Source organism: Amycolatopsis kentuckyensis (assembly GCF_041679295.1).
Classification (GTDB): domain Bacteria; phylum Actinomycetota; class Actinomycetes; order Mycobacteriales; family Pseudonocardiaceae; genus Amycolatopsis; species Amycolatopsis kentuckyensis_A.
Window position 1 is genome coordinate 399,369 of record NZ_JBGDMD010000008.1, and the last position, 56,283, is coordinate 455,651.

The window sequence follows — 56,283 nt, forward strand, 5'->3', positions numbered from 1 at the left end:
CCGGCTTCCTCGTACACGCGCAGCGCGGCCTGCCGGGTCATGTCGTAGCCGACGATGTTCTTCGCGCTGCCGTCGAAGGTGCTGCGGAAGTCGGTGGTCAGGGCCTGCCCGACGATCTCGACGGCCCGCTCGGCCAGGCCGTTCACGTCCACAAAGGACTCACTCGCGAGCAGCACCGCGCCGGAACCGTCGGACGTCGGCGAGCACTGCAGCTTGGTCAGCGGGTCGTAGATCATCCGGGACGCGAGGATGTCGTCGAGCGAGTAGACGTCCTGGAACTGCGCGTACGGGTTGTTCGCCGAGTGCCGGTGGTTCTTCTCGCCGATCTTCGCGAAGTGCTCGGCCGTCGTCCCGTACTTCTCCATGTGCTCGCGGCCGGCGGCGCCGAACATCCACGGCGCGGGCGGGAACAGCACCTCGGAGATCTCGGCGAGTGCCTGGAGGTGGTTGCCCAGCGGCTGTTCGCGGTCGTCGTAGGTCGACGCGAGCGAGCCCGGCTTCATCTTTTCGAACCCCAGCGCCAGCACGCAGTCCGCGCGGCCGCCGCGGATCGCCTCCGCGGCCAGGTACAGCGCGGTCGAGCCGGTGGAGCAGTTGTTGTTGACGTTGACCACGGGGATCCCGGTCATCCCCAGCTCGTAGACCGCGCGCTGCCCGGACGTCGACTCGCCGTAGACGTAGCCGACGTACGCCTGCTGGACGGCGTCGTAGCCGAGCCCCGCGTCCTCGAGCGCGTTGGTCCCGGCCTCCCGGGCCATCTGCGGGTAGTCCCAGCCCTCGCGCCGCCCGGGTTTCTCGAACTTCGTCATCCCGACGCCGACGACGTACACCCTGTTCGCCATGCAACAAACATACAGACCGGCATGTATTTATCAAGAGCGGACCACTGACCCGCAGGTCAGCGGCGGAAAATCAGCCCAGCGGGACGACCGGACCCGGGTAGCGGGCCGGGTCGAGGCAGCTGCCGAGCCCGTCGACGACCGAGCAGAAGCCCGGCGGCCGCACCGGCGCGTACCCGGCCGGGACGCCGTGGCCGGCGATCAGGTCCCGGTACGCCGCGACGGCGTCGGTCGGCCGCCGCACCAGACCCGGATCGCTCGACGCGTCCACTGTGTACAGTCCGAACCGCGGCTGGTAGCTGCCCCACTCGTAGTTGTCGGTGAGGCTCCAGTAGTTGTAGCCGATGACGTTCATGCCGTCGGCCTTTGCGCGCTGCACCCAGTAGATGTGGTCGCGCAGGTGGTCCGAACGCGTGTAGCCGTCGGGCCGCGCGTTGCCGTTGTCGGTCGGCATCCCGTTCTCGACGACGTACAGCGGCAGGTTCGGGAACTTCCGCGCGTAGTAACGCAGGGCGTAGTAGATCCCGTCCGGCTGCGGGGTCACCTTCCAGAACTCGCCGTTCGCCGCGTGGACGGCGCTGAGGTTGTCGAGGCTCGCGCCGTAGTAGTAGTCGACGCCGGCGAAGTCGAGCTTGTCCCGCACCCGATCGAGGAACGCCGCGTCGAGGATGCCCTGCGCCGCCGGGATGTAGGCCGTGTTGCTGGACACCAGCGCCCCGGAGTCCAGGGAGTGGATCAGGTCGTACGCCGCCCGGTGCACGTTCACCAGCCGCGTCTGTGCCCACGGCAGCTTCCACCCGGCGAGCCCGCCGTTGGTGGTCTCGTTCTGCAGGTAGACGGTCGGCTCGTTGATCGTGATCCACAGCGCGCCGAGCCCCTTGTACCGCTCGACGACGCGGCGGGCGTTGGCCAGCCAGGCGTCGACCGTGCGGTCGGAGTCCCAGCCGCCCTGGTCGGCGACCCAGCCCGGGTAGACCCAGTGGTCGAGGGTGATCATCGGCCGCATGCCCGCGGCGACGACGCGCCGGACGACGTCGTCGTAGTACGCGAGTTCCGTCTCGTCCACCTGGCCGGGCCGCGGTTCGATGCGCGCCCATTCGACGCTGAAGCGGAAGACGTTCACGCCGAGCTGCTTGGCGCGGTCGATGTCTTCGGCGTAGCGGTGCCGGAAGTCCACGGCCTCGCGGTAGGGCTCCTTGATCGAAGACGTCTTGGCCTGCTCGTAGCGGCGCCAGTTGCTGTCGGGCGCCGAGCCCTCCGACTGGTAGCCCGATGTGGCGACGCCCCAGAAGAACGCCGGTGCGGCGACCGCGGGACTCACCCCCGCGAGCAGGCCCGTCAGCAGGACCAGGACGACGACGATCGCTCGGTTCCGGCGCACCACGGCACCCTCCTCAGCCAACGTGAAGGTCATTCATGTTAGCTGAGGAGGCGCCGGCCCGCTAGGCGACCTTGAACGACTGCGCGGCGCTGCCGGTGCAGGTCGACTGGACCAGCTGGACGCTGTCCGCGGTGGAAGCTCCCGGCACCGTCAGGCACTTGCCCGTGTGGCGGACGACGAAGTGGTAGTAGCCGCTGCCTTCGGACACCGGCTGCCACTGCTGGTTGTTCCCGCCGCTGTAGGACCACAGCTGCAGGCCGGCGTTGTCGGCCGTGGAAACGTCGGTCACGTCGATGACCTGAGCGGGGTTCGTCCGGTTGTTGATCCGGTCGTAGCCGCCGCTGGTCGGGGCGAACTGGTACTGCTGGGCCGTGGTGCCGTTGCAGGTGTACTGCTGGATCACGGTGCCGTTGGCGCTGCCCGCCGCCCGCGCGTCGACGCACTTGCCGGACGCCTTGTTCGTCACGGCGTACCAGGCCGCCGGGTCGATCGTGCCGTCCGGCGGCGGGGTGGTGGTGCCACCGCCGCCGAGCCACTTCAGGCCGTCGAGCACGAACCGGTTCTGGTCGGCGCTTTCGAACGTCGACGACAGCGCGGTGTTCGTCTCGTAGTTCATCGCGTTGTGGCCGAAGTTGGCGTAGAGCATCTTGTAGTTCTTGTTCGTCCACGCGATCGGGTAGTACCCGCTGTACCAGGTCTGGTTCGGGTCGGTGCCGATCGGGAAGGTCGACTGGTCCATCGACGCCAGGATGGTGATGTTGCCGTTCTGGCGCAGGTCGTTCTGCCAGGCGTACCACTCCGACGTCGACGACTTGATCGTCGCCGGCAGGTTCACCGTCGAGGGGTGCGTGCGGTTCTCGATCTTCAGCGTCTCCGGCGTCGGGCCCCACGTGTTCGACGTGAACCGGCCGGTGCCGAGGAAGTCGTTGTGGAACCAGTTGGCGTACGACGGCGTCGAGCTGTCGTTGTACGCCGTGACGTGGAAGCCGAAGAACCCGCCACCGTTCTGCATGTAGGTCTGGAAGCCCTGGAACTGCGCGGCCGACTGCGGCTGGTCGTCGAGGAACAGCACGACGTCGGCGGTGGCCTTGGTCAGGCTGGTCAGCCGGTTCCAGTCGGTCGTCGAGGAATAGGTGAAGCCGTTGGCCGCCGCCTGCTGCGGGAACCAGACGTTGGCCTCCTTCTCGAAGCTGATGTGCGCGGCGTCGTAAGTGCCGCTGTAGAACGCGAGCACCTTGAACGGCGTCGCGGCCTGCACGGCCGGTGCGCCCAGGCTCAAGCCCAGACAGGCGGCGAAAAAGGCCAGGATTCTGACCAGGTGACGGCGGGGCATGCGGGTTCCTTCCGGTGGGGGACGGGGATCACCAGTGGCGCGAGTAGTGCAAGCCGTAGCCGAAGGGGAACAGCGCGGGTTTGCCGTCGCCGGCGTTGATGGGCTGCTGGTCGGCGCTGCGCATCCACGTCACCGGCAGCTTCCCGGTCGGGTTGTAGGCGCCGAAGAGGACGTCCGCGACGCCTTGCCCCTCGCTGCCCGGCAGCCAGGACTCGACCAGCCCGGCCCAGTCCGGCAGCTGCGCCGCGATGTCCAGTGGCCGCCCGGACACGAGTACAACCACCGTCGGCACGCCGGAGTCCTTCAGCTTCTGCAGCGTGGCGAGGTCGGTGGCGTCCAGGCCCATCCCTTGTGGACGGTCGCCCTTGCCTTCCGCGTACGGCGTCTCCCCCACGACCGCGACGGCGACGTCGTAGCTCGGGTCGATCCCGGTGCCGTCCTTGGCGTAGGTGACCTTCTTCGAGGTGCTCGTGATCCCCTGCAGGATCGTGGTGCCCGGGATGACCGGGCCGCTGGTGCCCTGCCAGCCGACCGTCCAGCCGCCGGACTGGTTGCCGATGTCGTCCGCGCTCTTGCCGGCCACGAAGATCTTGTCCCGTTTGGACAGCGGCAGCACGTGGTTGTCGTTCTTCAGCAGCACCTGGGATTCGCGGACGGCTTGCCGCGCGAGGTCGCGGTGCTGCTTGCTGCCGATCGTGTTCAGGAACTTCCGGTCGGTCAGCGGGTGCTCGAACAGGCCGAGCTCGAACTTCTTCGTCAGGATCCGCTTGTTCGCGTCGTCGATCCGGGACATCGGCACGCGGCCTTCTTGGACCAGCGTGCGCAGCGTGTCGATGAACTTCTGCCACTCGTAGGGCACCATCACCATGTCGATGCCGGCGTTGATCGAGGCCTCGACCTCTTCGGGGGTGAACCCGGTCTTGCCGTCGATCTTGTCGACGCCGTTGTAGTCCGAGACGACGATGCCCTGGAAGCCGAGCTCCTTCTTGAGGACGTCGTTGATCAGGTAGGAGCCGGCGTGCATCTTGACGCTGTTCCAGCTGCTGTAGCTGATCATCACCGAGCCGACCCCGCGCTGCACGGCGGCCTTGAACGGCGGCAGGTGGATCGCGCGCAGCTCCTGCTCGCTGATCTCGGTGTTGCCCTCGTTGACGCCGCCGGTGGTGCCGCCGTCGCCGACGTAGTGCTTGGCCGTGGCCAGCACCGAGCCCGGCTGGTCCAGCCGGCGGCCCTGCAGGCCGGTGATGATCGACGTCATCTCGGTGGCCAGCTGCGGGACCTCGCCGAAGGACTCGTAGGTGCGGCCCCAGCGGTCGTTGCGGGCGACGCACAGGCAGGGCGCGAAGTCCCAGTCGATGCCGGTGCCGGAGACCTCTTCCGCGGTGGCGCGGCCGATGCGCTGCACGAGGTTCGGATCCCGCGTCGCGCCGAGGCCGATGTTGTGCGGGAAGACGGTCGCGCCGTAGAGGCCGTTGTGCCCGTGGACGGCGTCGACGCCGTAGATCAGCGGGATGCCGAGCGGCGTGGCGAGGGCGGCCTTCTGGAAGCCGTCGTACATGTCGGCCCAGGTGACGGGCGTGTTCGGGGTGGGCTGCGAGCTGCCGCCGGACAGCAGCGAGCCGAGCCGGCCGGACGTGACGTCCGCTGGGCTTTTGACCCCGAGGCGTTCGGCCTGCATCATCTGGCCGAGCTTGTCGTCGAGGGTCATTCGCGAAATCAGGTCGGCGACGCGGACCTTGACCGGCCGCCAGGAATCCTTGTACGCCGGGCCGTTCCCGGCCAGGGCGGGGGTTCCGGAGGCGAGCAGCAACCCCACGGCCAGCGCGCCGACGCCCAGTCTGCGTCCGAGACCCATCCGGGTCCTCCTCGTCGAGAGACCGAAATTCACGCCTTGAATTAAGGCACAGGCTTTCGACGTTGGTCCAGACCTCTGACCGAACTCGGTTTCCGCTCAGCGGGACCGCGGGTTCCGGCCGGGAACTGACGTGATTCGCCGGTACGCTGAGGGCTGATGCCGGAAAACCGCCACCTCACCACCCCGGAGGGGAAGGGTTGGCTGCCGCACGGCTTCCACCTCGGCACCCACCGCCACGCCGACGGCCAGCTCGTGTACGCGGCCGCCGGCGGCTTCGCGACGACGACCACGCTCGGGACCTGGGTCGCGCCCGCCAACCGCGTCACCTGGACGCCGCCCGGGTTCGACCACTCCCACCGCTGCTACGGCCGGACCGACTTCCGGCTCGTCGTCATCCCGGCCGAGTCGTGCGGCGAGCTCGTGGCGCACCCCGGCGTGTTCGCGGTGAGCCCGCTCCTGCGCGAGGCCCTGCTGGCGCTGACCGACCCGCGGGAAACCCGCCCCGGCGCCCACCACCGGCTGCGCGCGGTCGTGATCGACGAACTCGCCGGGGCGCCCGAGGAGTCCCTGCACCTGCCCGAACCCCGCGACGACCGGCTGCGTGCCGTCACCGATCTCCTGCACGCCGACCCCGCGCGGCCCGAGACGCTGGGCGAACTGGGCCGGACGGCCGGGGCGAGCGAACGCACCCTCAGCCGCCTGTTCCAAGCCGAGCTGGGCATGGGTTTCCTCCGCTGGCGCACCATCCTGCGCATCCACCACGCCCTGGTCCACCTGACCGAAGGCCGGTCGGTCCTCGACACGGCGATGGCGTGCGGGTGGTCCAACCCCTCGAGCTTCATCGAGGCGTTCACCGACGTCGTCGGCCAGACGCCGGGCCGCTACCAGGCCGAGCTGGACCGGCGCTGACTTGGCGGGTTTCCGGTATCCGGTGTCGCTTCACCGGTTGGTGGCGGCCGTGGCCGGGTCCACAGTGGAGCCATGACCGAACACACCACCGTCGTCGTCATCGGGGCCGGGGTCGCGGGCCTCACCCTCGGGAACATCCTGCTGCGCAACGGAATCGACTGCGTCGTCCTGGAGAAGCACAGCCGCGCGTACGTCGAACAGCGGCAACGAGCCGGGACCATCGACAGCCGCGGCGTGCGCATGTTCCGCGAATGGGGGCTCGAAGAGGTGCTGGCGACCGACGCCCCGACCGACGTCGAGGGCGGCTTCTTCCTCGACGGCGAGGAGCTGCCCGTCGAGTTCGGTGACGACGACAGCGACAGCGTCTTCCTGCCCCAGCAGGTCCTCGTCCGGAACCTCACGGACGTCTTCCTGCGCGCCGGCGGCGACCTCCGCTTCGAAGCCGACGACGTCACCGTGGAAAACCTCGACCAGCCCGTCGTGCGGTACGCCGGCCACGTCGTCACGGCCGGCTTCATCGCCGGTTGCGACGGCGACCGCGGGGTCAGCCGGGCGGCGATCCCCACGGGCGTCCTCACGCGGTACTCCCGCGAATACGGCTACGCCTGGCTGAGCGTCCTGGCCGAAGTGCCCGCGAACCCGTCGGGCATGGCGATCCATTCCCGTGGCCTGGCGGGGATGATCCCCCGCGGCCCGCGCGCCAGCCGCGTCTACCTCCAGTGCGCGCTCGGCGACGGCCTCGAGCAGTGGCCGGACGAGCGCGTCTGGAGCGAGCTGAGCGCCCGGTTCGGCCGGCCGGTCACGCCCGGCCGGATCGCCGACAAGCGGCTGGTGCCGCTGCGGAACGTCGTCCACAGCCCGATGCACCACGGGAAGCTGTACCTGCTCGGGGACGCGGCGCACATCGTCCCGCCGATGAGCGCCAAGGGCATCCACCTCGCGCTCTTCGACACCGAGGTCTTCGCGCGCGGCGTCATCCGGCACGTGAAGGAGGACGACCCGAGCCTGCTCGACGGCTATTCGGAGACGTGCCTGCGCCACGTCTGGAACTACCAGGCCTTCGCGTCGTGGATCACCGACCTCATGCACGACGCCGGGGACCCTTCCCTCGCCGGGGAGTTCCGCAAGCGGATCGCCCGCGCGGAGCTGGAACGCCAGTTCACCTCACCCGCTGCGAGCCGCCTGTTCGGCGAGTTCATGGCCGGGGTGAGCTAGCGGTCCGAGCGCAGCGAAGCCGGGTCGAAGGACTCCCAGTAGGCGTCCTCGTCCTCGGCGGTCGCGGGGGCCGCGGCTTCCGGAGGCGCGGCGCCCAGCCGCTCGGCCCGCAGCCGCTGGAACTCCTCGACCGTCATGCCCGGGTCGTCGTCCTCGGCGCGGGCCGGGGCCGGCATCCCGGTCATCCGCTCGATCAGGTAGGTCATGTCTTCGCCCAGCAGCAACGCCACTTTGTTGTAGCCGTCCTGGGTCGCCTCGCGCATCGCCGCCTGGGCGATCTCCACGACCAGCGGCCCCAGCCGTTCGCCGAGGTTCACCGCCGACGGCGCCAGCCACAGCCGCAGCAGCTTGCCGCGGCCGTCGACCGTCGCCTCCACCTGGCCGTCCCGGTCGTGGGCGGTGCCGGTCGCGGCCGCGAGCAGCTCGTCCACTTTGGACATGGCGGCTTCCCGGGCCCGGGCCTGGGAAATCAGGTCACGCGTCGAGATCACCGGCGCTCACCTTCCGTACGAGTAGGTGTCGGCGTCCGGGTCGTCGTCCGGGATCGGTTCGTAGCCGAGGACTTCCAGCTGCGACGCGTCCACCACCGGCGCCAGCGCGTGGTACATCTTGTCGCCCGCGCGGCGGGTCGCGCGCTGGGCCAGCTCGAGGATCTGATCGGCCAGCACCGCCGACCCGTGCCGCAGCGCGGACCGGTGGATCGTCACGCCGGTCAGCAACCCGCCGGGCGCCACCTGGACCTCGATGGTGCTGTCCGAAGAGGACGCCTTGCCCACCACCGGACCCGAGCGCTCCAACCGGGCCGAAACGTCGGCCTCCACGCGGTCCGCCTGCTCGGCGATCCGGGCGGCCGCCAGGTCCACGTCGAATTCAGCCACGACTCACCCCGTCGGCCGGTAGAAACCGATGAACGACTGCCCCGCGTTGGTGGTGCGGATCTTGCTGATCTGCACCGGGTCGCCGGCCTCGACCATCTGGCCGTCGCCGATCACCATCGCCACGTGCCCGGACCACACAACCAGGTCGCCGGGCAGCAGCTGGTCGATCGACGGCACCTCGGCCCCGACCGTCTGCTGCGCCGCCGTCCGCGGCAGCTGCAGGCCCGCGTCCTGGTAGGACGTCATGGTCAGCCCGCTGCAGTCCAGGCCGACGCCGCGCGCGGTGCCGCCCCAGACGTACGGCACGCCGAGCTGCGAAAGCGCGTTGCGCACGGCCTTGGCCGCGGTCTCGTTCGGCGCCATGACCTGCTTGCCGCCGGGCAGGTTGATCGCGACGCCGGAGCCGGGCTGCGGCGGGATCGCGACCGGCAGCCGCGGCTTGTGGACGGCGCCGCCGCCCCCGCCACCACCGCCGCCTCCGCCACCACCGCCGCCGGAATCGCCGCCCCCGGAGTAGCCGCTGTTGCTGTTGAAGGACGAGCCGACCTTCGTCGAGGACGCGCTGGACGTCGACGTCGACTGCTCGCCGCCGCCCAGCCGGGTGCCGATGTCGGTGAGCTGGTTGATGGTCTGCTCGCTGAAGGTCGCGGCCTGGCCGGTGAGCTGGCTGATCTTCGTCTGCAGCTTCATCAGGATGTCGCGCGACGCGGCGGCGCGGCTTTCCGGCGGCTGGATCGACTTCACCGCCGCCAGCGCCTTCATCGACGCGGAGATCTCTTTGATGATCTGGTCGCGGACCTGGTCGTTCTTGATCTCGCCGACGTGCAGCGTCTCGGCCGCGTCGGCGACGGCCTTCTCGATCTCGGCGCTCTCGTCGAGGAGGTCCTGGACCTCCTGCTCGAGGCTCTTCGACGTCGCGGTGGCGCGGTCGGTCGTCGAGCCGGAGCTGGCCGAGGTGAGGTTGACGCGCTGGTCAGAGGCGTGGTCGCGAGTGCGGCCCACCGACGTCTGCAGTGCGACGTGCGCGTCCCGCGCGCCGCTGATCGCGACGGGGTCGTGCCGCAGCTTCTGCGCGAACTGGTTGGTGGGTTCCAGGCTGTGCCGGACGAGCTGGTCGGTGTGGTGCTCGGTCACGCGCGGTCCCCGAGGTCGGTGCCGAGCCTGCGCACGACGTCGCCGTGCTCGGCTTCGACGGCCGAGTAGTTGCGGTCGGTCTGCCGGGCGGCCTCGCCGACCTGCCGCCAGCCGCCGCCGACGCGGTGCATCTTCTCCTGCAGCGCGCGCATCCGGCCGCTGTAGGCGCCCGAGAAGCCGGACTCGCCGCCCATTTCGGAGAAGCCGTGACCGCCGAGCGTCACGTGCGGGCCGACGTGCTCGTCCGCCGCGCCCTTGACGTCGTCGCCGAGCGGGTCGACTTCGCGCGCGTACCGCGCGTACGCGCCTTCATCGACGTGAAACCCCTGATGCGAACCGTCCACTGGCCCTCCCTGTCACCGGAGGTGCGACGTGCGCACGCGACCCCCGGTTCCCCTGCTGCGGGATTCAGCCTAGTCCACGGTCCGTACCCGGGTGGGCGAATTGCCCGGACTCAGCCGGTGACCTTCGCGAGCCAGCCCGGGTCCTGCCAGTTGACGATCGCGCCGTTCGCGGTGACCGTCGGCGTGCCGAAACCGCTCTGCCCGTTGCCGAAGTCCTGCGCCAGCTTGGGGTCGGTCTCGATCTGCTGGAACGCCGTGTTGAGCTGCTGGTCGTACGTCCCCGCGTTGACCGTCTGGGAGAACGCGGGGTCGGTGATCCCGACGTCCTGGCCGAGCTTGATCAGCTGCGCCTTGTCGTAGCCGCGCTTGCCCTCTTCGGGCTGGTTCGCGAACAGCGAGTCGTGGAACTGGAGGAACTTGCCGGCGTCGGCCGCGGCCAGCGCCGCGTTCGCCGAGTCGAGCGAGTAGCCGGGCGGGTCCGAGCGGTCGTTGAGCAGCGGCACCATGTGGTAGCGCACCTGCAGCTTGCCGTCGTTGATCGCCTGCTCGACGTCGGTCTTGTAGGTCTTCTCGAACTGGCCGCAGATCGGGCAGAGGAAGTCGGCGTAGACGTCGATCGAGGCCTTCGCGCCCGCCTTGCCGACGGTGACGACGACGCCGTCGCGCTTCTGCGTGACGTCGCCGGCCAGCGACGTGCCCCCGGCCGCGATCGTCTGGCCCTCGGTCTTGTTCTTGTCCGAGATCGTCCAGATCACGCCGCCGATCACGAGCGCGGCCACGACGACCACGGCGGCGATCCCGATGATCCACTTCCGCTTGTCGGCCGACGTGCCCCTGGCCTGGGCCACCGCCCTCGCTCCCCCGGCCTGTGCGGCCTGACGACGCTTCCGAGCGGTCCGCTCAGCTCCACCCACTGTGTATCAGTTCCCTTCCGCGATACCCGAGTAGTCGTGCTCGGGCTCGGTGGAGTTCCCGCGACCCCGCGCGAGCCAGCCGTCGACCGACAGCCACGTGCGCGGCCGCGCCAGCAGCCAGACCGCCAGCAGCGCGAAACCGGAGTCGCGGAGGATCTCCTGCGGGTACTCGGTCTGCCCCGCCGCCACCTGGCCGCCGCCGCCGAAGCACCCGCAGTCGATGCTCAGCCCGCGCGCCCACGACTGGGCGATCCCGGCGATGAGCACGACGAGCAGCACCAGCGCGGCGCCGGCGACCCAGCGGGTCGCGAGGCCGGCGAGCAGGAACAGCCCGAGCACGAGTTCGACGAGCGGCAGCGCGATGGCCACCACGTTGGCGAGTGCGTCCGGCAGCACCTGGTACGCCTTGACGGCGATCAGCGTCTGCCCCGGATCCGCCAGCTTCAGCGCACCGGAAACGAGCCAGACGGCCGCCAGCCCGAGCCGGGCGAGCGTGCCGACGGCGTCCAGCACGGGTTGGGACGGTCGCACCACGCACTTAGGCTAACGGGAGGACCTGAGAACTTCGTGAGGGCACGGCGGTGGTGGAGGGAGCGGCGGAATGCGGTGGCGCACGCTCCTCGGCTCGGCGTTGCTGCTGGTCACGGCGGCGGCCTGCGGGCCGGGGCAGGTCTCGCCGACCGACTCGCTGGTGACCCGCGCCAGTGCCGCGGATCACCTGACCATCGGTATCCGGTTCGACGCGCCGGGGCTTTCCGAGCGCACCGTGGACGGCCGGTTCGTCGGGTTCGACGTCGACGTCGCGACTTTCGTCGCATCGGAACTGGGTGTCGCCGCGAAGGACATCACGTGGCGCGAGACGACGTCGGCGACGCGCGAGACGGACCTCACCTCCGGCGCGGTCGACCTGGTCGTCGCGACCTATTCGATCACCGACAAGCGCAAGCAGCAGGTGTCGTTCGCCGGGCCGTACTTCACCACCGGGCAGGACCTGCTGGTGCGGCGCACGTCCCCGGACATCACCGGCCCGGAGACGCTCAACGGGCGGCGGCTGTGCTCGGTCACCGGCTCGACGCCCGCGGAGCAGGTGCGCGACCGGTTCGCCCAGGCGGTGCAGCTGGTCGAGTACCCGCGCTACCCGGACTGCGTGACGGCGCTGCTCGCCGGCCAGATCGACGCGGTGACCACCGATGGGGTGATCCTGGCGGGGTACGTCACGCGCGACCCGGAGCTGCTGAAGGTCGTCGGGAAGCCGTTCTCGAGGGAGAACTACGGCGTCGGCCTGCGCAAGGGCGACACCCAGGGCGTGAACGCGGTCGACGACGCGATCCGCAAGATGATCTCCTCCGGCGAATGGCTGCGCTCGCTCAACGCGAACATCGGCCCGTCCGGGTACCAGCTGCCGGCTCCCCCCGAGGTCACCGAGAAGTGAAGCTGCCCGACCTGCCCGTGCGCGCGGTCCTGCCCGACGTTCTTTCGGCGCTGGACGACCACGGCACCGCCGTGCTCGTCGCGCCGCCGGGGACGGGGAAGACGACGCTGGTGCCGCTGGCGCTGGCTTCTTCCGCGTCCGGCCGGGTCGTGGTCGCCGAGCCGCGGCGCCTGGCCGCGCGGGCCGCGGCCTCTCGGATGGCAGCGATCCTGGGCGAGCCGGTCGGCGAGACGGTGGGGTACGCCGTGCGCGGCGACCGGAAGGTGTCCGCGCGCACGCGCGTCGAGGTGGTGACGTCGGGACTGCTGGTGCGGCGCGTGCAGAACGACCCGGAGCTGCCCGGGGTGTCGACGGTGCTGCTGGACGAGTGCCACGAGCGGCACCTGGACGCGGACCTGCTGCTGGCGCTGCTCCTGGACGTCCGCGCCGGCCTGCGCGACGACCTGCGGCTGCTGGCGACGTCGGCGACGGTGGCGTCGGGACGGTTGGCCACACTTCTGGGTGAAGCTCCGGTGGTCACGGCGACGGCGCCGACGTACCCGGTTTCGTTTTCGTACGTCCCGCCGGCGCGGGGTGAGCGCATCGAGGTGTGCGTCGCGCGTGCGGTGCGGACGGCGTTGTCCTCGGGGGACGGTGACGTGCTCGCCTTTCTGCCGGGCGCCGGCGAGATCGCGCGGACTTCGGGATTGCTGTCGATGTCCGATGTGGACGTTCTCCCGCTGCACGGCCGGCTGTCGGCGGCCCACCAGGACGAGGCGCTGCGGCCGCGTACCCGGCGGCGGGTGGTGCTGGCGACGGCGGTGGCGGAGTCGAGCTTGACGGTGCCGGGCGTGCGCGCGGTGGTGGACTCGGGGTTGGCGCGGGTGCCGAGGGTGGATCACCGGCGTGGCCTGCCCGGCCTGGCGACGGTGCGGGTCTCGGCGGCGGTGGCGACGCAGCGGTCGGGCCGGGCGGGGCGCGAGGGGCCGGGGCGGGCGTATCGCTGCTGGGCAGCGCACGAGCAGGCGTTGCTACCGGCGTACCCGGAACCGGAGATCCGAACGGCGGAGCTGGCACGGTTGGCATTGGAGCTGGCGTGCTGGTCGACGCCCGACGGGAGCGGTTTGGCCTGGTGGGACCCACCGGGCGAAGGGGCGCTGGCGGCGGGCCGGGCGTTGCTGGAGACGCTGGGCGCGACCGCGGACGGTGTCGTGACCGCGCGCGGGCGGCGGATGGCGGAGCTGGGGCTGCACCCCCGGCTGGCACGGGCGTTGCTGGACGGCGCTTCGGAGGTAGGCGCCCGAGCGGCGGCCGAGGTGGTGGCGCTGCTGGACGCGGGAGCAACGCTGACGGACGTGGACGCCGAGTTGCGGAGGCTGCGCTCGGCGAGCGACGAACCCGCGCGGCGGTGGAAGCGCGAGGCTCGGCGGCTCGAAGGCTTGGTCGCGGCGGGGCGTTCGTACGGCGCCGGGCGGGCGCAGCCCGGCCGCCCTGGCGGAAGCGCGAGCGTCGAGGCCGATCCTTCACGCCAACGCGGAAGTCTCGGAGCCGGGCCGGCGCAGCCCGGAGCCGATCCCGTGCATCGAACCGTCAGTGCAGGCGCCGGGCGGGCGCAGCCCGGCCAGCCGGCAGCGAGCGCCGAAGTCCGAGCCGATCCCCCACACCAAAGCGGAAATCCCGGAGCCGGTCCCTCGCACCGAACCGGCAGCACCGGCGCCGGGCGGGCGCAGTCCGGCCGCCCGGCCGGGAGCGCCGAAGTCCGGGCCGATCCCGCCCTGGTCGTCGCCCTTGCGCATCCCGAGCGGCTCGCGCGGCGGCGGCCCGGCGGCGCCCCCGTCTACCTCATGGCCGGCGGCACCGCGGCCGAACTCCCGCCCGGCAGCGGGCTCGACTCCGAATGGCTCGCCGTCGCCGAAGCCACCCGGGATCCCGGGCGCGTCCACGGCACCATCCGGCTCGCCGCGGCCGCCGACGAACGCCTCGCCACGCGCGTCACCCCCGTGTCCGAAGTGGACGAAGTCACCTGGGACGGCGATGTCGTCGCCCGCCGGGTCCGCAAGCTCGGCGCCATCACCCTCTCCGAGCGCCCCCTGCGCGACGCCGACGTCCACGACGCCCTCGTCGCCGGCCTCCGCGAGGACGGCCTCGGCCTCCTCAAGTGGAGCCAGGACGCGACCAGGCTCCGCGAGCGCATGGCCTTCCTCCACCGCGTCATCGGCGCCCCGTGGCCCGCGGTCGACGACACGACCCTCCTGTCCGATGTGGACAAGTGGCTCGACCTGACCGGCGCCCGTCGCAAGTCCGACCTCGCGAACATCAACGCGGGCACCGCCCTCAAAGCCCTCCTGCCCTGGCCGGAAGCGTCCAAACTGGACGAACTCGCCCCGGACCGGCTCGAAGTCCCGTCCGGCTCGCACATCCGCGTCGACTACCACGGCGACCAGCCGGTCCTCGCCGTCAAGCTGCAGGAAACGTTCGGCTGGACCGAAACCCCCACCGTCGCCGGCGTGCCGGTCGTGCTGCACCTGCTCTCCCCCGCCGGCCGCCCGGCCGCGATCACCGCGGACCTCGGCTCGTTCTGGACCACCGGCTACCCCTCGGTGCGCGCCGACCTGCGCGGCCGCTACCCGAAGCACCCCTGGCCCGAGGACCCGGCCGGCGCCGTCCCGACCCGGCACACCCGCCGCCGGACCTGACGAAAGTCGGGGGCCGGTCCCGACCGTCGGCCGATGCCCGCGCACCCCCGCGGGCCGCAGACTCCGAGGCATGATCACACTCAGGGGACTGACCAAACGCTACGGGGAGAAGACCGTCGTCGACGCGCTGACCTGCGACGTCGCCGCGGGGCAGGTGACCGGGTTCCTCGGCCCGAACGGCGCGGGCAAGTCGACGACCATGCGGATGACCGTCGGGCTGGACCACCCGCAAGAAGGCGAGGTCCTGGTCGGCGGCCGGCGCTACGCCGAGCTGCGGTACCCGCTGCGCGAGGTCGGCGCGCTGCTCGACGCGAAGGCGCTGCACCCCGGGCGCAGCGCCGGCAAGCACCTCGCGGCCATGGCGCGCAGCAACGGGATCCCGGTGAGCCGCGTCGAGGAGGTGCTGGCGACCGTCGGGCTTTCGGACGTCGCGGGCAAGCGGGCCGGGCAGTTCTCGCTCGGCATGGGCCAGCGCCTCGGCATCGCCGGCGCGCTGCTCGGCGACCCGGGCACCCTGCTGTTCGACGAGCCGGTCAACGGCCTCGACCCGGACGGCGTCCGCTGGGTCCGGCAGCTGATGCGGTCCCTGTCCGCCGAGGGGCGGACGGTGTTCGTCTCCAGCCACCTGATGAGCGAGATGCAGCTGACGGCCGACCACCTCATCGTGATCGGCAAGGGCAAGCTGCTGGCCGACGCGCCGGTCGCGGAGTTCATCGCGGGCAACTCCCGCACGACGGTCTCGGTCCGCGTCCCGGTCGAGGCCGAACGGTCGAAGCTCGACGCGCGGTTGCGCGCCGAAGGCGGCCTGACGCACCCGGGCGCGCCGGACGAACTGGTGGTGGACGGCCTCGACGTCACCCGCGTCGGCGACCTGGTGCACGAACTGGGCGTCCGGGTGCACGAGCTGACGGAGCGGACGGCGTCGCTCGAGCAGGCGTACATGGAACTGACGGCGGCATCGGTGGAATACGGGGTGTCGGCATGACTTCGAGCGAAGTGCGCGGCGGTGGTCTCCCGGGCGCGGTGGCGTCGGAGTGGACGAAGTTCTGGTCGGTCCGCGCAACGTGGTGGTCCTTGATCGGCGCGACGGGGCTGATGCTGGGCTACAGCACGCTGTCGGCGATGGCCCAGCGCTACGACGGCGACCAGCCGCTGGGCAGCCACACGATCGCGATCGGCGGCGGGTTCTACCTGGCCCAGTTCGCGGTGATCGCGCTGGCAACGCTGTTCGTGACAAGTGAGTACGCGGGCGGCGGCATCCGCTCGACGCTGTTGTGGACGCCGGTGCGCTCGTCGGTCGCCCTCGCGAAGGCGGCGGTGATCTTGCCGGTGTTGTTCGCGTCGGGTGTGGTTTTGTCTTGCGCCGCAATGGGTCTGGCGGGCGTGGTGAAGAACGGCCACGGCCTGCCGACGACCTTTTCCGCCGCCTTCACGACGGCAATCGGGACGGGCGGCTACTTCGCACTGCTGGGCGTGTTGTGCACGGGCATCGGCTGGGCGTTGCGAAGCGCGGCGGGGACGTTGGTGTCGGTGATCGTGCTGCTGGTGCCGGTGCCGCTGATCGTGGGGTCGCTGGGGCTGGCGGAGCTGGTGCCGTACTTCCCGGGCATCGCGGGGGTGAACGCGATGGTGGAGTCGGGGCAACCGAACCCGGTGACGCAGTCGGTGGCACCGTACGCACCGTGGGTGGGGTTGGTGATCTGCGCGGCATGGGCGGCGGCGGCGTTGGCGGTGGGGGCAGCGGTGTTGCGCCGCCGCGACGCCTGAAGTCCGGCCGCCCCTCGCTGCCGGCGCGATCCTCGCCGGCGCGGCCACCGCCGGCGCGGCCTCCGCCGGCGCGGCCTCCGCCGGCGCGGCCTCCGCCAGAGTGATCCCGCCAACGCGGCCTCCGCCGGAGCGATCCCGCCAGCGCGGCTTCCGCCGGCGCGATCCCCGCCGAGGCGGCCCCCGCCAGCGCGGCCTCGCCAGAGCGATCCCGCCAGCGCGGCTTCCGCCGGCGCGATCCCCGCCGAGGCGGCCCCCGCCAGCGCGGCCTCGCCAGAGCGATCCCGCCAGCGCGGCTTCCGCCGGCGCGATCCCCGCCAACGCGGCCTCCGCCGAAGCGATCCCCGCCAGCGCGGCCTCCGCCGAAGCGATCCCCGCCGAGGCGGCCCCCGCCAGCGCGGCCTCGCCAGAGCGATCCCCGCCAGCGCGGCCTCCGCCGAAGCGATCCCCGCCGACGCGGCCCCGCCAGCGCGATCCGCGCCGACGCGGCCACCGCCGGCGCGATCCCCGCCGCAGCGGTCGCGCGGGGCGATTTCCCGGTTCGCCCGGACAGCCCCACCCGGCCGCGACGGCCCGCCCTCCCTGGGGGCTGCCCCCGCTTCCAGCGTACCCAGGCCCCCCGACAAAACCCCGCGGAAACCACGCGCCGAGGCCCGGTTGTCCACATCCGCTCGCCCCTGTGGACAACCGGGCTCAGCCCACGCCGATCCCCGCCAGGATCTCCCGCGCGCTCTTCACCAACGACTCCCGCGACGGCGCCGCCGAAGCCCCCGCCAGCGCGCCGAAGATGGTGCCTTCCATCCAGTCGACCACCAGTGTCGCGTGCCGGGTGGGGTCCGCGGACCCCGCCGCCGCCAGCGCCTCGGTGGCCAGTCGCCGGATCAGCGCCCCTCCCGAGTCGTACTGCTCCCGCAACTCCGGCCGCCGGGTCGCCTCCAGCGCGAACTCGTACCGCGCCAGCATCCTGGCCCGCCCCGCGCCGAGAGCCTCGGACACGTACCCGGCGATCGACTCCGCCAGCCCACCCGCCGGCGCCGGCTCCTGGTCCAGTTCGAGGATCCGCGCGAACGTCAACGACAGCAACGCCGCCCGCGTGCGCGCGTAGTACGACGTCGAGCCCGCCGGGAGCCCCGCCGCCTTGTCGACCGCCCGGTGCGTCAGCCCGCGCATGCCCTCCGCCGCGATCACCTCGATCGCCGCGTCGCCGATCTCCGAAAGACGGTCCACGAAAACGCACTCTACAGGTGTAGAGTCCTCTACACCTGTAGAGGAGGAGCCATGCACGCGGTTGTCGTCGGCGGAGGCATCGGGGGCCTGAGCGCGGCCGCCGGGCTGCACCGGATCGGGTGGACCGTCACCGTCCTGGAACAGGCCGAGGAGTACGGCGACGTCGGCGCCGGCATCTCACTCTGGCCGAATGCCCTTCGCTGCCTCGACGAACTCGGCGTCGACCTCGGCGAAGCCCTCGCCCCGCAACGGGAAGGCGGATTCCGGGACAAGCGCGGCCGGCGGGTCACCCGCTTCGACGCCGCCGCCTTCGAACGCCTCCACGGCCGTCCACTCGGGGCCATCCACCGGAAAGACCTGATCGCCGCCCTGAAGAACGCCGTCCCGGCCCAAAGCCTGAAAACCGGCGCACAAGTCACCGAAGTCCACGAAGACGGGCGAGTCCGCTTCACCGGCGGAGAGCTCCAGGCCGACCTCGTCGTCGCCGCCGACGGCATCCACAGCGCCGTCCGCCGCGCGCTCTTCCCGGACCACCCCGCGCCGGTCTACTCCGGCAGCACGGCGTTCCGCGGCGTCACGAAGTTCCCCGGCACCCGGCTCGGCACCAGCTTCGACCGCGGCACCGAAATCGGCGTCCTCCCGCTGACCGGCGACGACGTCTACTGGTTCGTCTCCTACGCCACGAAACCCGGCAGCCCACCGGACGACCTCCGGAGCAAGGTCGAAACCTGGCACGACCCCATCCCGGCGCTGATCGACGCCACACCGGGAGAAGCCGTGCTGCACCACGACCTCTACTACCTGGCCACGCCGCTCAAGACGTACGTGAAAGGCCGGACAGCCCTGCTCGGCGACGCCGCCCACGCCATGCCGCCGTTCCTCGGCCAAGGCGGCTGCCAAGCCATCGAAGACGCGACCGTCCTGGCGTACGAACTATCCACAAAGGATGTACCGCAAGCACTCCGGGCCTATGACAACCAAAGGCGGCCACGCAGCCAGAAAGTCGTCCGCGAATCGGTCCGCATGGGCAAACTCACCTCGCAGCTGACCAACCCGGTCGCCATCAAGATCCGCACCGCGCTCCTGAAGGCCCTTCCAGCGAAGGCGACGGTCTACATAGGACGCGATATCACGGGGTGGCGGCCTCCGCGTCTCCCCCGGCCAGTCCCGCCTCGTACGCCGTGATCGCCGCCTGCACCCGGTTCTTCGCCCCGAGCCGGGTCAGGATCGTGCTCACGTGCGCCTTCACCGTGCCCTCGACGACGAACATCTTCGCCGCGATGTCCGCATTGGACAGTCCGGAACCCAGCAGCGTCAGCACTTCCCGCTCGCGCGGCGTCAGGAGGTCGACCTTCGACCGCGCCGCCGCGGCCCGGGTCAGCCGGCCGCCCGACAGCCGCGCGATCACGCGCTGAGCCACCTTCGGCGAGAGGAACGCCGCACCGTCGGCGACGGCGTGGATGCCGGCCAGGAGCTCGCGCGGATCACCCGACTTCAGCAGGAACCCGCCCGCGCCGAGGCCCAGAGCGCGCTCGATGTACTCGTCTTCGCCGAACGTCGTGAGCATGATGACGCCGGTCGAGGGCAGCAGCCGCCGGATCTCGGCGGCCGCGCCGAGCCCGTCCAGCCCGGGCATCCGGATGTCGAGCAGCACGACGTCCGGGTGCGTGGCGAGGACCTGGGCCACCGCCGACCGCCCGTCGGCGGCTTCGGCGACGACCTCGATCCCCGGGTCCGCCCCGAGGATCGCCGCCACCCCCGCCCGCATCATCGCCTCGTCGTCGGCCAGTACGACCCTGATCACGATCCCCCCTCGGCGAACCAGTCCTTCGAAACCAGCTTCCCATCGGCGAAACACAGCCGGTAGGCGGCGTAGTCGTCGTTCAGGAACGACCGCCCGGCGCCGTAGTACTCGCACCGGGCACCCGGCGGCGAAGCCGGCTCCCCGCGTGTCGGACGGGCGACGCGTTGGCGTTCCGGCAGCGCCAGCTCGTCCCGCGCCTGCCCGAGCCGCATGCCGTCGTAGGCCGCGGCGGGCAGTTCCGAGGTGTTCCACTGGTAGAGGAACGCGATCCCGCCGATCGCGAGGACCAGCCCGAACAGCGCCAGCGGGATGGCGACGGCCAGCACCAGGCTGCGCCGGACGTCGCGGCGGGCCAGCTCCAGCGCCCGCGCGGACGTCGAATCGCCGGCCGGCTCCGACGTGTCCTCGACCGGCGCGGCGTCGTGCGGCAGCGTGGCGGTGACGGCGAACCCGCCTTCGCGCGGCTCCGCCCGGAGGGTCCCGCCGACGAGCCGGACGCGCTCGCGCAGCCCGATCAGCCCCACGTGCCCGGACGCGGCCCCCGGCAACGGGCCGGCGGGCGGCCGCTCGTTGACGACACTCACGCCGGTTTCGGCGCCGGCACTCGAAACGCGCACCGTCACCGCGGCCCCCGGCGCGTGCTTCGCCACGTTCGTCAAGGCTTCCTGCACCACGCGGTAGACGGCCCGCGCCACCATCGGCGGGGCCGCCGAAGTGTCCACAGTGGAATCGATGCACAGGCCGGACGCCTGCGCCCGCGCGATCAGCTCGCCGAGGTCGCCCTGCACCGGCTCGACCGGCGCGGCGTCCTCGCGCAGCACGCCGATGATCTCGCGCAGCCGTTCGGTCGCGTTCGCGGCGCTCGTCCGCAGCTGGGCGGCCGCGTCGCGCTGGACGTCGTCGAGGCCGCCCGCGACCTCCAACGCCGCCGCGCGGACGGCGATCAGGCTGAGCTCGTGACCCAGCGAGTCGTGCATGTCGCTGGCGATCCGCGCGCGTTCGCGCAGCCGGGCCTGGTCGGCGACCAGGCGCTGCCGGCTCTCCATCTCCTCGGCGCGCCGCCAGCCCGTGCGGGCCAGGTCGCCGCGCAGCCGGACGTACCGGCCGAGCAGCCACGGCGACAGCCCGGCGAAGACGAGGATCGCGACCATCGCGGCCCAGTCGCCGACGCCGTCGGGGCCGACGGCCAGTGCCAGCGGCAGCCCGAGCACCACGACGGCGGCGCCGATCAGCAGGCCCGTGCGAGGCCGCGCCATCCGCAGCGCGGCCTGGTAGCACATCGCCACCAGCACGAACACCACCCAGACGGGCACGCGGTCGCGGTACGGGAACGGCACGGCGAGGGCGCCGGCCAGCGCGATGCCGAGCGAGACGGCGGGGTACCGCCGGGCCGTCGCGACCGACCCGGCGACGACGGCGAGACCGCCCGCCAGCTCCCAGTACGACCGCGAGCCGACGGTGTCCGTGGCGACGATGAACGCCAGGAACAGCCCGAGCAGCACGTCGAGCGCCACGCGCCACCTGCGCTTCGTCACCTCTCGCACGACATCGAAGCTACAAGGACGTCAGCGGGCCGGACCACTGCCGAAAGTCAAGGTGTCGACGAAGGCGAGCGTCTGCGGCCAGGACAGCGCGAAGGCTTCGGCGTTGACGGCGGCGCCGTGCCGCGCGGAGTCGCTGAAGCCGTGCTCGGCGCCCGGGAAGTGCTGGGTGAAGGTCGCGCCCCGCGCGCGGGACTGCAGCGCGGACTGGAGCAGGTCGAAGGTCTCGTGCGAGACGACGGAGTCGGCCTCCGGGTAGGCGACGAGCACCGGCACGGTGATCCGAGTCGACAAATCGACCGCGTCCAGCTCGTGGTTCGGCGGCGCGGGGTCCCGAACCGTCGGGTGGTAGGCGACGACCCCGGAAAGCCGCTGGTCACGAGCGGCGAGCAGGAGTGCGAACCGCCCGCCGAGACACCAGCCCATGACCCCGGCCGACGTGCAGCCGAGATCGCCGAGCAGGTGGTCGAGCAACGCCGTCTGCTCAGCGAGCGCGGGCTCGTCACGCAGCTCGCCCAGCTTCGCGCCGAGATCCTCGCGGGAGGTGTTGTCGGTGCTCGCGCCGTGAAAGACGTCCCAGGCCAGCGCCGTGATCCCGCGGCCGGCCAGCTCGTCGGCCCAGGCGCGGACCTGCGCGCCGATGCCGGTGATCATCGGCAGGAGCAGCATCCCGCGCTCCGAGCCGCCGTCCGGGCGGGCCAGGTACGCGGAGAGGTCGCCGACACGGACGGTGGACGTCTCGATGGTCATGTCCCGCATGATGCATGATGATCCACCATGGCCGAGCGCACACTCGCCGATCAGCTGGGCGGCACCCTCCCCGGCGGCATCGAAGCCCTCGAAGAGCACGAACGGCAGGACCTCGCCGACGCGCTGCGTGACGCGCGCAGGCGGCAAGCGAAAGCGCTCGCCGAAGCCGGCGAAGAGGGCCTCCGTTACGTCCCCGCGCTGCTGCGCGGCGCCGTCCGGAAGGCCGTCGGGCTGTGACGGACTACGCCGCCGAAGCCGAGATCCTCAAGCTCGCCCGCGTTCTCGACGTCGAGCCCGCGCGGCTCGAGTACCTCGCCCGCGTCGACGCCGGTGACCTCCAGGCCTTCCGCGAGCAGGTCACCGACACGCTGTTCGACGCCAACATCGCCGTGCTGCAGCGGATGGCGCTGGCCGCGCGGCTGCTGCCCGGCGGCGTGCTCGCCAAGATCGCCGAGAAGGTGTTCGGCCCGCTGCTGTGCGCCCGGATCGCCGGCGTGGTCGACGTCGCCCGCGGGGTCGACGTCGCCAAGCGGCTGCACCCGCGGTTCCTCGCCGAGGTCGCGGCCGAGCTCGATCCGCGGCGGGCGAGCGCGATCATCTCCCGCATCCCCCTCGACACCGTCCTCGCCGTCGCCGGTGAACTCGCGCGCAAGGAAGACTGGATCACCCTCGGCCGGTTCGTCGGGCACCTGCCCGACCAGACCGTGCGCCGGGCCCTCGACGAGATCGACGATCCCGGCCTGCTGCGGATCGCGTTCGTGCTCGACGACAAGAACCGCATCGACCACGTCGTCGGCCTGCTCCCGGCGCACCGGCTCGGCCGGCTGATCACCGCCGCCGGGGCGGACGAAGACCTCTGGATCCCCGCCCTCGACCTGCTCGGCCACCTGAGCGACCCACGCCGCGCGACGCTCGAGCCGATGCTCGGCGCGCTCCCGGACGGGTTCCGGGAACGCGCTCAGGCGACGATCAAGTAGATCCCGTAGCCGACGATCGCCGCGCACAGCGCGAAGCAGATGACCGCGCCGGCCAGCGGGCCCGTGCCCGACGCGCCGGTCTCGCGGGCCGACTCGCGCTGGGAGAGCCCGACCACCCCGAAGGAGAACAGGCTCGTCAGCACGACGACCGAACCGAGCGCGACGACGAAGACGAGACCGAGGGAACCCCAATCGATGTGCACGGCGCTCCTCAGGCGTTGGCCGGCTGCGCGGCCGGGTCGGGTTCGTTGATGGAGCCGGCGTTGACCGGGTTCCGCTTCGACGCGAGGTAGATGCCCAGCGCGACGACGACCCCGGCCAGGCCGACCAGGACGGTGCCCCAGGTCCCGAGCGTCGAGACCTCGGCGGCGACGGCGCCGACGATCGCGGCGGCGGGCAGCGTCAGCGCCCAGGCGAGCACCATCCGCCCCGCCACGCCCCAGCGGACCTCGGCGAGCTTGCGGCCGAGGCCGGACCCGATGATGCCGCCCGAGCAGACGTGCGTGGTGGACAGCGCGAACCCGAGGTGCGCCGAGGTCAGGATGACCGCCGCGGCGCTCGTCTCGGCCGCGAAGCCCTGTGGCGTCTGGATTTCCGTGAGCTTCTTGCCCATCGTCTGGATGATCCGCCAGCCGCCCAGGTAGGTGCCGAGCGCGATCGCGGTGCCCGCCGTCAGGATCACCCACAGCGGCGGGCCCGAGTTCGGCGCGAGCGAACCGGACGCGATCAGCGTCAGCGTGATGACGCCCATGGTCTTCTGCGCGTCGTTCGTGCCGTGCGCGAGCGAGACCAGCGACGCCGAGGCGATCTGGCCGGCCTTGAACGTCCGGCCCACCGTGTCCCGCTTCGCCCGCGCGGTGATCCGGTAGACGAGGAACGTGCCCAGCGTCGCGACGATCCCGGCGACGATCGGCGAGGCGAGCGCGGGGATGAGGACCTTCTCGACGACCTTGCCGAAGTGGACGGCGTCCGAGCCCGAGGCGATCCAGGTCGCGCCGATCAGCCCGCCGAAGAGCGCGTGCGACGAGCTCGACGGCAGCCCGATGAGCCAGGTCACCAGGTTCCACACGATCGCCCCGACCAGGCCCGCGAAGATGATCACCGGGGTCACCTTCGTGTCGTCCACGATCCCGCCGGAAATCGTCTTGGCGACTTCGACCGAGAGGAACGCGCCGACGAGGTTCAGCACCGCGGACACGGCGACCGCGATCCGCGGTTTCAGGGCGCCGGTGGCGATCGAGGTGGCCATCGCGTTGGCCGTGTCGTGGAAGCCGTTGGTGAAGTCGAAGGCGAGCGCCGCGACGATCACCACCAGCACGATCAGTGAGAAGTCCATGGGTGACTCTCCCGTCCCGAAGTCGCTGCGGAAAAACGCTACCGAGCAGGTGCCCCGGCCCCGATCCCGAGCGCGTGACGGCTGACTGAACTCTCAATGAACCCGAAAGCGCTTTCCTGGCATATCCGGCATTTCCGGCGGGGTAGGGCTGACCCGACCGGCGAACCGGGGGCCTGGCCCAGTGCCCCGGGCCCCGCCGCCTGCGACCGTCGACACCGGCGGAAGGGGCCACGATGGGCAAGCTGGGGTGGGCGGTCGCCGCGACGGTGGCGTCGGCGGTGTTGTTCTTCTTCGGGACTGGTCTGGACCCCGTCCCCGAGCTGGCGTGGCTCGCGCCGCTGCCGATCCTGCTGCTGGCGCCGCGGGTGTCCGGCGCCGCCGCGCTCGGCTGCGCGTTCCTCGCCTACGCCGCGGGCAGCGCCGGCAGCTGGAGCTACTTCTGGCACTCCCTGGCCGTCCCCCGCCCCGCGGGGCTCGCGATCCTCGGCGGCAGTGCGTTGCTGTTCGCGTTGTCCGCCGGTCTCTTCCGGCTCCTGGTCCGCCGGGGGAACCGCTTTCTGGCCGCGTTCGCCGCGCCCGCGTTGTGGACCGCCGTGCTCTACGGTGTCTCGCTGCTCAACCCGACCGGCCTGATGGACACTCTGATGACGACCCAGGCCGACCGGCCGTCCGTGCTCCGGCTCGCCGCGGTCACCGGCGGCTGGGGCGTGGAGTTCCTGGTGCTGTTCGTGCCGGCCGCGGTCGCCGCCGCGCTCGCCCCCGGCGTCCGGGTCCGGTCCCGGTTGACCGGGCTGGTCGCCGTCGCCGCCGCGCTCGGCGCGCTGGTCTTCTGGAGCACGCCGAGCGCCTCCGGACCGGCGACGCGGGTCGCTCTGATCGCGCCCGGACAGAGCCGCTGGGCGGTCGACGTCGCCACGCCGGACGGCCAGGCACTCCTCCGGTCCTATGTGGACCGGATCGGCCGGCTGCCGGACGGCGTCCAGGCCGTGGTCCTCCCCGAGGCGACCTTCGCGGTGGACCAGGCCGGCCGGCCACGGCTCGTCGAGGCCTTCGCCGAAGTGGCCCGCACGCGCAACCTCGACGTCGTCACCGGCGTCCTCGACACCACGCCGGACGGCCGGTTCAACGCGGCGCTCGCCGTGCCGCCGTCCGGCGCGCCGGTCGAATACCGCAAGTGGCACAACGGGGATTCGCCGAACATCGCGTCCGGCACGCAGCTCGCGCACCTCGCCGGAATCGGGCTGATGGTCTGCATGGACGTCAACTTCGCCGACCCCAGCGGCGAATACGGCGAGGCCGGCACGGGCCTGGTGCTCATCCCGGCCTCCGACGAGGACGTCGACGGCTGGGCGCACAGCCGCACGGCGCTGATCCGCGGGGTCGAAAACGGTTTCTCCGTGGCGTGGAGCGCGGCCCGCGGGACGTCGATGCTGGCGGACGCGCAAGGTCACGTGCTGGCCGACGCCCACACCGGCGCCGGCCCGTTCACGGTGGTCGTCGCCGACGTCCCGCTCGGCCCGGGGAAGACGCCGTACGCCCGGTTCGGCGACTGGTTCGCGTGGCTGTGCGGCCTGGTCGCGCTGGCCGGGATCGCCGTCGGGGCGCGGAAAGCGTCCGACTTCGAGCGCCTTGGCGTTGCGTAGCATCTCGCGGCCGGTCAGGGACCTGGCTGGTCCCACCGCACCGCCGCGGCCTAAACAGCCGAGAAGATGATCGGTCGAGAAGGCGCCCGGCCTGATTGTGACCTGACACAAAGAACCACCCTCATCTCTGAGCGTCTTCCCAGGTCGACGTCAGGGGCATGTGACCGATCATGATCTGCATCACGTACTGACGGGTAACTGGAGGCAACGGAATGCGGGTCACCAACGGCGGTGTCAAGCGAACCCTGGCCGTGCTCGCCGCGGCGCTCAGCTTCGGCGTGGTCGCACCGGCGGTCGCCGACGCGGCGCCGGGCAGCGGCTGGAACGACTGGGGCTGCCGGCCGGCGGCCGCGCACCCGGAGCCTGTCGTGCTCGTGCACGGGCTCGGCGCGAACGACTCCGTCAACTGGTTCTTCCACGCCCCGAAGATCGCCGCCCAGGGCTACTGCGTCTTCTCGCTGACCTACGGCACCGGCGTGCTCGGCCCCGGCGTCGGCGGGCTCGCGTCCATGCGCGACAGCGCCGCGCAGCTCGGCCGGTTCGTCGACCGGGTCCGGTCCGCCACCGGCGCGGCGAAGGTCGACATCGTCGGTCACTCCGAGGGCAGCACGATGCCCGCGTACTACCTGAAGTACGGCGGCGGCGCGGCGAAGGTCGCGCACTTCGTCGGCTTCGGCGCGAACTACCGCGGCACCACGCTCGGCGGCCTCGACGCGCTCGCCAAGGCCCTGCTGACGACCGTGCCCGGGCTCGACCTGGTCCTGCGGACCGCCTGCGGCTCCTGCAAGGAGTACCTGGCGCCGTCGGCGTTTCTGGACGACCTCGCCCGCGGCGGCGTCCACGTGCCGGGGCCGACGTACACGAGCATCGTGAGCAAGTACGACGAGGTCGTGACGCCGTACACGAGCGGCATCCTGAACGAGCCGGGCACGACGGACATCGTGCTGCAGGACTTCTGCGGCTCGGACGCGTCGGGCCACCTGAGCCAGGCGATCGACCCGAACGTCACCGGGCTGATCCTGCACGCCCTCGACTCGTCCTACCCGCCGGCGTGCACGCCGTTCACGCTCCCGCTGTGAGCGGGTTCTGCCCGAGGTACCGGTGGCCGTTTTCGGCGGACTCCCGCACGGCGGCGAACCCGTAATCCACCATCGCGGTTTCGTAGGCCGCGACGGCCTCGAGCAGCGGGGCCCCGGCCAGCGCGGACGCCAGCGCCGCACCGTCGCGCAACGCGGTGTTGGCGCCCGCGCCGCCGGCCGGGCTCATCGCGTGGATCGCGTCGCCGACCAGCGTCACGCGCGACGGTTCCCACGGCCCGATCGGCACGCTCGTGCGGATCGGCTGCGGGAACGTCGCCGGGACGTCCCAGTGCCCGACCATCGCGCGGGCCAGCGGGTGCCAGCCGTCGACCAGGCCGAGCGCGACCTTCTGCAGGTCGCCCGGGGTCATCGCGGCGAGTTCCGCCTCGGTGTGGCCGACGACTTCCCAGCGGGCCCCGACCGAGCAGGTCATGTACGGCCGGTCGTCGCGCAGCCGCAGGTCCGGCACCAGCCGCGCGCACGCGTCGGCGACCGGTTCGGGGTAGTCGACGGGCGCGAACCCGGCCATCGTCCGGTCCGGGCCGAGCATCATGGAGAACACCGCGAACATCTCGGGTTCGAACAGCGCCCGGGTGTCCGGGGTGAGCGGGATCCGGCCGTAGAGGTGCACGAGCCCGGCGTCGACGACCCGGGCGTGCGGCAGGTACTGCTGCCGCACCGGCGAGTTGATCCCGTCCGCGCCGACCAGCAGGCTGCCGCGGGCGGAAGTTCCGTCGGCGAAATACGCTGTCACGCCGTCTTCGTCGGTCTCGTAGTGCGTGAATCGCTTGCCGTAGCGGACTTCCTGGCCGTGCAGCAAGATCTGCCGCAGGGTGAAGCGGTTGATGTTGAGGTGCGTGCCCTCGTCTTCCAGGCGCGTCAGCAGCCGCAATTGCTCGTCGTAGACGTTCGTGTGCGGCAGCGCCCGGCCCGCGGTGGCGCGGAAGAGTGCGTGCAGCTCCGGGCGCAGGACTTCGCTGAGCGCGGCATCGCCGACGTCGCCGATGTGCAGCCGGTAGCCCTGCTTCCGCGCGCCGGGCGATTCGTCGCGTTCGTGGACCTGGCACGGGATTCCGGCCCGGCGCAACCCGTGGGCCAGGCTCAGGCCGCCCAGACCGGCACCGATGATGATCACAGACACAGCTGTCCCTTCGTCGCTTCCGAGGAAGGGACGCACAGGTAAGCCTGCTCCAGCCGCCCGGACTAACCCATACCGGACTGTGTCTTCGCGCGTCCTCGCCTCCGACGTTAGCGCACTCGATCTCCGGCGCGCCACACCGAGTTCGTGAGCGGCACGCCGGGCCGGTAGGCCAGGTGCGTCACCGACGGCGCGTCGAGGACGTGGACGTCCGCCCGCGCGCCGGGCCGCAGCACGCCGACGTCGTCGCGGCGCAACGCCCGCGCGCCACCCGCCGTCGCGGCCCAGACCGCTTCCTCGATCGTCATGCGCAGCTGCAGCACCGCCGTCGCTACGCAGAACGCCATCGACGTCGTGTACGAGCTGCCCGGGTTGGCGTTGCTGGCCAGCGCGACCGTCGCGCCCGCATCGAGCAGCCGCCGCGCCGGGGCCAACGCCTGCCGGGTCGACAAATCGCACGCGGGCAACAACGTCGCCACGGTTTCGGAAGCGGCCAAGGCCTCGACATCGGCGTCCGAAAGGTACGTGCAGTGGTCGACGCTCGCCGCGCCCAGCTCCACCGCCAGCCGGACGCCCGGGCCTTCGCCGAGCTGGTTCCCGTGCACCCGCAAGCCGAGCCCGCGCTCGGCGGCGGCCTTCAGCACCCGCGCCGACTGGGCCTCGTCGAAGGCACCGGTCTCACAAAAGACATCCGCCCAGCGCACGCTTCCCGCGACGGCGTCGAGCATCTCGCCGCACACCAGGTCCACATAGGACTCCGCGTCGGCGCCCGGCGGCACGAGGTGCGCGCCGAGGAACGTCACCTCGTCGGCGACCTCCCCGGCGATCCGGGCGGACCGCGCCTCGTCCGCGACGGTCAGCCCGTAGCCCGTCTTCGTCTCCAGGCACGTCGTCCCCTGCCGGGCCGCCTCGTCGACGTGGCGGCGCAGGTTCGCCGCCAGCTGCTCGTCGGACGCCTCCCGCGTCGCGCCGACCGTGATCGCGATTCCCCCGGCGGTGTAGGGCTTTCCGGCCATCCGCGCCTCGAACTCGGCCGTGCGGTCGCCGGCGAAGACGAGGTGCGTGTGGCTGTCGACCCAGCCGGGCAGCACCGCGCGGCCCTCGACGTCGACACGCTCGTCGGCGTCCGGCGCTTGCGCCGCCGGCCCCACCCAGGCGACCTTGTCGTCGTCCACGACCAGGGCCGCGTCGGTCAGCCGGCCCAGCCCGGGGTCGTTGGTCGTGAGTTCGCCGATGCCCGTGATCAGGACTGCCACAATGCCTCGATCTCCTTCGCCAGCAGGGTTTCCGGACGGTCGATGAGCAGGTGCGCGCCATCCCGCACGACCTCGCGGCCGGCGACGACGACGTGCCGGACGTCCGCGCCGGAGGCCGCGAAGAGCACGCCGGACGGCTCGATCCCGGCCGTCCGGACCGAATCCAGGCCGACGGTGACGAAGTCCGCGCCCGCCCCCTCGGCGAGCGCGCCGACCCCGTCCCACCCGATCGCCGCGTGGTCCGTGCCCGCCGCCAGGAGCTCTTCGGCGCTGAACCGGCCGCGTTCCTCGCTGGCCAGCCGATCGTCCAGCTCCAGCGCGCGGGTCTCTTCGAAGGCGTCGACGACGGCGTTGCTGTCGCTGCCGATGCTCAGCCGCACCCCGGCGTCCCGCAGCGCGCGAGCCGGCCCGATGCCGTCGCCGAGGTCGCGTTCGGTGGTCGGGCAGAAGCACGCCCGCGCCCCGCGAAACCGGGCGATGTCCGACGCGGTGAGGTGCGTGGCGTGCACGGCGACCAGCCGGTCGGTCAGCACCCCGTGCTCGTCGAGCAGCTCGGTGGGCGTGCGGCCGTAGGCGGCCTGGCACTGCTCGTTCTCGGCTCGCTGCTCCGACAGGTGGATGTGCACTACCCGCGAACTGTCCACACGGGACAACTGATCGGCCGGGACCGCGCGCACCGAATGGATCGCCGCGCCGACGCGGAACAGTTCACCTTCCTTCAACGCGGCGACTCGCGCCGCCCACGCCGAAGCCGAGCCGTCGGAGAACCGCCGCTGGACCTCGTCCGGTTCGACGCCGATGCCGCCCGCGAGGTAGCACGTGTCCAGGAGCGTCAGCCGGATCCCGGCGTCGGCGGCGGCTTGCCGCAGGGCCTCCCCCATCGCGTTCGGGTCGGCGTACGGCTTCCCGCCGGGCGCGTGGTGCAGGTAGTGGAACTCCCCCACGCTCGTGTACCCGCCGAGCACCATCTCGGCGTAGACCCCGCGGGCCAGCCGGTAGTAGGTGTCCGGGTCGAGCCGGGACGCCAGGGCGTACATCCGCTCGCGCCACGTCCAGAACGTGCCGCGCTCGTGGTGGGTCCGGCCGCGCAGCGCCCGGTGGAAGGCGTGCGAGTGCCCGTTCGCGAACCCGGGCAACGTCAGCCCTCCGAGGACGACGCCGGTCCGCGGCGCCCCGGGAGTCACGCCGGTGATCCGGCCGTCGACGACGTCGATCCGCACGGCGGACACGATCCCACCCGGCAGCCAGGCCTGTTCACACCAGAAAACTGTCGGTGCCGCGCGATACGCTGGAAACGGGGGGCGCCCCCGCGGGCCGGAGGTCATCGCGCCAGCCGTTCCAGGACCGTGGCCAGCGCCGCGGCGCCGGCCTCGACGTCGCCGGCCTCGGCGAACTCCTCCGGCGAGTGGCTGATCCCGGTCGGGTTGCGCACGTACAGCATCCCGGCCGGGACGAACCCCGCGAGGACGGCCGCGTCGTGCCCCGCGCCGGTCGGCAGCTCCGGCGGCCCGCCGAGCCAATCACCCACATCGCGGCGCAGCGAGTCGTCGAACACGACATCGTCCGAATAGGACTCCCGCGTAACGGCAACCCGGCAGCCCTCTTCTTCCGCCGCCGCCTCGGCCGCGCGCGTGATCTCCGCGACCAGTTCCGGAGTCGCGGCGCCAGGCACCCGCGCGTCCAACCAGAGGTCCACAGTGGACGCGATGACATTGGTGCCGCCCGGCGTCGGGACCAGCCGGCCGACGGTCGCCCGAGCGTCCGGCACCGCGCGGGCCAGCCGCCGGACGGCGGTGACCGTCGCGGCGGCGGGCAGCATCGGGTCGGCACGATCGGCCAGGAGTGTCGCCCCGGCGTGGTTCCCCTGCCCTGCGAAGGAGAACCGCCACCGCCCGTGCGCGATCACCGTGCTGCCGACGGCCACCGGCGAACCGAGGTCGATCAGCCCGCGCCCCTGCTCGACGTGCAGTTCGAGGAACTTCCCGATCAGCCCGAGCCGGCCGGGATCGGGCCCGACGCGCTCCGGGTCGAAGCCCGACTTCGCCGCGGCTTCGGCGAACGTGACGCCGTCGGCGTCCCGCAACCCGAGCGCCTTGTCCGCGTCGATCGTGCCGGTGAGCAGCCGCGAGCCGAGGCACGGGACGCCGAACCGGCCACCCTCCTCTTCGGCGAACACGACGACGGCGAACGGCCTCTCCGGATGGAAACCCTTCTCCCGCAGCGCTTCCACGGCGGCCAGCGCGCTGACCACGCCGAGCGGGCCGTCGAAAGCGCCGCCGCCGGGCACCGAGTCGAGGTGGCTGCCGGTGACGACGGCGTCCGGCCCCGGCGAACCCCACCAGGCCCAGATGTTGCCGTTGTAGTCGGTGTCGACGTCCAGCCCGAGCCCGAGCGCGCGCTCGACGAACCAGACCCGCAGGTCCTGCTCGGGCGAGTCGAAGGCGTGCCGCGAATAGCCACCGCGCTTCGGATCGCGCCCGACGTCGGCGATCTCGGCCAGGAGCCCCGAGGCGGTCACTCACCCTCCCGCATCGGCACCCGCACGCCACGCTCGTCCGCGACTTCGGCCGCGCGGTCGTAACCCGCGTCGACGTGCCGGATCACGCCCATGCCCGGGTCGTTGGTGAGCACGCGCTCCAGCTTCTGCGCGGCCAGCTCCGTCCCGTCGGCGACGCTGACCTGGCCCGCGTGGATGGACCGGCCCATGCCGACGCCGCCGCCGTGGTGGATCGACACCCAGCTCGCCCCGGACGAGGTGTTGACCAGCGCGTTGAGCAGCGGCCAGTCGGCGATCGCGTCGGAGCCGTCGGCCATGCCTTCGGTCTCGCGGTACGGCGAGGCGACGCTGCCGGAGTCGAGGTGGTCGCGGCCGATGACGACCGGCGCCTTCAGCTCGCCGCTGGCCACCATCTCGTTGAACCGCAGGCCGGCCAGGTGCCGCTCGCCGTAGCCGAGCCAGCAGATCCGCGCCGGAAGTCCCTGGAACGCAACACGTTCACCCGCAAGTCGGATCCAGCGCGCGAGGGATTCGTTCTCCGGGAACAGTTCCAGCATCGCGCGGTCGGTGGCGGCGATGTCCTCGGGGTCACCCGAGAGCGCCGCCCAGCGGAACGGGCCGTTGCCTTCGCAGAACAGCGGCCGGATGTAGGCGGGCACGAAGCCGGGGAAGTCGAACGCGCGCTCGCAGCCGCCGAGTTTGGCCTCGCCGCGCAGGGAGTTGCCGTAGTCGAAGACCTCGGCGCCGCGGTCGAGGAAGCCGAGCATGGCCTCGACGTGGTCGGCCATGGACTCGCGCGAGCGGTCGGTGAACTCGTCGGGCTTCTTGGCCGCGTAGTCATGCCAGTCGTCGACGTCGATGCCCTTGGGCAGGTAGGAAAGCGGGTCGTGCGCGGACGTCTGGTCGGTGACGATGTCGACCTCGACGCCCCGGCGCAAAAGCTCCGGAAGCACCTCGGCGGCGTTGCCGACGACCCCGACGGACAGCGGCCGCTTCTCCTGCTTGGCTTTCGTGACGCGGGCGATGGCGTCGTCCAGGTCGTCCGCCACCTCGTCGAGGTAGCGGGTCTCGACGCGGCGGTGTGCGCGCTGCGGGTCGCACTCGATGACCAGCGCGACGCCGTCGTTCATGGTCACCGCGAGCGGCTGCGCGCCGCCCATGCCGCCGAGGCCGGCGGTGACGGTCAGCGTTCCCCGCAGCGACCCGCCGAACTTCTTCTTCGCGACAGCGGCGAACGTCTCGTACGTGCCCTGGAGGATGCCCTGGGTGCCGATGTAGATCCACGAGCCCGCGGTCATCTGCCCGTACATCGTCAGGCCCTGCTGCTCGAGGCGGCGGAACTCCGGCCAGGTCGCCCAGTCGCCGACGAGGTTCGAGTTGGCGATGAGCACGCGCGGCGCCCACTCGTGCGTGCGGAACACGCCGACCGGCTTGCCGGACTGGACGAGCAGCGTCTCGTCGACGTCCAAAGTGGTCAGTTCGCGGGTGATGGCGTCGAAGCTGGCCCAGTTGCGGGCGGCCTTGCCGGTGCCGCCGTAGACGACCAGGTCTTCGGGGCGCTCGGCGACGTCGGGGTCGAGGTTGTTGTGGAACATCCGCAGCGCGGCTTCGGTCTGCCACGACTTGGCGGTGAGCTGGGTGCCGCGGGCGGCACGGACGACGCGGGACATCAGACCTCCAGACGGGCGGCGTCGAGGACGGCGCCGGAGCGGACGAGTTCTTCGGCAGCAGCGATTTCGGGTGCGAGGTGACGGTCGGGGCCGGGACCGTCCACCTTGGTACGCAGGAGATCCCGGACGCGGCCGGTGACCGGCGACGGTTCCAGCGGCGCCCGGAAGTCCAGTGCGCGAGCCGCCGTCAGCAGCTCGATGGCGAGCACGGTGGTCAGGCCGTCGACGGCTTTGCGCAGCTTCCGCGCGGCCGACCAGCCCATGGAGACGTGGTCCTCCTGCATGGCGCTGCTCGGGATCGAGTCGACGGACGCGGGCACGGCGAGCCGCTTGAGCTCGCTGACCACGGCGGCCTGCGTGTACTGGGCGATCATGTGCCCGGAGTCGACGCCGGGGTCGTGCGCGAGGAACGGCGGCAGGCCGTGCGAGCGCGCCTTGTCGAGCATCCGGTCGGTGCGGCGCTCGGCGATGCTGGCGACGTCGGCGATCGGGATGGCGAGGAAGTCGAGCACGTACGCGACGGGCGCGCCGTGGAAGTTGCCGTTGGACTCGACGCGGCCGTCGGCGAGGACGACCGGATTGTCCACAGCGGACATCAGCTCGCGGTCGCCGACGAGCTCGGCGTGGGCGAGGCTGTCGCGCGCGGCGCCGTGCACCTGCGGGGCGCAGCGCAGCGAATAGGCGTCCTGGACGCGGTTGCAGTCCGGGCCGCGGTGGCTCTCGACGATCTTCGAGCCCTGCAGCGCCTGCCACATCCGGGCCGCGGACGTCGCCTGCCCCGGGTGCGGGCGCAGTGCCTGGAGGTCGGCGGCGAAGGCGCGGTCGGTGCCGAGCAGGGCTTCGACGCTCATCGCGGCGGTGAGGTCGGCGATGTCGAAGAGCCGGTGCAGGTCGGCGGCGGCGAGCAGGAGCATGCCGAGCATGCCGTCGGTGCCGTTGGTGAGGGCGAGCCCTTCCTTCTCGGCGAGGACGACCGGCTCGATGCCGGCGTGCTTCAGCGCTTCTTCCGCCTTCATCACTTCGCCGCGGTACGTCACTTCGCCTTCACCCATGAGCGCGAGCGCGACGGCGGCCAGCGGCGCGAGGTCGCCGGAGCAGCCGAGCGAGCCGTACTCGTGGACGACCGGGGTGATGTCGGCGTTGAGCAGGGCCGCAAGCGTTTGCGCGGTGCCCGGGCGGACGCCGGTGTAGCCGCTGGCGAGGGTCCGCAGCCGCAGCAGCATGAGCGCGCGGACGACCTCGGGCTCGACGGCGGGCCCGGCGCCGGCGGCGTGCGAGCGGATCAGGCTGCGCTGCAGCGCGGTCCGGCTCTCGACGGGGATGTGACGGGTCGCGAGGGCGCCGAAGCCGGTCGAGACGCCATAGGTGGGCGTGACGGCGTGGGCGAGGTTCTCGATGTGCTGACGGGTCGCGGCGAGGTTCTTCTCGGCGGTGTCCGTGAGCCCGACGGGCGCGTACCCGCGGACGACGTCGACGACCTGGGCGGCGGTCAGTGGTTCGGGGCCCAGGAGCACTTTTTCCGGCATGGGCCCATTGGACATCGTCCTTCCCGCTGGTGGGATGCCCCACGGAGTGGTTCCGTCTGGGATCCCAGACATACACTCGGCCCATGGGTGACAGCAGTGAGGTGCCGGCGTTGCGCCGCGGTCTCGCGGTCCTGCGCCTCCTGGCCACGCGCCCGGGCCCGGTGACCGCGGCGGCGATCGCGCGCGAAGCGGGTCTCCCCCGCTCGACGACGTACCACCTGCTCAGCGAGCTGGAAACCGCCGGTTTCGTCGTCCACCTCCCCGCCGAACGCCGGTACGGCCTCGGCATCGCGGCCTTCGAGCTGGGCTCGGCCTACCTGCGCCACGACCCCCTCGAACGGCTGGCCGGGCCGTTGCTGCGCAAGCTCGTCGACCGCGTCGGCCACACCGCGCACCTGGGCGTCCTGCACGGCAACGAGTCGCTCTACCTCATCAAGGAACGCCCGGCGCGCCCGGAAACCCTCGTCACCGAGGTCGGCGTCCGGCTGCCGGCGCAGCTGACCGCGTCCGGCCGCGCGATCCTGCGGCACCTGCCCGCCCCGCACGTCCGCGCGCTGTTCCCGTCGGCGACGGCGTTCGTCCTCCGCACCGGCCGCGGCCCGCGCACCCTCGCCGAGCTGCGCCGCACCCTGACCGCGGAGCGCCGCCTCGGCTGGTCGATCGAGGACGGCCACGTCACGGCCGGTTTCGCGTCGGTCGCCACCCCGGTCTTCGACCACGGCGCCCGCCCGCTGGCCGCGATCAGCGTGACCTTGCGCCACCACTGCGCGGCCGAGCCGTGCGAAGAGACATGGCCGGAGTTGGCGGCCGAAGTGGCGGCGACGGCGGCCGAGCTGACCAGCCGGATCGGCGGCCACCCGGGCTGACGCGCTGCTGCGATCGGGGCAACTGTCACCGAACGCCTCGATTCCACTCCGCTCGGTGATTACCGTTGCCGGATAGCGGTCTTAGGGGCGCCGGCGATGGATGACGCACAGGTCACGAGGGTGGGGTTCGGCGCGGTGCTCGCCGTCGCCGAGTTCCGGGCGATGTGGCTCGCCGAGCTGCTGTCCGTCTGCGGCGACCAGCTCGCCCGCGTCGCGCTCGCGGTCCTCGTCTACCAGCGCACTTCGTCGGCGGCCCTGACCGGCCTGACCTACGCCCTGACGTACGTGCCGTCCCTCCTCGGCGGCATCCTGCTGGCCGGCGCGGGCGACCGGTGGCCGCGGCGCGACGTCATGGTCGCCGCCGACGTGGCCCGGGCCGCGCTGGTCGGCGTCATCGCGATCCCCGGCGTCCCGCTCTGGGTGCTGTGCGTGCTGGTCGCGGTGCTGACGGCGCTGGGCGGGCCGTTCAAGGCGGCGCAGCAGGCGCTGCTGCCGACGGTGCTCGAAGGCGAGCGGTACCTGGTCGGGATGGCCCTGCGGAACGTGACGATCCAGGCCGCGCAGCTGGCCGGGTTCGCCGGCGGCGGCCTGCTGATCGCCGCGCTGACGCCGTCCGCGGCGCTGGCACTCGACGCCGTGACGTTCGTGCTTTCGGCGTTGTTCCTGGTCACCGGCGTCCGGCGGCGGGCGGCGGTCGCGCAGGCGGTGCGGCCGGCCTGGCTGTCGGCGACCGGGGCCGGAATCCGGCTGATCTGGCGCGACCCGGCGTTGCGGACGTTGGTGGCGCTCAACTGGCTGGCGGGGTTCTACATCGTGCCGGAGGCGCTGGCCGCGCCGTACGCGGCCGGGCTCGGCGCGGGCGCGACGCTGGTGGGGCTGCTGATGGCGGCGGACCCGGCGGGCAGCGTGCTCGGCGGCGTCGTGTTCGGGAAGTGGATCCCGGAGCGCACGCAGGTCCGCGTGCTCGGCTGGCTGGGGATCGCGGCGGGGCTGCCGCTGGTGGTGTTCGCCTTCCGGCCGGGCCTGGTGGCGTCGGTGGTGCTGCTGGCGGCGTCCGGCCTGCTGGCGACGGGCTACAACATCACCGGCACGGTGTCGTTCATGCGGCGGGTGCCGGACGAGCACCGCGCGCAGTGCGCCGGGGTGAACTCAGCCGGCTTGATCACCGTGCAGGGCGTCGGCGCGGCCGCGGCCGGTGTGCTCGCCGACGTGCTGAGCCCGGCGCACACCATCGCCGTGGCCGGGGCGGCGGGCGCCGCGGTGGCCGTGCCGATCGCGAGGGCGTGGCGCCGGGCCGGGCTGGAGGACCGATGACCTCAGTTGTCGCGTCCGCACATGGCGCGCCTCCCTTCGCCACCTCGGGCCGACCCGGTTCCGTCACCGGCCGGACACCATGAGTATGCGGACCGGCGCCGGAGCCCCGCGCGGCGGACCGCGTTTTCGTGACGCGCTCGTGCCACGGCGCTGGGCGCTGTGGCGGCAGGGTCCGCGCGTGATCGTCTACTGCCTGCTGACGGAAGCGGTGGCGGTGGTCCTGACGCTGCGCCCGTTCCCGGTCGCGGTGGACCGCCGCACGGTGCTGATCCTGCTGGCGCTGCTGCTCCTCGGCGTGGCTCAGTCTGAAATGGGCCGCCGCGTCGAACGCATCCGCCGCCGGGTGTCGGGGACCCCGCACATCAACATGACGTCGGTCTGGACGTTCGCCGGCGTGCTGGTGCTCCCGCCGCCGCTGCTGGCGGTGCTGGTCGCGGGCCTGTATGGGCACCTGGCGGCCCGCAGCTGGTACCGCCTGCAGCGGGTCCCGGCGTCGAGGACGGTCAGCAACGCGGCCATCATCCTGCTCTCGTGCTACGCGGCCCAGGCGGTCATGCGCCTGTCAGGCGCCCCGGACGTGCGCGCGGCGTTCCCGCGCGGCTGGGCGGGGACGTTCGCGATCGCGGCCGCGGGAGTGACGTTCTTCGTGGTGAACGCCCTGCTGGTGCTCCCGGCCCGCCGCGAGATCGGCCGGACCCCGGAGGCGCTGTTCGGCACGTGGGCGGACAACGGCCTGGAGGTGGCGACGCTCTGCCTGGGCGCGCTGAACGCGCTGGCGCTGGCGGTGCTGCCGGGCCTGGCGGTGCTGGTGCTCCCGCCGTTGCTGCTGTTGCACCGGACGGTCCTGGTGAAGCAGCTGGAGGTGGCGGCCCACCGCGACGCGAAGACGGGGTTGTACAACACGAGTGGCTGGCACGCGCTGGCGGAGCGAACGCTGGCGGCCGCCGCCCGCCAGCGGTCGACGTTCGGCCTGCTGATGCTGGATCTGGACCACTTCAAGCAGGTGAACGACACGTACGGCCACCTGGCGGGCGACGCGGTGTTACGGGCAGTAGCCGAAGCGATCATCGCCGCGGTCCGCGGCCGCGGCGACGCGGTGGGCCGGTTCGGCGGCGAAGAGTTCGTGGTGCTCCTGCCGGGCATCGCCCACCCGGACATCGGCGCGGTGGCGGAGCGCATCCGCCGAGCGGTGGCGGCGCTCAAGGTCCCGGTGGGAACGCTGTCGATCAGTGGCCTCTCGACCTCGATCGGCATGGCGGTCTACCCGACGGCGGGAACCTCGTTGCAGCGCTTGCTCGACGCGGCGGATACGGCGCTGTACCACGCGAAGGCGACCGGCCGGAACAAGGTGGTCCACGTAGCGGACCTGGGGTGATCAGGCGATCTTGTGCCGCCGCCCGGCATCCAGCCCGAGCATGGCGAGCAGTTCGGCGCACTCCGTGACATTGGAGGAGTGCCCGGCAACGGTGATGACGGCTCGATCGTTCTGTTCGGCAAGCCGAACGGCTTCTTCAGCCCGGATAACACCCATCCGGCTGTCTTCGTCGTTGGCGGTGGAGCTGCCATTGGAACGGGCCCAGGTCATCTGGCCACCTACTTCCGACCCCACGGGTGCGGAGCCATGGTCGGGGCTTCAGCATGACACTCACAAAAATTTCACTCACAAGTGGGGGCCGTCACAGGGTGGGAGCTGCGGAGAGTAGCGGAGTCGGGACGGCAGGCTATCTCCGCCCTATCTCCGCCAAGTTCCACCGCCGGCCGCCAAACGATCCGTAACAACACGTCCCCGGAATGCGACTCTGGCCGAAGTTCACTCCGCCCTAGTCCGCGACACACCGGAGCGACTCTATGACCTGCCCCGAACCGGGTTCCATTAACCTCCCCCTCGAGCTCACCGGACGCGGCGTGCCGGATTCGCGCAGGGATGCTCGGCATGATAGGAACTTCGCAACACGGGCACGTGACATCCGTCACGCTCCGGTGCTACAGTTAGAAGTTTGGCATCCACAGTAGATGCGTCGAACAGATCACATAAGGAGACAACATGGGTGACAATTGATGAGGATTCGAGGCGACCGTGCCCTGGCGTTCCTGGACAACTACAGCGACTCACAAGACGTCACGCACGCTGACCAACCCACGAGTGTGGTACCGGATCGGCGTCACTCTTCTGATCGTTATCGGCTTACTTGGTGAGCTGTTAGGTCATAACAGGCTTCACGAGGGCACGTTCGCCCAATCCACCATACTCGGCCTCAGCGAGGCTCTCCTGATCAGTGGCATTCTAGCCGTGGTCGTGGATCCATTTTTGAAGCAGCGAATCCAAGAAGAGTCAGCCTGGGCCGGAATATTCGGATTCCTCAATGAGAGAGCGCCTTCAGGGCTACGAAAATCTCTGCAAGAACTTGCGGCGTGCGAGGTCTTCTTCCCAAAGACGAAGTGGACACTCGACTTTGCATGGAAGAATCAGCCGCTGGGCGTGCTCTCATTGACGATCTCCGTGCAAAGCACGGGAGAGAACATCAGCCGAAAGCCCCACAAGCTTGACGGCAAGCTGTGGGTCCTGGCGTCGACGGCAACCTTCCGCAGTGAGTACCTGAAGTACTCCGCGAGCTGCCCGGGAGCGTTCACCTCCGTCGATCTCAGCGGCGAGGCCCTTACAGCACATGTGACCACGCAGAGCGATGGCTCCTTGGTCCTGGACGAAGCCAGCGCTTGCGGTCACCGTGAAATTCCAGCGGGGAAAACTTTCGAGATCGCCCGGCAAGCAAGAATGTTTCGCCATAAATCCGGCTACGTCCCTCTTCAACATTCGCGATTCGGCGAGGAGTTGGAGATCGAACTCAAAGGGCCGGCCCTGAGCGATATCGACCTTCGAGTCATCCACCCGCGCGAGACCGGGCGAAAGAAACCGGCAGAGAAGAAACGCCCATCAAGCCGCCGCGCAACACCGGACAGGTACCAGTTCAGCAGAATAACGCCCGGGCAGGTCACGATCGTTTCCTGGAAACCTTCGGACACCGATTGACATCTGGGTCAACTCCGAGTGACCACACGAGCGCGATGCCCACCTAACTGGGGCTCAGCGTTGCCCCGACGGCTGCGTTACGGGATTGCAGTCAAAGACGATTCGCTTAGCGACCCAAGTAGGTCAGCACCGCGCGGACGCGGCGGTGTTCCTCCGCGCTCGCTTCGAGGCCGAGCTTCGAGAAGATGTTGCCGATGTGCTTCTCCACCGCGCCGTGCGAAACCACCAGGGAGTTCGCGATCGCCGTGTTCGAGAGCCCCTGCGCCATCAGGCCGAGGACCTCGGACTCCCGCGCGGTCAACGCGTCCAGGGGGTTGCGGCGGCCGCGGGCCATCAGCTGGGCGATCACGTCCGGGTCGATCGCCGTGCCGCCGCCCGCCACGCGGCGGACCGCGTCCAGGAACTCGTCGACGTCCGCCACGCGTTCCTTCAGCAGGTAGCCGACCCCGCCGGCGCCGCCGGACAGCAGCTCTACCGCGTACGACTCCTCGACGTACTGCGACAGCACCAGGACCGGCAGTCCCGGGATCTCCTTGCGGGCCGCCAGCGCCGCGCGCAGGCCCTCGTCGGTGAACGTCGGGGGCATCCGGACGTCGACGATCGCCAGGTCAGGGTGGTGTTCTTTGATCGCGCCGAGCAGATCGTCGCCGTTGTCGACGGCCGCCGCCGTCTCGATGCCTTCGTCGGCGAGCAGGCGGGTCACCCCGGCCCGCAGCAGCACGGCGTCTTCGGCGATGACTACCCGCATCCGGCCCCCAAGCTCGTGGATGAACGGGAGCCAGCTTATTCACCATTGGCAGGGGAGGTCAGCCCGGATCACCGTCGGCCCGCCCAGCGGGCTGACGACCGTGATCACGCCGTCGATCGTCGCGGCGCGGTCGGCCAGCCCGGCCAGCCCGCCGCCGGGGCGCACCTCGGCGCCGCCGTGGCCGTTGTCGGTGATCTCGACGACGACGTGGTCGTCGGTCCGCCACACCTTCACACCCGCTTCGGACGCTCCGGAGTGCTTCGCGATGTTCGTCAGCGTCTCGCCGACGATGAAGTACGCCGTCGTCTCCACCGCCGCCGGCGGCCGCGGCTCGACGTCCACGTGGACGTCCACCGGGATCGGCGACTTCGCCGCCTGCGCCGACAGCGCCGCGTCCAGCCCCCGGTCGCCGAGCACCGCCGGGTAGATGCCGCGCGCGAGGTCCCGCAGCTCCGACACGGCGAGCTTCGCGTCCGAATGCGCTTCGTCGATCAGCTCGCGCACCATGTCCGGGTCCTGGTCGAACTTCGACTTCGCCCGCCCGAGGCTCATCGCGACCGCGACCAGCCGCTGCTGAGCGCCGTCGTGCAGGTCACGCTCGATGCGGCGCCGCTCCGCTTCGGCGGCGTCCACGCCCCGCGCCCGCGAAGCCTGCAGCCGTTCGGCCTTCTGCTCGAGCCGCTTCGTGCGGTCCGGGCCCAGCAGCGCGAGTCCCAGTTCGCCGTGCAGCCAGCCCAGCCACGGCGTCACCCAGACCGCCATCGGCAGCAGCACGATCGACGCCAGCGCGATCCCGAGCTCCGCGCACGCCAGCGGGAACGCCGCCATCAGGTACGCGAGGTCACGCCACGTCGTCGCGTCGCTCAGCCGCACCATCCACCGCCGCAGCAGGGGCTGTCCTTCTTCGTACGGGCGTCGCTGAACCGGCGGCAGCGGCACCCGCAGCATCTTCCCCAGCCAGCTCCGCTCGCGATCGCCCGACCAGCGGATGAAGCTCGTCGTCGCCAGCAGGATCGGGAACCCGATCCACACCACCGCCGTCGAGACGCCCACCGCGATGCCCGTCACGATCAGCACGAACTGCAGGATCCGGAAGAAGAAGCTGACGATCATGTACACGATCGTGCGAGCCGGGTGCGGCCGCGGGTGCTCCAGGGGTTGAGCCTCGGTCATCCCGCCACCAGGTTCTTCTCTTCCGCGTCTTCCCACCAGCGCTCCATCCGACGACGCTGGGCCACGGTCGTCCCCAGCAGCGCGTTCGCCAGCCGGGCGTGCACCCCGGCGAGCGCCTTGGTCAGCGCCACCGACAGCGCGACGAACAACACCCCCAGCGCTGCCCACGGTAGCGCTTCCACGGTCGAATCCACGGTCAGCCACCGCAGCTCGTCGGACGGGAAGTAGTACGCGCCGTCGGGCAGCCACCGGTAGTACAGAGGCAGGCCGGCCAGCGCCAGGCTCGTCGACCAGAACGTCGTCACCAGCACGAACTCGACGATGCCCAGCGGGAAGAGCAGGAAGAAGTAGGTGAGGTCCCGCCAGGTCGACGGGTCCTTCAGCCGAGCCTTCCACCGGTCTTTCTGCCCGTGGGTGGGCAGCGGCAGGTAGGGAAGGTCGATGTACCGGTCGAGCAGCGCGTAGACCCGCGCCCGCTCCAACCGCCCGGCGCCCCTCACCGCCAAGACCAGCAGTGCGAGCAAGCCGACACCCACCCACACGACGGCGGTCCCCAGCCCGGCCGCACCGAACGTCGTCAGCGCGGCGAACGCCAATACCCCCAGCGGCAGGTTCATCAGCAAGAACACCACCGAACCACCGAACGGCGGATCCCGCCTCGCGCTACCCATCACCGGACTCCTCTCTGCTGGAGTCCAGGGTCGTCTTTCCGAGTCGTGCGGGACATGGTGCGCGCGGGCATCCTCGCGGTAGGGCTGGCCCTACCCACCGGGAGTAAAGAGCTGGCCCCCCGCGTTATGATGTACAGGTTGTGTTCCCAACAAGGGGGTGAACGGTTTCGACTTTGGACGTTGATTCAGGAGAAGCGTGCCGGTGCAGGCGAGAGACCACCGTTAAGCGTCATCGCAACCAAATAAGCGCCGACTCCAGTCAGCGCGAGTACGCCCTCGCCGCCTGAGCGAGTGCGTCTCTGTCGGCCCGGGTTCGCCTCCGGCCCGGGTACCGGCATCAGCTAGGAGGCTCAGCGGCAGTCCCGGCCACGGGGAACTGTCGTGAAGCAAACAGTGGCTGGGCTCGTCACCTCAGCTTGTTCGCGTGACTGAGGGAGCCAAGCAGAGACGTAGCGGACTGCGCACGGAGAAGCCCTGTTGATACGCCAGAGGACCCGGGTTCAATTCCCGGCACCTCCACCTTCGAGAAGGCCCTCGCTCCTTCGGAGCTTGGGCCTTCTCTTCGGTTACGTCCGTGTTCTCTGGGGGTCGAACCCCCAGACCCCCGCCAGGCGGGCTTCGCCCCCTGGACCCCTCCTCCGGGCTGCCTAGACGAGCAGTGACCTCACCCGACCTGGTGATTTCGAGGATGTGTGCCCTCCATCCCTCGGGCATCGGCGTCAAGACCGCAACTCCCATGCTCGCGATCGGTGACCAACCCGCTTCGCGTCTCGCCTGGAATGGGTTGGGAAGCTCAGGCGGGCTTTCGGGCCATCAGGTACGCCTGGGGCACCTGCTCCGGTTCCTGCGGCGCTCGGACCAGGCGCGCTTCCATCACCAAGCCGGCGGCCTCGAACAGATCCGCCACGAAGTCCGGCGGCAAGCGGTACGCGTCGAAGGAAACCTCGTGGCCGTACCCCTGGGAGATGTGGCGGCGCTCGTCGCCGACCTGGAACGCTGTCAGCAGGCGGCCGCCCGGAGCCAGGACCCGCGCCAGTTCCGCCACCACCGCCGGCAGCTGCTCCGGTGGGGTGTGGATCAGCGAGTACCACGCCAGCGCGCCCGCCAGGCTGCCGTCTTCCAGCTCCAACGCGGTCAGCGAACCGACCTCGAAGCGCAGCTCCGGATGCGCCCGGCGGGCCACCGCGAGCATGCCGGGCGAAAGGTCCACCCCGAACACGTCCAGCCCGAGCGACGCCAGGTGGCCCGTCAACCGGCCCGTGCCGCAGCCCAGGTCGCCGACCTGGCCCGTCGTGCCGACCAGCTCGGCGAACGTGCCCAGCACTGCGCGGTCCCACGGGCTCGTGTCCAGCGCGTCCCGCGCCGCCTCGGCGTACGAATCGGCGACGGTGTCGTACGCGATCCGGGTGCTGGTCAGGTACGCGGGCTCGGTCACGAGCCGGAACACTATCGACGGAAGGTGACGAGAAGTCCCGTAGGGTGGATGCCGGGTCACCCGTTCCGCGGGCGGCACCCCGCGCACCGCTCACCTACCATGAGCGGACCCGTCGGGAAGGAGCGCGCAGATGACCGACGAGACCCGCTGCGTCCGCTTCTTCGGCGGCCCGCTCGACGGCCGCGTCCAGGAGCTCGGGGACGCCGAACCCGTGCCCGGCACCGTCATCCGGCACATCCACCTGCACGGTGGCCCGAAGATCGAGACCCGCTACGAGCTCGGCCTCACCGAAACCGGCTGGGAGTACCGCGTCACCGCGACGCTGCACGAACCCGAGCCCGACGGCCTGAGGTAGGGAAAACCCCCGTATCCCCCTGGGGTCAACAGGACCTCCAAGACGCCGGTCAGCACCGCTGTTCCGGACGCCCGCAGCCGCCAAGCTCAGGTGCATGCAAACGAGCCGGGACCGCTTCCTCGACGTCGTCCGGGCGGGGGCCATCCTCGCCGTCATCGGCCAGCACTGGACCATGCCGGTGCTCTCCTACTCCGACGGTCACCTCGCCACGGGCAACGCGCTCGCGACGCCCGGCTGGTGGGTCGTCACGTGGCTCAGCCAGGTCATGCCGCTCGTCTTCTTCGCCGGCGGCGCGGCCAACCTGATTTCCTTCCGTCGCGCGGAATCGACGCGGACCTGGCTCGGCGCGCGGCTCAAGCGCCTGATGCTGCCCGTGCTGCCGCTGATGGCCGTCTGGCTCGTCATGCCGGACTTCCTGCGCGGCCTCGGCGTCCCACCGCAACCGCTGCAGGTCGGCAGCGCCATCGCCGCGCAGCTGCTGTGGTTCCTCGCCGTGTACGTCCTGGTCGTGCTCCTCACCCCGCTGATGGTCGCCGCGCACCGGCGCTGGGGCCTCAAGGTCCCGCTCGTCATGGGGGTGGCCGGCGTCCTCGTCGACGTCGCCCGCTTCAACGACTTCGGCTACCTCGGTTACGCCAACGCGATCTTCGTCTGGGTCGCCGTCCACCAGCTCGGCTTCCACTACGTCGAAGGCCGTCTCGGTACGCTCACCCGCCGCGCCGCCCTGACGCTCTCGGCCGCCGGCTTCGGCGTCACCGCGCTGATGGTCGCCTTCGGCCCGTACCCGGCCAGCATGATCGGCATGCCGGGCGCGCCGGTGTCGAACATGAGCCCGCCCACCGTGCTGCTCGCTTTCCTCGCCGTGGGCCAGATCGGCCTGCTCCTCGCCTTCCGCCCGCAGCTCAACGCGCTCGCCGAACGCCCCGGCGTCGGCACCGCGCTCGGCTGGCTCGGCGCGCGGTTCATGAGCGTCTACCTCTGGCACATGCCGGCGCTGATCGTGGTGGCGGGCGTGACCGTCTACGGCCTCGGCTACGAGACGCCCGAGCCGGGCACGCTGCTGTGGCTCGTCATGGCGCCCGCGTGGTTCGCCGTGTGCGGCATGGTGCTGCTGGGCCTGCTGCGGCTGTTCGCGCACTTCGAGATGCAGCGCGACACCGCCGGCGTCACCGCGCGGGTGCCGCAGCTGGTCGTCGCCGGGCTGATGATCTCGGGTGGTCTGCTCGGCCTGGCCGCGCGCGGCTTCGCGCCGCTGTCGGACGGCTTCGCGCACGGCCCGGTGCCGTGGGTCGTCCTCGCGACGGCCGGTTTCCTGCTGGCCGGCAAGCCGATCCCGGCCGTCGACCTGCTGGGCCGCGCGGTCGTCGTCAGCGAGCGGGCAGTCGTCAAGCGCTGAGCAACCGCAACGGGGTGTCGTGCAGGACGGCTCGCAGGAACGGCTCCCCCAGGCGATCGTCGGCCGCCCAGCCGGCGATCGCCTGCAGCTGCGTCGCGTAGGAGTACGGGATGTTCGGGAAGTCCGTGCCGAGCACGACCCGGTCGGCGAACTCCGCCAGCCGCGCCGTCCAGTCCGGTGGCAGCGGTGACATCCGCTCCGCGAACGGGACGCCGACCATTGTCGTGTCCAGGTGTACGCGCGGGTACTTCGCCAGCAGCTCGAAGGCCGTCCCGAACTCCGGCATCGCGGCGTGCGCGAGCACTGCCGTCAGGTCCGGGTGCGCGGAGAGGACCTCTTCGAAGACCGACAACCCGGTGAAGTCGCCCCGCAACGGACCGTGTCCACAGTGGACGACGACGGGCACGCCGGCGTCGGCCAGCGATCCCCACACCGGCTTGAGCAGCTCGTCACGCGGGTCGTATGCGCCCACCTGCACGTGCGCCTTGAACACGCGGGCGCCGGCGCGCAGCGCACCGTCCACAGCGGACCCGGCGCCGGGTTCGGGGTAGAACGTCCCGGTCGGCACCGCGTCCGGCACCCGCGCGGCGAACTCGAGCGCCCAGTCCGTCAGCCACTCGGCCATCCCCGGCTTGTGCGGGTAGACCAGCGGCGCGAACCGCGTCACACCGAGCGAACGCAGCGTCGCCAGCCTGTCCTCTTCGGACGTCCGGTAGTGCACCGGCCAGTCGGTGCCGTAGTGCGTCGAGGCCCGGTCGAAATACGCCCAGACCTTGTCCATCACCGGCTTCGGCAGAAAGTGGACGTGCAGGTCGACCAGGCCGGGCAGGCCCAGCGACGCCGTCCAGCGCGCGACGTCGCCGTCGCCGGCCGGGCCCGCCGTCACTCCGTGAACCGGCCCTTCAGCGCGCGGCCCATGGCCTTCCTGATGTCCCGCTCGGCGTCGCGCTTGGCGAGCGTCTGCCGCTTGTCGTAGGCCTTCTTGCCCTGCGCCAGCGCGATCTCGACCTTGACCTTGCCGTCCTTGAAGTACATCGACAGCGGGACCAGCGAAAGCCCGCTCTCCTTGGTCTTGCCGATGAGCTTCTCGATCTCGCGCCGGTGCAGCAGCAGCTTCCGGGTCCGCCGCGGCATGTGGTTGGTCCACGTGCCCTGCGTGTACTCCGGGATGTGCACGTTGCGCAGCCACACTTCGCCGTCGTCGACCGTCGCGAACGCGTCCGCCAGCGACGCCTTGCCCTCGCGCAGGCTCTTCACCTCGGTGCCGACGAGCACGAGACCGCACTCGTAGGTGTCGAGGATGGAGTAATCGTGCCGCGCCTTGCGGTTCGACACGATCACCTTCTGGCCACGTTCCTTGGGCATACGACCACTCTACGTGATTCTCGGAGCTACCAGCAGCTGGTTAAAACTAGTGCCGGACGTACAGGCGAAGCGTGACATACCCGGTGATGGCCGAGATAACCACGGACACCGCCAGCAGGATCGGCGCCACTGGGAACAGCAGCTCCAGCGTGGTGATCTTCGGGAACACGTCCCCGGTGAACACCGAATCGAGGAAACCGGCCTTCGTGATGATCAGCATGATGATCCCGATGACCGCACCGAAGACGCCGGCGACCACCGCCTCCAGGAGGAACGGCAGCTGCGTGTACCACCGCGTCGCGCCGACCAGCCGCATGATGCCGACCTCGGTGCGCCGGGTGAACGCGGACACCTGGATCGTGTTCGCGATCAGCAGCAGCGCCGCGATGGCCATGATGAGCGCGGCGCCGAACGCCATGTTCCGCACACCGTTGAAGGCGTTGAACACGCGGTCGAGGAACTTCTTCTGGTCGTCGACCTTCCGCACGCCCGGCTTGGTGCCGTACTCCTGCACGATCGACTCGCTGCGGTCCGGGTCCTTCAGCTTCACGTGCAGGGACGCGGGAAGCGACTCCGGCCCGGTCAGCTGGATGAGCTCCGGCTGGCTCTCGAAGATCTTCTTGAACCGGTCGAAGGCCTGGTCGCGGTTCTCGAACACGACCGACTCGACGCCGTCGTTGCTCTGCAGCGACGAACGCAGCGACTGGCACAGCGACTGCGTGCAGTTCTTGTCGTTCGCGCTGATGTCGTCGGTGAGGTAGACCGAAACCTCGACGTCGGCGAGGAAGTTGGACTTCATCTTGTCGATCGTGCGCACGGCCAGGAGGCCGCCGCCGAGCATGGCGAGCGACACGGCCGTGGTCAGGATCATCGCGATGGTCATCGTGACGTTCCGGCGCAGGCCGGTGATTACCTCACTGAAGACGAAACTGGCGCGCATGTCGGGGTCAGGTCCTTGAAGTCGGGGGCTGGGACGGGAAGGTCAGCGACCGATGCCGTAGACGCCGCGGGCGTCGTCGCGGATCACCCGGCCGAGCTGGAGCTCGACGACGCGGCGCCGCATGGAGTCCACGATGGAGTGATCGTGGGTGGCCATCAGGACGGTCGTGCCGGTGCGGTTGATCCGCTCCAGCAGCAGCATGATGTCCTGGCTGGTGTCGGGGTCCAGGTTCCCGGTCGGTTCGTCGGCGAGCAGCACCAGCGGCCGGTTCACGAACGCGCGCGCGATCGCGACGCGCTGCTGCTCACCGCCGGAGAGCTCGTTGGGCAGCCGGTCCGCCTTGCCGTCGAGGCCGACGAGCTCGAGCACCTCGGGGACGACCTTCTTGATGGTCGGGGCGGGCTTGCCGATGACCTCGAGGGCGAACGCGACGTTCTCCGCGACGGTCTTGTTGGCCAGCAGGCGGAAGTCCTGGAAGACGCAGCCGATGGTCTGCCGCAGGCGGGGGACCCGGCGGCGGGCCAGCTTGGCGACGTCGAAGTTGGACACCATCACGCGGCCCTTGCTGGGCGTCTCTTCGCGCAGCAGCAGCCGGAGGAAGGTCGACTTCCCCGATCCCGAGGGACCGATGAGGAAGACGAACTCACCCTTGTCGATGTTGACGGACACCCGCTCGAGCGCGGGCCGCGTCGAGGTCTTGTAGACCTTGGAAACCTCTTCGAGCCGGATCACGATTCGGCATACTACCCACCGGTCTCGTGAAGCCCCGGTTGCCCGGTCCACCCGGGTGGAGCAGCGGGTGTTTGCGCACGGTGAGCGGTCGCACGAACACCCGCCGCACCGGTCAGGCGGTCTGCACCCGCCAGCGGATGCCGGCGTCGAGGAAGCCGTCGATGTCGCCGTCGAGCACCGCGGACGGGTTGCCGACCTCGAACTCGGTCCGCAGGTCCTTGACCATCTGGTACGGGTGCAGCACGTAGGAGCGCATCTGGTTGCCCCAGCTGGAGCCGCCGTCCTTGAGCGCGTCCATTTCCTTGCGCTCTTCTTCCTTCTTGCGCTGCAGCAGCCGGGACTGGAGCACCTTCATCGCGGCCGCCTTGTTCTGCAGCTGCGACTTCTCGTTCTGGCAGGAGACGACGATGTTCGTCGGGATGTGCGTGATGCGCACCGCGGAGTCGGTCGTGTTGACGCTCTGGCCACCGGGGCCCGACGAGCGGTAGACGTCGACCCGGATGTCCTTCTCCGGGATGTCGACGTGGTCGACCTCTTCGACCTCGGGCAGCACCTCGACGTGCGCGAACGACGTCTGGCGGCGGCCCTGGTTGTCGAACGGCGAGATCCGGACGAGCCGGTGGGTGCCCTGCTCGACCGAGAGGGTGCCGTAGATGTAGGGAGCGCTCACCTTGAACGTCGCCGACTTGATGCCCGCCTCTTCGGCGTAAGAGATGTCGTAGACGTCGGTGGGGTAGCCGTGGCGCTCCGCCCAGCGCAGGTACATGCGCAGCAGCATCTCGGCGAAGTCGGCCGCGTCGACGCCGCCGGCCTCGGAGCGGATGGTGACGACGGCGTTGCGGTCGTCGTACTCGCCCGAGAGCAGCGTGCGGACCTCGAGGGCGTCGATCGCCTTCCCGAGGTCGGCGAGCTCGGTTTCGGCCTCGCCCAGGCTGCCGGAGTCGCCCTCGGCCTCGGCGAGCTCGTACAGCACGCCCAGGTCGTCGAGCCGCTGGCGCAGGTCGGAGACCCGGCGCAGCTCGCCCTGCCGGTGGGACAGCTGGCTGGTGACCTTCTGCGCCGCCTCCGGGTCGTCCCAGAGCGTCGGGCTGGAAGCCTGCTGCTCGAGATCGGCCACCTGGGCACGCAGCGCGTCCAGGTCCATCACCGACTCGATCTGCGTCAGCTTGCCGGCCAGGTCCCTTAGTGCCGCGTCGAACTCATCACTCACGTTTGTCAAGGTTACGGCAAAACCCGCGACCGGTTGCGAGGACCGGTCGCGGGCGCGCGAACCTCAGGCCGCGGGGATGGCGTCGAGCAGCTTCAGCGCGGCCTTGGCCTGGGCTTGGGCGAACTCGGCGACCGCCTTCTCGTACGGCCCCTCGGCCGCCTTGGTGGCCGCCTTCGCGTCGTCGAGCTGCTGGCCGTAGCTCGTCCGGGCCGACTCGAGCAGCGACTGGCGCTGCTTCGCGGTCAGCGACCCCGCGTGCACGAGCCGCAGGATGAGCGGGCTGCGCAGGTGGTCGGGACCGGCCTCGGACGTCAGCCAGGCCTTGAAGGCCTTCTTGCCGGCGGCGGTGATCAGGTACTGCTGGCTGGAGCGCGGGCCCTGCTTGCCGAGCCGGACGAGGCCTTCCTTGGACAGCGCCGGGAGCTCCCGGTACACCTGGCTGCGGGTGACGCTGAAGAAGGCGCCGAAACGCTCACCGGCTCCCGCGACGAGCTGCCCGCCGGTGGCGGGACCGTCGTGGAGCAGACCGAGCAGGGCGGCGGCTGTTGCATTCAATTCGGACACGTCCCCTAGATTCCCACTTATCGGCCGCTGTGTCCACAGTGGTCAGCGGATCTGTCCATTGTGGCTAGTGAGATCCCCTCGTTCGGCCCAATGCGACCAGGTCCACTGTGGACCGCGGACACGCTGTGCAACCACCGGGGGCGGCACTTTGGTCCAACCAGCCGCACGCGAGCCGTCGCGACACGGCCAGGCAGGTGAGTTCGGCAGGGCGCTTTCCCCGGCTTGGCGCACTCCGGACACGCACCGCAACCACCCGGAAACGGCGTTCACATCGTGGGATCCGCAGTCATTCGACGGTTTCGCGGAAAAGTCGGCAGTGAAAGCCGTGCAGACATGACAAAAGAGGCACGTTCCCGGATTTCCGAGAACGTGCCTCTTCGTGGTAGCGGGGACAGGATTTGAACCTGCGACCTCTGGGTTATGAGCCCAGCGAGCTACCGAGCTGCTCCACCCCGCGCCGTTGTGGTACTTGAATAGATTACACGGGGTGTTCAGCGGCTCAGCACCGGGGTACCCCAAGCGGCTGACCAGGCGCTACGCCACTCCGAGCCACTGGCGTGCTCCATTGAGGACCATCTCCAGGCCGTCCTCGAAGCGCGAGTCGACGTCGGCGAGCAGGTCGCCGGCCTCCGCGCCGCGGTACCGCTCGTCCAGCTGCCCCGGCACCGGATAAACCGCCTGCTCTTCGATGGTGAAGCCGACGACGTAGCTGTAGACGGTGAACAACGCCTGCCCGGCCCGCCGTTCGTCCACACCGGCGTCGATGCTGGGCTGCAGCGGACTCGGCCCGACCAATCCGGTGTCACCGAGGTACGTGCCCGCGAAAACCTTGCCGCCGTCGCGGTAGGACAGCATCATCCGCCGCAGCGCCCGGGCGCCGTGCGCGACGGCGTCCCACTCCCCCAGCTCCTCCGGCGGCCGCCGCTCCCCGGCCGAATCGGCGTACATCTGCGTCGCCATTTCGTCGAGCAGTTCCTGCTTGCTCTTCAGGTGCCAGTACAGCGCCGGAGCCTTGACGCCGAGATCGGCGGCGATCAGCCGCAGGGTCAGCCCGTTGAGGCCGACCTCGTTGAGCAGCTTCAGGCCCGAACGTGCGATGTCCTGCCTGGTCAGGGCCATGTTTTCGGTTCTCCTCGGGTACCCGGCTTGACAGTTTAACGATGTTAAGGGCATCCTCGGGTCAGGTCAATTTAACGTTGTTAAGGAGCTGGGGATGTACGAGCTGACCGCGGACGTGGTCGTCGCCGGGGCGGGGCCGACCGGGCTGATGCTGGCGAACGAGCTGGCACTGGCCGGAGTGGACGTTCACGTGCTTGAGCGGATGCACGAGCGGACGGGACTGTCGAAGGCGCTGAACCTGCAGCCGCGCACGGCGGAGGTCCTCGATCTGCGTGGCCTGCTGGGCCGCGCGGAGCAGCGGTCGTTCGCGACCGTCGCGGACGGACACTTCGCGGTGATCCCGGTGCCCTACACCGGCTGGGACACGCGCCACCCGTACCAGGTCGGCATCCCGCAGGGACAGGTCGAGGCGGCGCTGGAGGAGCGGCTGGCCGAGCAGGGCGTGAAGGTGCTCCGCGGCCACGAACTGGCGGGCTTCGAGCAGGACGCCACCGGCGTGACGGTCACGGCCGGCGACCTCCGCGTGCGGGCGGCGTACCTGGTGGGCTGCGACGGCGGCCGCAGCGCGGTGCGCAAGGCCCTGGAACTGCCGTTCGAGGGGATCGAGGGCCGCGGCCACGGCGTCTCGGCGGACGTCCGGTTCCGGACGACGCCGCCGGGCGCGCCGACGGAGTGGCGGTCGATGGGCAACATGGTGACGTCGCTCAGCCCGGGCAAGTTCGTCGGCCTGATCCCGCTGGGCGAGCCGAACCTGTACCGCCTGAGCTACGGCGACCGGCTGAACCGCCCCGACGACCTCCGGGCGGAGGTGCCGGAGGAGGAGGTCCGCGCGGCGGTCCGCGAACGCTTCGGCGACGAGGTGGAGATCGAGGAAATCCGCTGGGTGTCGCGGTTCTCGGACGACAGCCGCCTGGCGGCGAAGTACCGGGTGGGCCGGGTGTTCCTGGCCGGCGACGCGGCGCACATCCACTTCCCGGCGGGCGGCCAGGGGCTGAACCTGGGTGTCCAGGACGCGATGAACCTGGGCTGGAAGCTGGCGGCGGACCTGCACGGCCGAGCCCCGGCGGATCTCCTGGATTCGTACGAACCGGAGCGCCGCGCGGTGGCTTCCGGGGTCCTGCAGAACGTGGCGGCCCAGAACGCGCTGATTCCCCTGACGCCGGACCAGCTGGCGCTGCGGGCGTTGTTCCGCGACTTGGCGGCGCTTCCGGAGGTGCAGCGCAAGCTGTCGGGCATGGTTTCGGGCCTGGACATCCGTTACGAGACGGCGGAAACCCACCCGGCAGCGGGCGCGCGCCTCCTGGACTTCCCGGTGGGCAACGGCTTCGCGAGCGACTTGTTCCACAGTGGAAAGTTCGTCCTGCTGACGAAAACCCCGGCTGTGGCACCGCATCCGGAGGTAGTCGTAGCGGAGGTACCGGAACTACCGTGGCCCGACCTGACGAAGGTGCTGGTCCGCCCGGACGGTTACGTCGCTTCGACGACGGGTTCCGTGGCCGGCTGGCTCCTCTGACGCAAAAAGAAGAGGCGCGGCCAGTGGGCCGCGCCTCTTCTTCCAGTAGCGGGGACAGGATTTGAACCTGCGACCTCTGGGTTATGAGCCCAGCGAGCTACCGAGCTGCTCCACCCCGCGTCGTGACACCTACCTTACGCCCTCGTTTCCCGGGGGTGCAAAGCAGGTGCCCTCAGCGTTACGGACGTCACCCTCCAGGCTGGCTGCTGGGCGGCGGAGTGCTGGTCCCGGGCGCCGCCGTCTTGGCCGCCTCGTACTCCTTGGCCGCCGCGTCGAGCGCCGCCAAAGCCGCACCCTGGTCCGTGAAGTTGCCGGACTGCTGCGCCGCCCGCAGCTTCGCGAGCGCCGCCTGGATGTCCGTCACGGCCTTGTCCAGCGCCGCGTTGCCGCCACTCGAGTTGGGTGGCGTCGTCGTGGCCGGCGGCGTTGTCGTCGGTGGTGTGGTCGTCGGCTGGCCCGCCTGCGGCGGCGTGGTCGTCGCCTCACCCGTGCCCGCGCCGAAGATCTGGTCCAGCGCCTCCTGCAGCGTCGCGCCGTAGCCGACCTTCGGCCCGTACGAGACCAGGACCCGGGCCAGCTGTGGGTAGCTGTTCTGGTTGCGCTGCCGGATGTACACCGGCTCGACGTAGAGGAAGCCCTGCGCCACCGGCAACGTGATCAGGTTGCCGTAGATCGGGATGACGTTGGGGTTGTTGAACAGCGTCCGGTCCTGCGCGACCCGTGGATCGCTCTGGAACCGGTTCTGCACCTGGACCGGGCCGTCCACCTGCGTCGCCCCGGTGGCGGCGCTGGGTAGCTGGAGGACGCGGATCTTCCCGTAGTCGTTCGCATCGGACGACACCGACATCCAGGACGCGAGGTACTGCCGCTGCAGACCGGTGAGCGAGCTGGTCAGCTGGAACGTCGGCTTGCTCTGCCCCGGCGTGTCGGCGAGGACGTAGTAACCGGGCTGGTTGGCCGCGCCGGCCGCCGCCGGGTTGGAGCCGCCTTCGGCCGTCGGGTCCTGCGGGACGCTCCAGAACGCCTGCTGCGAGTAGAACTCCTGCGGGTTGCTGACGTGGTAGCGCGACAGCAGCTCACGCTGGATCTTGAACAGGTCCTCCGGGTAGCGGAAGTGCGCCCGCAGGTCCGGCGAGATGTCGGAGCTCGGCTTCACGAGCCCGGGGAAGACCTTCTCCCAGGCGTTGAGGACCGGTTCCTTGTCGTCGATCGAGTACAGCGTCACGGTGCCGTTGAAGGCGTCGACGGTGGCCTTGACCGAGTTCCGGATGTAGTTGATCGAGCTGTTCGCCTGCCGGGCGACGCCGTTGAGCGAGTCGTTGGTCGCCGCGCCCAGCTGCGTCTGCTGCGAGTACGGGAAGTTGTTGATCGTCGTGTAGCCGTCGATGATCCACTGGATCTTGCCGTCGACGACCGCGGGGTACGGGTCGCCGTCGAGGGTCAGCCACGGCGCGACCTTGCTGACGCGCTCACGCGGGTCGCGGTTGTACATGATCTTCGAGTTGTCGCCGATGGCGTCGGAGAACAGGATGTTGCGCTCGCCGTACTCGGCCGCGAAAGCCAGGCGGTTGAACCAGTTGTCGACCGAGACGCCGCCGGTGCCCTTGTAGTTGTAGCGGTCGGTGGCGGTGTCGTACTCGCCCGGCGCGCCGTTGCCGCCGACGATGGCGTAGTCGGAGTCCGCGGCGGACAGCTCGCCGTAGTAGATCCGCGGTTCCTTGACCTCGATGCCCGGCTGGCCCGCGGCGGGCGAGCCGGCGCCCGACGGGTTCTGCGTGTCGCTGGTGGTGGCGATCGGGTAGCCGCCGTCGGAGTTGGCGTCCTTGACCGCGCGGTCGATCGTGTTGGCCGGCGCGGCGACGAAGCCGTTGCCGTGGGTGTAGACGAGGTGCTTGTTGATCCAGCTGGTCTGGTTGCCGGTCAGGCCCTCGGTCTTGATCTCCTTCGCGGCGACGATGTAGTCCTGCGTCACGCCGCCGACGGTGTAGCGGTCGATGTCGAGCTTCGCCGGGAAGCCGTAGAAGTTCTCGCGCCCGACGCGCTGGGTGAAGGTGTCGGAGAGGATGTTCGGGTCCAGCAGCCGGATGTTCGACATCGTCCCGGTGTCGGCCTTGAGCTGGTCCGGCGTCGCGGTGGCGTTGCCCGTGTAGGGCTGGTACTGGACGTCGGTGAGGCCGAAGGCGCGGCGGGTGGCGTCCATGTTGCGCTGGATGGACGTGGCTTCCTTCTCGTTCGCGTTGGGCTTCACCGAGAACTGGTCGAGGATCGCGGGCCACGCGACGCCGACGAGGATGCTCGACAGGATCAGCAGCACGAGCGCGATCGCCGGCAGCTGCAGGTTCCTCAGGAAGGCGCCGGCGAAGAACGCGATCGCGCAGATCACCGAGATGCACAGCAGGATCAGCTTGGCGGGCAGGACCGCGTTCAGGTCGGTGTAGGTGGCGCCGATGAACAGCGGCGCGCCGCGGTCGGAGAGCAGCAGGTTGTACCGGTCGAAGAAGTACTCGGCCGCCTTCAGCAGCACGAAGATGCCGACGGTGATGGCGAGCTGCGCGCGCGTCGGGCCGGCGAGCTGCCCGCCCTTGCCGGCCAGCCGGATGCCGCCGAAGACGTAGTGCGAGATCAGGGCGCCGAAGAAGGAGATGACGACGGTGATGAACAGCCAGCCGAGCAGCCAGTTGTAGAACGGCAGGTCGAAGGCGTAGAAGCCGACGTCGTTGCCGAACTCGGGGTCGGT

The 56,283-nt window shown here is 70.8% G+C and carries 53 protein-coding genes, 2 tRNA genes and 1 other RNA gene (2 of these 56 running past the window's edge); 19 read left to right on the top strand and 37 right to left on the bottom strand.

What is annotated here, in order from left to right; genetic code table 11:
* The 4 genes from ACERZO_RS33805 to ACERZO_RS33820 all read right to left on the bottom strand — a co-directional run.
* Positions 1–842 carry the 5' portion of a lipid-transfer protein gene (locus ACERZO_RS33805; protein ID WP_372669611.1) on the bottom strand. Its footprint begins 343 nt before the window's first position, so only the first 842 of its 1,185 coding nucleotides appear in the window; the start codon lies at positions 840–842; the stop codon falls past the left edge of the window.
* A 70-nt stretch (positions 843–912) separates the two neighbouring features.
* Positions 913–2,220: a family 1 glycosylhydrolase gene (locus ACERZO_RS33810; protein ID WP_372669613.1), complete on the bottom strand. Its 1,308-nt coding sequence runs from the start codon at positions 2,218–2,220 to the stop codon at positions 913–915.
* Positions 2,221–2,281: 61 nt separating this feature from the next.
* Complete coding sequence (locus tag ACERZO_RS33815) at positions 2,282–3,553, bottom strand: RICIN domain-containing protein (protein WP_372669615.1); 1,272 nt, start codon at positions 3,551–3,553, stop codon at positions 2,282–2,284.
* A gap of 28 nt (positions 3,554–3,581) precedes the next feature.
* Positions 3,582–5,408 (bottom strand): glycoside hydrolase family 3 protein, encoded by a 1,827-nt coding sequence (locus ACERZO_RS33820; protein ID WP_372669617.1) that lies wholly within the window; start codon positions 5,406–5,408, stop codon positions 3,582–3,584.
* 156 nt (positions 5,409–5,564) lie between these two features.
* Here ACERZO_RS33820 and ACERZO_RS33825 point away from each other — a divergent pair, with 156 nt between their 5' ends.
* Together ACERZO_RS33825 and ACERZO_RS33830 are read left to right on the top strand one after the other, a co-directional pair.
* Complete coding sequence (locus tag ACERZO_RS33825; RefSeq protein ID WP_372669620.1) at positions 5,565–6,317, top strand: helix-turn-helix domain-containing protein; 753 nt, start codon at positions 5,565–5,567, stop codon at positions 6,315–6,317.
* 72 nt (positions 6,318–6,389) lie between these two features.
* Entirely contained in the window at positions 6,390–7,532 is a 1,143-nt protein-coding gene (locus tag ACERZO_RS33830) for a 4-hydroxybenzoate 3-monooxygenase (protein ID WP_372669622.1), read from the top strand.
* Here the strand turns inward: ACERZO_RS33830 and ACERZO_RS33835 are convergent.
* From ACERZO_RS33835 to ACERZO_RS33860, 6 genes are all read right to left on the bottom strand, one after another.
* The gene (locus ACERZO_RS33835) at positions 7,529–8,023 is read right to left on the bottom strand and encodes a YbaB/EbfC family nucleoid-associated protein (RefSeq protein WP_372669625.1); all 495 of its coding nucleotides are present in this window, start codon (positions 8,021–8,023) and stop codon (positions 7,529–7,531) included. The genes ACERZO_RS33830 and ACERZO_RS33835 overlap by 4 nt on opposite strands.
* Positions 8,024–8,029: 6 nt before the next feature.
* Positions 8,030–8,410: a YbaB/EbfC family nucleoid-associated protein gene (locus tag ACERZO_RS33840; protein ID WP_372669628.1), complete on the bottom strand. Its 381-nt coding sequence runs from the start codon at positions 8,408–8,410 to the stop codon at positions 8,030–8,032.
* 3 nt (positions 8,411–8,413) lie between these two features.
* On the bottom strand, positions 8,414–9,544 hold the full coding sequence (locus ACERZO_RS33845; protein WP_372669630.1) for a C40 family peptidase: 1,131 nt from the start codon (positions 9,542–9,544) through the stop codon (positions 8,414–8,416).
* Positions 9,541–9,888: a hypothetical protein gene (locus ACERZO_RS33850; RefSeq protein ID WP_372669632.1), complete on the bottom strand. Its 348-nt coding sequence runs from the start codon at positions 9,886–9,888 to the stop codon at positions 9,541–9,543. The genes ACERZO_RS33845 and ACERZO_RS33850 overlap by 4 nt, the downstream gene beginning before the upstream one ends.
* A 110-nt stretch (positions 9,889–9,998) precedes the next feature.
* A complete protein-coding gene (locus ACERZO_RS33855) occupies positions 9,999–10,736 on the bottom strand; it encodes a DsbA family protein (RefSeq protein WP_372669634.1) in 738 nt (245 codons plus the stop codon).
* A 72-nt stretch (positions 10,737–10,808) separates the two neighbouring features.
* Positions 10,809–11,315 (bottom strand): MauE/DoxX family redox-associated membrane protein, encoded by a 507-nt coding sequence (locus tag ACERZO_RS33860; protein ID WP_372669769.1) that lies wholly within the window; start codon positions 11,313–11,315, stop codon positions 10,809–10,811.
* A gap of 88 nt (positions 11,316–11,403) precedes the next feature.
* On the opposite strand from ACERZO_RS33860, the gene ACERZO_RS33865 reads away from it, so the two are divergent.
* The 4 genes from ACERZO_RS33865 to ACERZO_RS33880 all read left to right on the top strand — a co-directional run bounded on the left by ACERZO_RS33865 (position 11,404) and on the right by ACERZO_RS33880 (position 16,676).
* Positions 11,404–12,234, top strand: coding sequence for a glutamate ABC transporter substrate-binding protein (locus ACERZO_RS33865; RefSeq protein WP_372669636.1), 831 nt, complete (start codon positions 11,404–11,406; stop codon positions 12,232–12,234).
* Positions 12,231–14,909 (top strand): ATP-dependent RNA helicase, encoded by a 2,679-nt coding sequence (locus ACERZO_RS33870; protein ID WP_372669638.1) that lies wholly within the window; start codon positions 12,231–12,233, stop codon positions 14,907–14,909. The genes ACERZO_RS33865 and ACERZO_RS33870 overlap by 4 nt, the downstream gene beginning before the upstream one ends.
* 70 nt (positions 14,910–14,979) lie before the next feature.
* Positions 14,980–15,894: an ATP-binding cassette domain-containing protein gene (locus ACERZO_RS33875; protein WP_372669640.1), complete on the top strand. Its 915-nt coding sequence runs from the start codon at positions 14,980–14,982 to the stop codon at positions 15,892–15,894.
* Entirely contained in the window at positions 15,891–16,676 is a 786-nt protein-coding gene (locus tag ACERZO_RS33880; protein WP_372669642.1) for an ABC transporter permease, read from the top strand. The genes ACERZO_RS33875 and ACERZO_RS33880 overlap by 4 nt, the downstream gene beginning before the upstream one ends.
* 690 nt (positions 16,677–17,366) lie before the next feature.
* On the opposite strand, the gene ACERZO_RS33885 is transcribed toward ACERZO_RS33880, so the two are convergent.
* On the bottom strand, positions 17,367–18,011 hold the full coding sequence (locus tag ACERZO_RS33885) for a TetR/AcrR family transcriptional regulator (RefSeq protein WP_372669644.1): 645 nt from the start codon (positions 18,009–18,011) through the stop codon (positions 17,367–17,369).
* On the opposite strand from ACERZO_RS33885, the gene ACERZO_RS33890 reads away from it, so the two are divergent.
* Positions 17,952–19,085 (top strand): FAD-dependent monooxygenase, encoded by a 1,134-nt coding sequence (locus ACERZO_RS33890; RefSeq protein WP_372669646.1) that lies wholly within the window; start codon positions 17,952–17,954, stop codon positions 19,083–19,085. The two genes, ACERZO_RS33885 and ACERZO_RS33890, sit on opposite strands and share 60 nt — an antisense overlap.
* Here the strand turns inward: ACERZO_RS33890 and ACERZO_RS33895 are convergent.
* Genes ACERZO_RS33895 through ACERZO_RS33905 form a run of 3 tightly spaced genes read right to left on the bottom strand, consistent with a single transcriptional unit; the run spans position 19,030 to position 21,995 of the window.
* Positions 19,030–19,704, bottom strand: coding sequence for a response regulator (locus ACERZO_RS33895; RefSeq protein ID WP_372669648.1), 675 nt, complete (start codon positions 19,702–19,704; stop codon positions 19,030–19,032). The two genes, ACERZO_RS33890 and ACERZO_RS33895, sit on opposite strands and share 56 nt — an antisense overlap.
* Positions 19,701–21,248 (bottom strand): sensor histidine kinase, encoded by a 1,548-nt coding sequence (locus ACERZO_RS33900; RefSeq protein WP_372669650.1) that lies wholly within the window; start codon positions 21,246–21,248, stop codon positions 19,701–19,703. Before ACERZO_RS33900 ends, ACERZO_RS33895 begins: the two co-directional genes overlap by 4 nt.
* 21 nt (positions 21,249–21,269) lie before the next feature.
* Entirely contained in the window at positions 21,270–21,995 is a 726-nt protein-coding gene (locus ACERZO_RS33905; protein WP_372669652.1) for a dienelactone hydrolase family protein, read from the bottom strand.
* 27 nt (positions 21,996–22,022) lie between these two features.
* Between ACERZO_RS33905 and ACERZO_RS33910 the strand changes: the two genes are divergently transcribed.
* Positions 22,023–22,232, top strand: coding sequence for a hypothetical protein (locus tag ACERZO_RS33910; RefSeq protein ID WP_372669654.1), 210 nt, complete (start codon positions 22,023–22,025; stop codon positions 22,230–22,232).
* Positions 22,229–22,972, top strand: a complete 744-nt coding sequence (locus ACERZO_RS33915; RefSeq protein WP_372669656.1) for a hypothetical protein — start codon at positions 22,229–22,231, stop codon at positions 22,970–22,972. Before ACERZO_RS33910 ends, ACERZO_RS33915 begins: the two co-directional genes overlap by 4 nt.
* On the opposite strand, the gene ACERZO_RS33920 is transcribed toward ACERZO_RS33915, so the two are convergent.
* Both ACERZO_RS33920 and ACERZO_RS33925 read right to left on the bottom strand, forming a co-directional pair.
* Positions 22,954–23,175 (bottom strand): hypothetical protein, encoded by a 222-nt coding sequence (locus tag ACERZO_RS33920; RefSeq protein ID WP_372669658.1) that lies wholly within the window; start codon positions 23,173–23,175, stop codon positions 22,954–22,956. The two genes, ACERZO_RS33915 and ACERZO_RS33920, sit on opposite strands and share 19 nt — an antisense overlap.
* A gap of 8 nt (positions 23,176–23,183) precedes the next feature.
* Positions 23,184–24,308 carry an inorganic phosphate transporter gene (locus ACERZO_RS33925; protein ID WP_372669660.1) on the bottom strand — a complete coding sequence of 375 codons (1,125 nt, stop codon included), beginning with the start codon at positions 24,306–24,308 and terminating at the stop codon, positions 23,184–23,186.
* A 233-nt stretch (positions 24,309–24,541) separates the two neighbouring features.
* Between ACERZO_RS33925 and ACERZO_RS33930 the strand changes: the two genes are divergently transcribed.
* A complete protein-coding gene (locus tag ACERZO_RS33930; RefSeq protein WP_372669662.1) occupies positions 24,542–25,951 on the top strand; it encodes a nitrilase-related carbon-nitrogen hydrolase in 1,410 nt (469 codons plus the stop codon).
* A 212-nt stretch (positions 25,952–26,163) separates the two neighbouring features.
* A complete protein-coding gene (locus tag ACERZO_RS33935; protein ID WP_372669664.1) occupies positions 26,164–27,030 on the top strand; it encodes an esterase/lipase family protein in 867 nt (288 codons plus the stop codon).
* On the opposite strand, the gene ACERZO_RS33940 is transcribed toward ACERZO_RS33935, so the two are convergent.
* The 6 genes from ACERZO_RS33940 to hutH all read right to left on the bottom strand — a co-directional run bounded on the left by ACERZO_RS33940 (position 27,014) and on the right by hutH (position 35,117).
* On the bottom strand, positions 27,014–28,171 hold the full coding sequence (locus tag ACERZO_RS33940) for an FAD-dependent oxidoreductase (RefSeq protein WP_372669666.1): 1,158 nt from the start codon (positions 28,169–28,171) through the stop codon (positions 27,014–27,016). The two genes, ACERZO_RS33935 and ACERZO_RS33940, sit on opposite strands and share 17 nt — an antisense overlap.
* Before the next feature lie 107 nt (positions 28,172–28,278).
* Positions 28,279–29,424, bottom strand: coding sequence for an imidazolonepropionase (gene hutI, locus ACERZO_RS33945; protein WP_372669668.1), 1,146 nt, complete (start codon positions 29,422–29,424; stop codon positions 28,279–28,281).
* A complete protein-coding gene (locus ACERZO_RS33950; protein ID WP_372669771.1) occupies positions 29,412–30,644 on the bottom strand; it encodes a formimidoylglutamate deiminase in 1,233 nt (410 codons plus the stop codon). Before ACERZO_RS33950 ends, hutI begins: the two co-directional genes overlap by 13 nt.
* Before the next feature lie 101 nt (positions 30,645–30,745).
* Entirely contained in the window at positions 30,746–31,942 is a 1,197-nt protein-coding gene (locus tag ACERZO_RS33955; RefSeq protein ID WP_372669670.1) for an allantoate amidohydrolase, read from the bottom strand.
* Positions 31,939–33,591, bottom strand: a complete 1,653-nt coding sequence (gene hutU / locus ACERZO_RS33960) for a urocanate hydratase (protein WP_372669672.1) — start codon at positions 33,589–33,591, stop codon at positions 31,939–31,941. The genes ACERZO_RS33955 and hutU overlap by 4 nt, the downstream gene beginning before the upstream one ends.
* Positions 33,591–35,117: a histidine ammonia-lyase gene (gene hutH, locus ACERZO_RS33965; RefSeq protein WP_372669674.1), complete on the bottom strand. Its 1,527-nt coding sequence runs from the start codon at positions 35,115–35,117 to the stop codon at positions 33,591–33,593. Before hutH ends, hutU begins: the two co-directional genes overlap by 1 nt.
* An 83-nt stretch (positions 35,118–35,200) precedes the next feature.
* Here hutH and ACERZO_RS33970 point away from each other — a divergent pair, with 83 nt between their 5' ends.
* The 3 genes from ACERZO_RS33970 to ACERZO_RS33980 all read left to right on the top strand — a co-directional run bounded on the left by ACERZO_RS33970 (position 35,201) and on the right by ACERZO_RS33980 (position 38,672).
* Entirely contained in the window at positions 35,201–35,983 is a 783-nt protein-coding gene (locus ACERZO_RS33970; protein ID WP_372669676.1) for an IclR family transcriptional regulator, read from the top strand.
* A gap of 96 nt (positions 35,984–36,079) precedes the next feature.
* Positions 36,080–37,297: an MFS transporter gene (locus tag ACERZO_RS33975; RefSeq protein ID WP_372669678.1), complete on the top strand. Its 1,218-nt coding sequence runs from the start codon at positions 36,080–36,082 to the stop codon at positions 37,295–37,297.
* 85 nt (positions 37,298–37,382) lie between these two features.
* Positions 37,383–38,672 carry a GGDEF domain-containing protein gene (locus tag ACERZO_RS33980; protein ID WP_372669680.1) on the top strand — a complete coding sequence of 430 codons (1,290 nt, stop codon included), beginning with the start codon at positions 37,383–37,385 and terminating at the stop codon, positions 38,670–38,672.
* Here ACERZO_RS33980 and ACERZO_RS33985 read toward each other — a convergent pair whose 3' ends face one another.
* Entirely contained in the window at positions 38,673–38,882 is a 210-nt protein-coding gene (locus tag ACERZO_RS33985) for a hypothetical protein (protein WP_372669682.1), read from the bottom strand.
* Between the two features lie 558 nt (positions 38,883–39,440).
* On the opposite strand from ACERZO_RS33985, the gene ACERZO_RS33990 reads away from it, so the two are divergent.
* Positions 39,441–40,325, top strand: coding sequence for a hypothetical protein (locus ACERZO_RS33990; RefSeq protein ID WP_372669684.1), 885 nt, complete (start codon positions 39,441–39,443; stop codon positions 40,323–40,325).
* A gap of 106 nt (positions 40,326–40,431) precedes the next feature.
* Here the strand turns inward: ACERZO_RS33990 and ACERZO_RS33995 are convergent, their stop codons facing one another.
* From ACERZO_RS33995 to ACERZO_RS34005, 3 genes are read right to left on the bottom strand one after another with little or no spacing between them, the layout of a single operon-like run.
* Positions 40,432–41,073, bottom strand: coding sequence for a response regulator transcription factor (locus ACERZO_RS33995; protein WP_372669686.1), 642 nt, complete (start codon positions 41,071–41,073; stop codon positions 40,432–40,434).
* Between the two features lie 39 nt (positions 41,074–41,112).
* Positions 41,113–42,246 (bottom strand): sensor histidine kinase, encoded by a 1,134-nt coding sequence (locus ACERZO_RS34000; protein ID WP_372669688.1) that lies wholly within the window; start codon positions 42,244–42,246, stop codon positions 41,113–41,115.
* Positions 42,243–42,917, bottom strand: coding sequence for a sensor domain-containing protein (locus tag ACERZO_RS34005; protein WP_372669690.1), 675 nt, complete (start codon positions 42,915–42,917; stop codon positions 42,243–42,245). The genes ACERZO_RS34000 and ACERZO_RS34005 overlap by 4 nt, the downstream gene beginning before the upstream one ends.
* Before the next feature lie 153 nt (positions 42,918–43,070).
* Here ACERZO_RS34005 and ssrA point away from each other — a divergent pair.
* Positions 43,071–43,439: a transfer-messenger RNA gene (gene ssrA / locus ACERZO_RS34010) on the top strand.
* 271 nt (positions 43,440–43,710) lie between these two features.
* On the opposite strand, the gene ACERZO_RS34015 is transcribed toward ssrA, so the two are convergent.
* Positions 43,711–44,352, bottom strand: coding sequence for a class I SAM-dependent DNA methyltransferase (locus tag ACERZO_RS34015; RefSeq protein ID WP_372669692.1), 642 nt, complete (start codon positions 44,350–44,352; stop codon positions 43,711–43,713).
* 130 nt (positions 44,353–44,482) lie between these two features.
* On the opposite strand from ACERZO_RS34015, the gene ACERZO_RS34020 reads away from it, so the two are divergent.
* Positions 44,483–44,707, top strand: coding sequence for a hypothetical protein (locus ACERZO_RS34020; protein WP_372669694.1), 225 nt, complete (start codon positions 44,483–44,485; stop codon positions 44,705–44,707).
* 94 nt (positions 44,708–44,801) lie between these two features.
* Positions 44,802–46,103, top strand: a complete 1,302-nt coding sequence (locus ACERZO_RS34025) for an acyltransferase family protein (RefSeq protein WP_372669696.1) — start codon at positions 44,802–44,804, stop codon at positions 46,101–46,103.
* Here the strand turns inward: ACERZO_RS34025 and ACERZO_RS34030 are convergent.
* The 8 genes from ACERZO_RS34030 to ACERZO_RS34065 form a co-directional block, all read right to left on the bottom strand.
* Positions 46,093–46,989, bottom strand: a complete 897-nt coding sequence (locus ACERZO_RS34030) for an amidohydrolase family protein (RefSeq protein WP_372669698.1) — start codon at positions 46,987–46,989, stop codon at positions 46,093–46,095. The two genes, ACERZO_RS34025 and ACERZO_RS34030, sit on opposite strands and share 11 nt — an antisense overlap.
* Positions 46,986–47,468, bottom strand: coding sequence for an SsrA-binding protein SmpB (gene smpB / locus ACERZO_RS34035; RefSeq protein WP_043776590.1), 483 nt, complete (start codon positions 47,466–47,468; stop codon positions 46,986–46,988). Before smpB ends, ACERZO_RS34030 begins: the two co-directional genes overlap by 4 nt.
* Positions 47,469–47,514: 46 nt before the next feature.
* Positions 47,515–48,408: a permease-like cell division protein FtsX gene (ftsX, locus tag ACERZO_RS34040; protein ID WP_372669700.1), complete on the bottom strand. Its 894-nt coding sequence runs from the start codon at positions 48,406–48,408 to the stop codon at positions 47,515–47,517.
* Between the two features lie 42 nt (positions 48,409–48,450).
* On the bottom strand, positions 48,451–49,140 hold the full coding sequence (gene ftsE, locus ACERZO_RS34045) for a cell division ATP-binding protein FtsE (RefSeq protein ID WP_086683549.1): 690 nt from the start codon (positions 49,138–49,140) through the stop codon (positions 48,451–48,453).
* Between the two features lie 112 nt (positions 49,141–49,252).
* Positions 49,253–50,350, bottom strand: a complete 1,098-nt coding sequence (gene prfB, locus ACERZO_RS34050) for a peptide chain release factor 2 (RefSeq protein ID WP_372669702.1) — start codon at positions 50,348–50,350, stop codon at positions 49,253–49,255.
* Between the two features lie 63 nt (positions 50,351–50,413).
* Positions 50,414–50,914 carry a PadR family transcriptional regulator gene (locus ACERZO_RS34055; RefSeq protein WP_372669704.1) on the bottom strand — a complete coding sequence of 167 codons (501 nt, stop codon included), beginning with the start codon at positions 50,912–50,914 and terminating at the stop codon, positions 50,414–50,416.
* A gap of 380 nt (positions 50,915–51,294) precedes the next feature.
* Positions 51,295–51,371 (bottom strand) — tRNA-Met (locus tag ACERZO_RS34060).
* 77 nt (positions 51,372–51,448) lie between these two features.
* On the bottom strand, positions 51,449–52,033 hold the full coding sequence (locus ACERZO_RS34065) for a TetR/AcrR family transcriptional regulator C-terminal domain-containing protein (RefSeq protein ID WP_372669706.1): 585 nt from the start codon (positions 52,031–52,033) through the stop codon (positions 51,449–51,451).
* A gap of 94 nt (positions 52,034–52,127) precedes the next feature.
* Here ACERZO_RS34065 and ACERZO_RS34070 point away from each other — a divergent pair, with 94 nt between their 5' ends.
* Complete coding sequence (locus ACERZO_RS34070; RefSeq protein ID WP_372669707.1) at positions 52,128–53,546, top strand: FAD-dependent monooxygenase; 1,419 nt, start codon at positions 52,128–52,130, stop codon at positions 53,544–53,546.
* A gap of 46 nt (positions 53,547–53,592) precedes the next feature.
* Here the strand turns inward: ACERZO_RS34070 and ACERZO_RS34075 are convergent.
* Together ACERZO_RS34075 and ACERZO_RS34080 are read right to left on the bottom strand one after the other, a co-directional pair.
* Positions 53,593–53,666, bottom strand: a tRNA-Met gene (locus tag ACERZO_RS34075).
* 67 nt (positions 53,667–53,733) lie between these two features.
* Positions 53,734–56,283 carry the 3' portion of a UPF0182 family protein gene (locus ACERZO_RS34080; RefSeq protein WP_372669709.1) on the bottom strand. The gene runs 447 nt beyond the window's last position, so 2,550 of the gene's 2,997 nt are visible here — the last part of the coding sequence; its start codon lies off the right edge, out of view; the stop codon is at positions 53,734–53,736.

Bases quoted from the DNA above. Each gene is read 5' to 3' on its own strand.
- ACERZO_RS33815 (WP_372669615.1), bottom strand. From the start codon at position 3,553: ATGCCCCGCCGTCACCTGGTCAGAATCCTGGCCTTTTTCGCCGCCTGT.
- ACERZO_RS33820 (WP_372669617.1), bottom strand. From the start codon at position 5,408: ATGGGTCTCGGACGCAGACTGGGCGTCGGCGCGCTGGCCGTGGGGTTG.
- ACERZO_RS33825 (WP_372669620.1), top strand. From the start codon at position 5,565: ATGCCGGAAAACCGCCACCTCACCACCCCGGAGGGGAAGGGTTGGCTG.
- ACERZO_RS33830 (WP_372669622.1), top strand. From the start codon at position 6,390: ATGACCGAACACACCACCGTCGTCGTCATCGGGGCCGGGGTCGCGGGC.
- ACERZO_RS33865 (WP_372669636.1), top strand. From the start codon at position 11,404: ATGCGGTGGCGCACGCTCCTCGGCTCGGCGTTGCTGCTGGTCACGGCG.
- ACERZO_RS33875 (WP_372669640.1), top strand. From the start codon at position 14,980: ATGATCACACTCAGGGGACTGACCAAACGCTACGGGGAGAAGACCGTC.
- ACERZO_RS33880 (WP_372669642.1), top strand. From the start codon at position 15,891: ATGACTTCGAGCGAAGTGCGCGGCGGTGGTCTCCCGGGCGCGGTGGCG.
- ACERZO_RS33890 (WP_372669646.1), top strand. From the start codon at position 17,952: ATGCACGCGGTTGTCGTCGGCGGAGGCATCGGGGGCCTGAGCGCGGCC.
- ACERZO_RS33905 (WP_372669652.1), bottom strand. From the start codon at position 21,995: ATGACCATCGAGACGTCCACCGTCCGTGTCGGCGACCTCTCCGCGTAC.
- ACERZO_RS33910 (WP_372669654.1), top strand. From the start codon at position 22,023: ATGGCCGAGCGCACACTCGCCGATCAGCTGGGCGGCACCCTCCCCGGC.
- ACERZO_RS33925 (WP_372669660.1), bottom strand. From the start codon at position 24,308: ATGGACTTCTCACTGATCGTGCTGGTGGTGATCGTCGCGGCGCTCGCC.
- ACERZO_RS33930 (WP_372669662.1), top strand. From the start codon at position 24,542: ATGGGCAAGCTGGGGTGGGCGGTCGCCGCGACGGTGGCGTCGGCGGTG.
- ACERZO_RS33935 (WP_372669664.1), top strand. From the start codon at position 26,164: ATGCGGGTCACCAACGGCGGTGTCAAGCGAACCCTGGCCGTGCTCGCC.
- hutU (WP_372669672.1), bottom strand. From the start codon at position 33,591: ATGTCCCGCGTCGTCCGTGCCGCCCGCGGCACCCAGCTCACCGCCAAG.
- hutH (WP_372669674.1), bottom strand. From the start codon at position 35,117: ATGCCGGAAAAAGTGCTCCTGGGCCCCGAACCACTGACCGCCGCCCAG.
- ACERZO_RS33970 (WP_372669676.1), top strand. From the start codon at position 35,201: ATGGGTGACAGCAGTGAGGTGCCGGCGTTGCGCCGCGGTCTCGCGGTC.
- ACERZO_RS33975 (WP_372669678.1), top strand. From the start codon at position 36,080: ATGGATGACGCACAGGTCACGAGGGTGGGGTTCGGCGCGGTGCTCGCC.
- ACERZO_RS33980 (WP_372669680.1), top strand. From the start codon at position 37,383: ATGCGGACCGGCGCCGGAGCCCCGCGCGGCGGACCGCGTTTTCGTGAC.
- ACERZO_RS33985 (WP_372669682.1), bottom strand. From the start codon at position 38,882: ATGACCTGGGCCCGTTCCAATGGCAGCTCCACCGCCAACGACGAAGAC.
- ACERZO_RS33995 (WP_372669686.1), bottom strand. From the start codon at position 41,073: ATGCGGGTAGTCATCGCCGAAGACGCCGTGCTGCTGCGGGCCGGGGTG.
- ACERZO_RS34000 (WP_372669688.1), bottom strand. From the start codon at position 42,246: ATGACCGAGGCTCAACCCCTGGAGCACCCGCGGCCGCACCCGGCTCGC.
- ACERZO_RS34005 (WP_372669690.1), bottom strand. From the start codon at position 42,917: ATGGGTAGCGCGAGGCGGGATCCGCCGTTCGGTGGTTCGGTGGTGTTC.
- ACERZO_RS34020 (WP_372669694.1), top strand. From the start codon at position 44,483: ATGACCGACGAGACCCGCTGCGTCCGCTTCTTCGGCGGCCCGCTCGAC.
- ACERZO_RS34025 (WP_372669696.1), top strand. From the start codon at position 44,802: ATGCAAACGAGCCGGGACCGCTTCCTCGACGTCGTCCGGGCGGGGGCC.
- smpB (WP_043776590.1), bottom strand. From the start codon at position 47,468: ATGCCCAAGGAACGTGGCCAGAAGGTGATCGTGTCGAACCGCAAGGCG.
- ftsX (WP_372669700.1), bottom strand. From the start codon at position 48,408: ATGCGCGCCAGTTTCGTCTTCAGTGAGGTAATCACCGGCCTGCGCCGG.
- ACERZO_RS34065 (WP_372669706.1), bottom strand. From the start codon at position 52,033: ATGGCCCTGACCAGGCAGGACATCGCACGTTCGGGCCTGAAGCTGCTC.
- ACERZO_RS34070 (WP_372669707.1), top strand. From the start codon at position 52,128: ATGTACGAGCTGACCGCGGACGTGGTCGTCGCCGGGGCGGGGCCGACC.